The 56,842-nt window shown below is 62.1% G+C and carries 52 protein-coding genes and 2 pseudogenes (1 of these 54 cut by a window edge); 25 read left to right on the top strand and 29 right to left on the bottom strand.

The annotated features are described in order from the left end of the window. The 7 genes from GHK62_RS25080 to melA (GHK62_RS25050) all read right to left on the bottom strand — a co-directional run. Positions 1–486: the 5' portion of an adenylate/guanylate cyclase domain-containing protein gene (locus GHK62_RS25080; protein ID WP_193571424.1), read on the bottom strand. The gene continues 771 nt to the left of window position 1, outside the view; only the first 486 of its 1,257 coding nucleotides appear in the window; it begins with the start codon at positions 484–486; its stop codon lies beyond the left edge, outside the window. A gap of 235 nt (positions 487–721) precedes the next feature. Then, positions 722–2,095: an alpha-glucosidase/alpha-galactosidase gene (melA, locus tag GHK62_RS25075; RefSeq protein WP_153441741.1), complete on the bottom strand. Its 1,374-nt coding sequence runs from the start codon at positions 2,093–2,095 to the stop codon at positions 722–724. Between the two features lie 20 nt (positions 2,096–2,115). Further along, positions 2,116–3,786 (bottom strand): ABC transporter ATP-binding protein, encoded by a 1,671-nt coding sequence (locus GHK62_RS25070; RefSeq protein WP_153441740.1) that lies wholly within the window; start codon positions 3,784–3,786, stop codon positions 2,116–2,118. Positions 3,787–3,797: 11 nt separating this feature from the next. After that, the gene (locus GHK62_RS25065) at positions 3,798–4,937 is read right to left on the bottom strand and encodes an ABC transporter permease (RefSeq protein ID WP_153441739.1); all 1,140 of its coding nucleotides are present in this window, start codon (positions 4,935–4,937) and stop codon (positions 3,798–3,800) included. Next, positions 4,934–5,947: an ABC transporter permease gene (locus GHK62_RS25060; RefSeq protein ID WP_153441738.1), complete on the bottom strand. Its 1,014-nt coding sequence runs from the start codon at positions 5,945–5,947 to the stop codon at positions 4,934–4,936. Before GHK62_RS25060 ends, GHK62_RS25065 begins: the two co-directional genes overlap by 4 nt. 118 nt (positions 5,948–6,065) lie before the next feature. Further along, positions 6,066–8,147 (bottom strand): ABC transporter substrate-binding protein, encoded by a 2,082-nt coding sequence (locus tag GHK62_RS25055; RefSeq protein ID WP_153441737.1) that lies wholly within the window; start codon positions 8,145–8,147, stop codon positions 6,066–6,068. 328 nt (positions 8,148–8,475) lie between these two features. Beyond that, entirely contained in the window at positions 8,476–9,948 is a 1,473-nt protein-coding gene (gene melA / locus GHK62_RS25050; protein WP_153441736.1) for an alpha-glucosidase/alpha-galactosidase, read from the bottom strand. Between the two features lie 193 nt (positions 9,949–10,141). On the opposite strand from melA (GHK62_RS25050), the gene GHK62_RS25045 reads away from it, so the two are divergent. The 10 genes from GHK62_RS25045 (at position 10,142) to GHK62_RS25000 (ending at position 21,344) form a co-directional block, all read left to right on the top strand. Further along, positions 10,142–11,077: an AraC family transcriptional regulator gene (locus GHK62_RS25045; protein WP_153441735.1), complete on the top strand. Its 936-nt coding sequence runs from the start codon at positions 10,142–10,144 to the stop codon at positions 11,075–11,077. A 148-nt stretch (positions 11,078–11,225) separates the two neighbouring features. Continuing rightward, on the top strand, positions 11,226–12,725 hold the full coding sequence (locus GHK62_RS25040) for an FAD-dependent oxidoreductase (protein WP_153441734.1): 1,500 nt from the start codon (positions 11,226–11,228) through the stop codon (positions 12,723–12,725). A 214-nt stretch (positions 12,726–12,939) separates the two neighbouring features. Beyond that, complete coding sequence (locus GHK62_RS25035) at positions 12,940–13,983, top strand: LacI family DNA-binding transcriptional regulator (protein WP_153441733.1); 1,044 nt, start codon at positions 12,940–12,942, stop codon at positions 13,981–13,983. A gap of 123 nt (positions 13,984–14,106) precedes the next feature. After that, a complete protein-coding gene (locus tag GHK62_RS25030) occupies positions 14,107–14,352 on the top strand; it encodes a type II toxin-antitoxin system VapB family antitoxin (protein WP_153441732.1) in 246 nt (81 codons plus the stop codon). Then, positions 14,352–14,789 carry a type II toxin-antitoxin system VapC family toxin gene (locus GHK62_RS25025; protein WP_153441731.1) on the top strand — a complete coding sequence of 146 codons (438 nt, stop codon included), beginning with the start codon at positions 14,352–14,354 and terminating at the stop codon, positions 14,787–14,789. Before GHK62_RS25030 ends, GHK62_RS25025 begins: the two co-directional genes overlap by 1 nt. A gap of 132 nt (positions 14,790–14,921) precedes the next feature. Further along, a complete protein-coding gene (locus GHK62_RS25020) occupies positions 14,922–16,193 on the top strand; it encodes an ABC transporter substrate-binding protein (RefSeq protein ID WP_153441730.1) in 1,272 nt (423 codons plus the stop codon). Between the two features lie 93 nt (positions 16,194–16,286). Beyond that, on the top strand, positions 16,287–17,186 hold the full coding sequence (locus GHK62_RS25015) for a carbohydrate ABC transporter permease (protein WP_153441729.1): 900 nt from the start codon (positions 16,287–16,289) through the stop codon (positions 17,184–17,186). Further along, positions 17,183–18,004, top strand: coding sequence for a carbohydrate ABC transporter permease (locus GHK62_RS25010; protein ID WP_153441728.1), 822 nt, complete (start codon positions 17,183–17,185; stop codon positions 18,002–18,004). The genes GHK62_RS25015 and GHK62_RS25010 overlap by 4 nt, the downstream gene beginning before the upstream one ends. 8 nt (positions 18,005–18,012) lie before the next feature. Continuing rightward, positions 18,013–20,271: a glycoside hydrolase family 2 protein gene (locus GHK62_RS25005; RefSeq protein ID WP_153441727.1), complete on the top strand. Its 2,259-nt coding sequence runs from the start codon at positions 18,013–18,015 to the stop codon at positions 20,269–20,271. Further along, positions 20,268–21,344 carry an ABC transporter ATP-binding protein gene (locus GHK62_RS25000; RefSeq protein WP_153441726.1) on the top strand — a complete coding sequence of 359 codons (1,077 nt, stop codon included), beginning with the start codon at positions 20,268–20,270 and terminating at the stop codon, positions 21,342–21,344. Before GHK62_RS25005 ends, GHK62_RS25000 begins: the two co-directional genes overlap by 4 nt. A 43-nt stretch (positions 21,345–21,387) precedes the next feature. Here the strand turns inward: GHK62_RS25000 and GHK62_RS24995 are convergent, their stop codons facing one another. From GHK62_RS24995 to GHK62_RS24970, 6 genes are all read right to left on the bottom strand, one after another. Continuing rightward, on the bottom strand, positions 21,388–22,029 hold the full coding sequence (locus tag GHK62_RS24995) for a dihydroxyacetone kinase family protein (protein WP_153441725.1): 642 nt from the start codon (positions 22,027–22,029) through the stop codon (positions 21,388–21,390). A 16-nt stretch (positions 22,030–22,045) separates the two neighbouring features. Continuing rightward, entirely contained in the window at positions 22,046–23,041 is a 996-nt protein-coding gene (locus tag GHK62_RS24990; RefSeq protein WP_153441724.1) for a dihydroxyacetone kinase subunit DhaK, read from the bottom strand. 22 nt (positions 23,042–23,063) lie between these two features. Beyond that, positions 23,064–24,098 carry an ABC transporter permease gene (locus tag GHK62_RS24985; protein WP_153441723.1) on the bottom strand — a complete coding sequence of 345 codons (1,035 nt, stop codon included), beginning with the start codon at positions 24,096–24,098 and terminating at the stop codon, positions 23,064–23,066. Then, the gene (locus GHK62_RS24980) at positions 24,095–25,648 is read right to left on the bottom strand and encodes a sugar ABC transporter ATP-binding protein (protein WP_184108607.1); all 1,554 of its coding nucleotides are present in this window, start codon (positions 25,646–25,648) and stop codon (positions 24,095–24,097) included. The genes GHK62_RS24985 and GHK62_RS24980 overlap by 4 nt, the downstream gene beginning before the upstream one ends. A 95-nt stretch (positions 25,649–25,743) precedes the next feature. Beyond that, positions 25,744–26,754, bottom strand: coding sequence for a substrate-binding domain-containing protein (locus GHK62_RS24975; protein WP_153441722.1), 1,011 nt, complete (start codon positions 26,752–26,754; stop codon positions 25,744–25,746). Between the two features lie 24 nt (positions 26,755–26,778). Continuing rightward, entirely contained in the window at positions 26,779–27,810 is a 1,032-nt protein-coding gene (locus tag GHK62_RS24970) for an ABC transporter permease (protein WP_153441721.1), read from the bottom strand. Positions 27,811–28,012: 202 nt separating this feature from the next. On the opposite strand from GHK62_RS24970, the gene GHK62_RS24965 reads away from it, so the two are divergent. Genes GHK62_RS24965 through GHK62_RS24955 form a run of 3 tightly spaced genes read left to right on the top strand, consistent with a single transcriptional unit; the run spans position 28,013 to position 30,915 of the window. After that, entirely contained in the window at positions 28,013–29,104 is a 1,092-nt protein-coding gene (locus GHK62_RS24965) for a LacI family DNA-binding transcriptional regulator (protein WP_153441720.1), read from the top strand. 43 nt (positions 29,105–29,147) lie between these two features. Beyond that, positions 29,148–29,807, top strand: a complete 660-nt coding sequence (locus tag GHK62_RS24960; RefSeq protein ID WP_153441719.1) for an aspartate/glutamate racemase family protein — start codon at positions 29,148–29,150, stop codon at positions 29,805–29,807. A 46-nt stretch (positions 29,808–29,853) separates the two neighbouring features. Further along, positions 29,854–30,915 carry an aldo/keto reductase gene (locus GHK62_RS24955; protein WP_153441718.1) on the top strand — a complete coding sequence of 354 codons (1,062 nt, stop codon included), beginning with the start codon at positions 29,854–29,856 and terminating at the stop codon, positions 30,913–30,915. 32 nt (positions 30,916–30,947) lie between these two features. Here GHK62_RS24955 and GHK62_RS24950 read toward each other — a convergent pair. Continuing rightward, a pseudogene (locus GHK62_RS24950) lies at positions 30,948–31,586 on the bottom strand (aldehyde dehydrogenase family protein); the annotation flags it as partial. Between GHK62_RS24950 and GHK62_RS34510 the strand changes: the two are divergent. Together GHK62_RS34510 and GHK62_RS34505 are read left to right on the top strand one after the other, a co-directional pair. Then, positions 31,587–31,834, top strand: a pseudogene (locus tag GHK62_RS34510) (aldehyde dehydrogenase family protein); the annotation flags it as partial. 58 nt (positions 31,835–31,892) lie between these two features. After that, a complete protein-coding gene (locus GHK62_RS34505; RefSeq protein ID WP_234887041.1) occupies positions 31,893–32,069 on the top strand; it encodes an Ldh family oxidoreductase in 177 nt (58 codons plus the stop codon). A 5-nt stretch (positions 32,070–32,074) separates the two neighbouring features. Here the strand turns inward: GHK62_RS34505 and GHK62_RS24940 are convergent, their stop codons facing one another. Then, entirely contained in the window at positions 32,075–32,368 is a 294-nt protein-coding gene (locus GHK62_RS24940; protein WP_153441761.1) for a hypothetical protein, read from the bottom strand. Between the two features lie 238 nt (positions 32,369–32,606). Between GHK62_RS24940 and GHK62_RS24935 the strand changes: the two genes are divergently transcribed. Beyond that, positions 32,607–33,752: a CBS domain-containing protein gene (locus GHK62_RS24935; RefSeq protein ID WP_153441717.1), complete on the top strand. Its 1,146-nt coding sequence runs from the start codon at positions 32,607–32,609 to the stop codon at positions 33,750–33,752. Positions 33,753–33,899: 147 nt separating this feature from the next. On the opposite strand, the gene GHK62_RS24930 is transcribed toward GHK62_RS24935, so the two are convergent. Then, positions 33,900–35,624, bottom strand: coding sequence for an NADPH-dependent assimilatory sulfite reductase hemoprotein subunit (locus GHK62_RS24930; RefSeq protein WP_153441716.1), 1,725 nt, complete (start codon positions 35,622–35,624; stop codon positions 33,900–33,902). A 6-nt stretch (positions 35,625–35,630) separates the two neighbouring features. Further along, positions 35,631–37,469, bottom strand: a complete 1,839-nt coding sequence (locus GHK62_RS24925) for an assimilatory sulfite reductase (NADPH) flavoprotein subunit (RefSeq protein WP_153441715.1) — start codon at positions 37,467–37,469, stop codon at positions 35,631–35,633. 414 nt (positions 37,470–37,883) lie between these two features. Between GHK62_RS24925 and GHK62_RS24920 the strand changes: the two genes are divergently transcribed. Then, entirely contained in the window at positions 37,884–38,180 is a 297-nt protein-coding gene (locus GHK62_RS24920; protein ID WP_153441714.1) for a hypothetical protein, read from the top strand. A 31-nt stretch (positions 38,181–38,211) separates the two neighbouring features. Here the strand turns inward: GHK62_RS24920 and GHK62_RS24915 are convergent, their stop codons facing one another. Then, entirely contained in the window at positions 38,212–39,063 is an 852-nt protein-coding gene (locus tag GHK62_RS24915; protein WP_153441713.1) for a LysR family transcriptional regulator, read from the bottom strand. Between the two features lie 159 nt (positions 39,064–39,222). Here GHK62_RS24915 and GHK62_RS24910 point away from each other — a divergent pair, with 159 nt between their 5' ends. The 5 genes from GHK62_RS24910 (at position 39,223) to GHK62_RS24890 (ending at position 42,737) form a co-directional block, all read left to right on the top strand. Then, on the top strand, positions 39,223–39,858 hold the full coding sequence (locus tag GHK62_RS24910; RefSeq protein WP_153441712.1) for a peroxiredoxin: 636 nt from the start codon (positions 39,223–39,225) through the stop codon (positions 39,856–39,858). 47 nt (positions 39,859–39,905) lie between these two features. Then, entirely contained in the window at positions 39,906–41,072 is a 1,167-nt protein-coding gene (gene metB, locus GHK62_RS24905; protein WP_153441711.1) for a cystathionine gamma-synthase, read from the top strand. 21 nt (positions 41,073–41,093) lie between these two features. Continuing rightward, on the top strand, positions 41,094–41,774 hold the full coding sequence (locus GHK62_RS24900) for a 5-formyltetrahydrofolate cyclo-ligase (RefSeq protein ID WP_153441710.1): 681 nt from the start codon (positions 41,094–41,096) through the stop codon (positions 41,772–41,774). Between the two features lie 322 nt (positions 41,775–42,096). Beyond that, positions 42,097–42,351, top strand: coding sequence for a type II toxin-antitoxin system VapB family antitoxin (locus GHK62_RS24895; protein WP_153441709.1), 255 nt, complete (start codon positions 42,097–42,099; stop codon positions 42,349–42,351). Then, entirely contained in the window at positions 42,351–42,737 is a 387-nt protein-coding gene (locus GHK62_RS24890; RefSeq protein WP_153441708.1) for a type II toxin-antitoxin system VapC family toxin, read from the top strand. Before GHK62_RS24895 ends, GHK62_RS24890 begins: the two co-directional genes overlap by 1 nt. A 166-nt stretch (positions 42,738–42,903) precedes the next feature. Here the strand turns inward: GHK62_RS24890 and GHK62_RS24885 are convergent, their stop codons facing one another. After that, positions 42,904–43,194: a DUF2934 domain-containing protein gene (locus GHK62_RS24885; protein ID WP_153441707.1), complete on the bottom strand. Its 291-nt coding sequence runs from the start codon at positions 43,192–43,194 to the stop codon at positions 42,904–42,906. Between the two features lie 393 nt (positions 43,195–43,587). On the opposite strand from GHK62_RS24885, the gene GHK62_RS24880 reads away from it, so the two are divergent. Beyond that, entirely contained in the window at positions 43,588–44,055 is a 468-nt protein-coding gene (locus GHK62_RS24880; RefSeq protein WP_153441706.1) for a VOC family protein, read from the top strand. A gap of 108 nt (positions 44,056–44,163) precedes the next feature. Then, on the top strand, positions 44,164–44,559 hold the full coding sequence (locus tag GHK62_RS24875; protein ID WP_153441705.1) for a GFA family protein: 396 nt from the start codon (positions 44,164–44,166) through the stop codon (positions 44,557–44,559). Positions 44,560–44,755: 196 nt separating this feature from the next. On the opposite strand, the gene GHK62_RS24870 is transcribed toward GHK62_RS24875, so the two are convergent. Then, positions 44,756–46,273, bottom strand: coding sequence for a winged helix-turn-helix domain-containing tetratricopeptide repeat protein (locus GHK62_RS24870; RefSeq protein ID WP_184108608.1), 1,518 nt, complete (start codon positions 46,271–46,273; stop codon positions 44,756–44,758). Positions 46,274–46,375: 102 nt separating this feature from the next. On the opposite strand from GHK62_RS24870, the gene GHK62_RS24865 reads away from it, so the two are divergent. After that, entirely contained in the window at positions 46,376–46,633 is a 258-nt protein-coding gene (locus GHK62_RS24865; protein WP_153441703.1) for a DUF1127 domain-containing protein, read from the top strand. A gap of 32 nt (positions 46,634–46,665) precedes the next feature. Here the strand turns inward: GHK62_RS24865 and GHK62_RS24860 are convergent, their stop codons facing one another. The 9 genes from GHK62_RS24860 to GHK62_RS24820 all read right to left on the bottom strand — a co-directional run bounded on the left by GHK62_RS24860 (position 46,666) and on the right by GHK62_RS24820 (position 56,572). Then, the gene (locus GHK62_RS24860; RefSeq protein WP_184108609.1) at positions 46,666–47,277 is read right to left on the bottom strand and encodes a hypothetical protein; all 612 of its coding nucleotides are present in this window, start codon (positions 47,275–47,277) and stop codon (positions 46,666–46,668) included. Between the two features lie 157 nt (positions 47,278–47,434). After that, a complete protein-coding gene (locus tag GHK62_RS24855; protein ID WP_153441702.1) occupies positions 47,435–48,202 on the bottom strand; it encodes a 3-hydroxyacyl-CoA dehydrogenase in 768 nt (255 codons plus the stop codon). 147 nt (positions 48,203–48,349) lie between these two features. After that, complete coding sequence (locus GHK62_RS24850; RefSeq protein ID WP_153441701.1) at positions 48,350–49,594, bottom strand: Gfo/Idh/MocA family protein; 1,245 nt, start codon at positions 49,592–49,594, stop codon at positions 48,350–48,352. 57 nt (positions 49,595–49,651) lie between these two features. Further along, positions 49,652–50,656, bottom strand: coding sequence for a LacI family DNA-binding transcriptional regulator (locus tag GHK62_RS24845; protein WP_153441700.1), 1,005 nt, complete (start codon positions 50,654–50,656; stop codon positions 49,652–49,654). Continuing rightward, a complete protein-coding gene (locus GHK62_RS24840; RefSeq protein WP_153441699.1) occupies positions 50,653–51,609 on the bottom strand; it encodes an ABC transporter permease in 957 nt (318 codons plus the stop codon). Before GHK62_RS24840 ends, GHK62_RS24845 begins: the two co-directional genes overlap by 4 nt. Then, complete coding sequence (locus GHK62_RS24835) at positions 51,606–52,595, bottom strand: ABC transporter permease (RefSeq protein WP_153441698.1); 990 nt, start codon at positions 52,593–52,595, stop codon at positions 51,606–51,608. Before GHK62_RS24835 ends, GHK62_RS24840 begins: the two co-directional genes overlap by 4 nt. After that, positions 52,595–54,100 carry a sugar ABC transporter ATP-binding protein gene (locus tag GHK62_RS24830; protein ID WP_153441697.1) on the bottom strand — a complete coding sequence of 502 codons (1,506 nt, stop codon included), beginning with the start codon at positions 54,098–54,100 and terminating at the stop codon, positions 52,595–52,597. The genes GHK62_RS24835 and GHK62_RS24830 overlap by 1 nt, the downstream gene beginning before the upstream one ends. A 70-nt stretch (positions 54,101–54,170) precedes the next feature. Continuing rightward, positions 54,171–55,196 (bottom strand): ABC transporter substrate-binding protein, encoded by a 1,026-nt coding sequence (locus GHK62_RS24825; RefSeq protein WP_153441696.1) that lies wholly within the window; start codon positions 55,194–55,196, stop codon positions 54,171–54,173. A 128-nt stretch (positions 55,197–55,324) separates the two neighbouring features. Continuing rightward, positions 55,325–56,572, bottom strand: coding sequence for a glycosyltransferase family 2 protein (locus GHK62_RS24820; protein WP_184108610.1), 1,248 nt, complete (start codon positions 56,570–56,572; stop codon positions 55,325–55,327). Positions 56,573–56,842: the final 270 nt, after the last annotated feature.

The raw sequence follows: 56,842 nt of genomic DNA, 5'->3' as shown, positions 1-56,842 counted from the left end.
AGCGAAGGTCACCGCATGCCGCTTGCCGAGCGTATGCTCGAGCGGCCAGATGAAATAGTCGGTGAGACCGCTGGCGCGCAGCTCATCGTAAAGGGGGTATTGCGGGCCGCCGGCCGCGGGGTCATCAAGGTGCGCCCGCACCTCCGACGCGCCGTTATTGAACTCGTGCAACGGACTGTTCAGATATTGCTCCGTGTCCTCGATGCCGTATTCATAGGTCTGGAGCTCCGCCTCCGACAGCCCCTTCCGCCAGAGGATGCGCGCACCGATCCATTGCGGATGGTGGATCCTGAAATGAAGCGTCGCCCGCGCGACCGGGACGCCGGCCGTCACCAGCCGTTCGCACATTTCCACGAAGATGTTATCGATGAAACGCTCGCCGCGCGTCTCGTTGATCAACCAGTCGACGATTTTCCGCCCTTGGATCGGCCGGTTTCCGTCGTCCTGGCGCGCCTCGGCAAGATCCGGATTCAATAGCGACTGCATTGCGACACTCCGTCATCGCCGACAGCGCCGTTGTATCTTCTCGGATCCAAACAGGTCGCTGCGGCACTTCGAATCGCTGCACGTTCCTACTGCAACCGACACTGATTCGAGCAGACATGCAGGATATACATTGGGGTAATGTGGCGCACCGCGGCGTGATTTTTAAGGGGTCGGTTGTGGAAAAGCCCCGGAACGACTGTCCCGGGGCTTTCTTGCCGTCTGACCGGGAGAAAAGTCAGGCGGCCTGAACCTTCTTCGAAACGCGTGCCCATTCGGGGATCCAGTCGCGATGCGCCGCAAGCAGATCGTCCACGAGCGACCAGATCTGGTCGAGGTCAAGCTCGGCCGCCGTATGCGGGTCCATCATCGCCGCGTGATAGAGGTGCTCACGGTTCTCGGTGACGAGCGCCTGAACCGTCAGTTCCTGGACGTTGATGTTGGTGCGGATCAGCGCGGTGAGCTGCGGCGGCAGCGCACCGATATAGGTCGGCTGGATGCCGGACGCATCGACCAGGCACGGCACTTCCGCAGCGCAGTTCTCCGGCAGCGACGTGATGCAGCCCTTGTTCCTGAGGTTGCCGTAGATGACCGAAGGCTCGCCCGTCCAGACCGAGTTCATGATCGATGAGGCATATTCGTGGCTCTCCGCGACCTCAATCGTCTCGGCCTCCTTGTAGGCCGCCGCCTGACCCTTCCAGCGCTCGATCTGCTCGATGCAGCGCTTCGGATATTCGTCGAGCGGGATACCGAATTTCTCAATGAGGTCCGGGCGGCCGTCCTTGATGAAATAGGGCGTGTACTCGGCGAAATGCTCCGAACTCTCGGTAACGAAATAGCCAAGCCGCGTCAGCATCTCGTAGCGCACCTTGTTCTGGCAGCGCGGGTTCCAGTGGCTGGGCTTCGGGAACCGCCCTTCGCGATAGCCGCGGATCAAATCCGGGTAGAGATCGCGATAGCTGCCGTCCTTCTGGCGGTGCTCGAACTTCAAATAAAAGGCCATGTGGTTGATACCCGCCGCGCGATAACGGATTTCCTCGACCGGAATGTCGAGATCGCGGGCAAGCTCGAAGGCCGTGCCCTGCACCGAATGGCAGAGGCCGACCTGCCGGATCGTCGGGTATTTCTCAGCAATCGCCCAGGTGTTGATCGCCATCGGGTTTACATATTGCAGCAGGATCGCCTTGGGGCAGACCTCAAGCATATCCTCGCAGATCTTCCAGAGATGCGGCACGGTGCGTAGGCCCCGCATGATGCCGCCGACGCCGAGCGTGTCGGCGATTGTCTGGCGCAGACCGTATTTCTTCGGCACTTCGAAATCCGTTACGGTGCAGGGCTCGTAACCGCCGATCTGGAAGGCGACGACAACGAAATCGGCCCCTTCGAGCGCCTTCAACTGGTTCGAATGGGTCTCGATCTTTGCCTTCACGCCGAGCGTGCGCACGAGCTTGCCGGCGACGATCTCGCTTTCGGCGAGACGTTCGGGGTTGACGTCCATCAGCGCGATGGTGGCGGCGGAAAGCGACGGGCGCTGCAAGACGTCGCCGATGATGTTCTTCATGAAGACGGTGGAGCCGGCGCCGATGAAGGTGATCTTGGGTTGCCTGGTCATTTGATACCTCTGTTTGAAGGTCATGCGGCTACATCGAAGGCGGCCCTGACGAGCCGTTCGGTGTAGGCGGTCTTGGGATTGGAAAGAATTTCGCTCACCGGTCCCTCTTCGACGATCTTGCCGTGCTGCATCACCACCACGCGGTGGCAGAGCGCACGCACGACCTTGAGGTCGTGGGAGATGAAAAGATAACTCAGGCCCCGCTCGTCCTGCAGCTTGCGCAACAAATCGATGATCTGGGCCTGTACCGAAAGGTCGAGCGCCGAGGTCGGCTCGTCGAGCAGGATGAACTCCGGCTCCAGCGCGATCGCCCGCGCAATGGCGATGCGCTGGCGCTGGCCGCCGGAAAACTCGTGCGGGAAGCGCGACAGGATGTTGGCCGGCATGCCGGCGCTGACGAGTGCGTCCTGGACACGCGCCAGCCGGTCCTGGCGATTCTCTCCGATGCCGTTGACGATCAGGCCTTCCTCGATGATCTGCCCGACCGACATGCGCGGATTGAGCGAAGCGAACGGATCTTGGAAGACGATCTGGATCCGCGAGCGCAATGGCCGCATCGCCTTGCGGTCCTTGCCGTGGATCGGCTGCCCGTCGAAGTAGATCTCGCCGCTGTCGGTGTTGATAAGCCGGATCAGCGCCTGGCCGAAAGTAGTCTTGCCCGAGCCGGACTCGCCGACGAGACCGAGTGTTTCGTGCCGTCGCAGGTGAAGGTTCAGACTGTCGACCGCGACGAGCTCCTTCAGCTCCGGCTTGAAGAAACCGCCCTTCTTCAGCATGAAGGAAACCCTGACATCCCGGCCGTCGAGCATGATCGGCGCATTGTCCGGCAGCGGATTGGCCGCGCCCGAGGGTTCGGACGCGAGCAGCCGGCGGGTGTAGGCGTGAAGCGGGTTGGCAAAGAGGGCGGCAGTGGTGTTGTGCTCCTTCACCTCGCCGTACTGCATCACGTAGACATAGTCCGAGAACTGCCGGACGACGGTCAGGTCATGGGTGATCAGGATCACGGCCATGCCGAGTTCCTTTTGCAGCTTGCGGATCAGATTCAAAATCTGCGCCTGCACGGTAACGTCGAGCGCGGTCGTCGGCTCGTCGGCGATCAGCACGTCCGGGTCGTTGGCGAGCGCCATGGCGATCATCACCCGCTGACGCTGGCCGCCGGAAAGCTGATGCGGATATTGGTTCAGCCGCGCCTCCGGATCCGGTATCTGCACATGGCGCAGAAGCTCCAGTGCCCGCTCGTTCGCCGCGCGACGGCTCATCCGCCGATGGGCGCGGATCGCCTCGATAATCTGGCTCCCGATCGTGTAGACGGGATTGAGTGAGCTCATCGGCTCCTGGAAGATCATCGAGATCCGATCGCCGCGCAGCGCCCGGCGCTGTTTCTTCGAAAACTTCAGGACGTCGCGGCCGTCATATTCTATGCGCGCCTGCGGAGCGATCGTCGCACGCTTGGACAAAAGCCCCATGACAGTCCGTGCCGTCACCGACTTTCCGGAGCCGGACTCGCCGACAATCGCCACCGTCTCGCCGCGATAGAGCTGGAAGGAGACATCCTTCACCGCCTCGACGGTGCCATGCTCGACCTTGAAAGTGACCGCCACCTTGCGGGCGTCGATGACCGGTCGCGTATCCTTGGTGTGGCGGTCGCACCTTTCTTCAGGAGCCGGGACAATGGTTTCTGTGGTCGCCATCGGCGTGCTCCTCAGTAGGGGTCGATTGCGTCGCGCAGGCCGTCACCAAGCGCGTTGAAGGCGAAGACGGTGACGAGCACGAAGGCGACGGGCGAGAGAATCCAGGGATAGGAACCGATCGCCGAGTAATTTGCCGTGTCCTGCAGCATCAGCCCCCAGGAAATGAGCGGCGGTTTCACCGCAAATCCGAGGAAGCCGAGGAAGGATTCGAGCAGCACCACCTGCGGGATCGAGAGCGTCACCGCGACGATGACGTGGCTCATCACATTCGGGAAGATGTGCTGGAAGATGATGCGCCGGTCCGTCGCGCCGATCGCGATCGCCGCGCGGACGTAGTCGATCCGCGCGAGCGCCAGCGTCTTCCCACGGACCTCCCGCGACATCTGCGCCCAGCCGAGCGCCGACATCACGATGATGACGAAGGCGAGGAACACGCTGGTCGGCGCCGTCACCGGAATCAGCGAGGCGAGTGCCAGATAGAGAGGCAGTTGCGGAAAAGCGAGCACGAGTTCGACGAAACGCTGCACCCAGGCATCGAAGCGTCCGCCGAAATAGCCGGATACCATGCCGACGGTCGTGCCGACCACTGTGACGATGAAGACGACGACGAGTGCGATCATCAGCGAGATGCGCGAGCCGTGGAGAATGCGCGAGAGCACGTCACGGCCGAACTTGTCGGTGCCGAGGAAATGGACTGCCGTCCCGTCAACCGCGCCGAAGAGATGGCGCTCCGCCGGAATGAGGCCCAGAAGCCGGTAGGGTGCTCCCTTGACGAAGAAGCCGAGGATCTGCGGGTTGTCGTAGTCCGGGCCAACCACCGGCTGGAAGGTGATCGGGTCGAGCTCCTCCGTCTCGCGCACCGGATAGCTGCGCGGCGGGAAGACGAAATTGCCGTCCTTGTCGTGGATGCTGATTGCCTGCGGCGGCGCAAAGCCGACGCCGGTTGCCTTCGGATCGACGGGCGACAGGAAGTCGGCAAAGAGCGCCATGAGGATCAAAAGGCTGACGAGGATCAGGCCGAGGACGCCGGTCCAGGATCGCTTGAGGCGCCGCCAGACGAGAGCCGAATAGCTTTCGTTGTGGTGCTTTTCCTTCGGTTTCTCCTTCGGCTGCGTGGCAACCGGGATGGTGCTGTGTGTTTCAACGCTCATGCGTAGGCCCCTCCCCCCATACGAACCCGCGGATCGAGGGCAGCAAGCAGCAAGTCGGCGATGATGTTGCCGACGATCAGGGTTGCCGACAGAACGAGCATGAAGGTCGCGGTGACATAGACGTCGCCCACCCACATGGAGCCGACGATCGCCGGACCGACGGTCGGGAGCGCGAAGATGATCGCCGTTTCGATCTCGCCGGTCAGCATGTAGGGAAGCACCACGCCCTGATACATGATCAGCGGATGCAGTGCGTTCGGAACGGCATGCCGCATGACGACGGCGCCTTCGCTGAGCCCCTTGGCGCGCGCCGTCTCGACATATTGCGCGTTCAAGGTGTCGAGCAGATTGCCGCGCATGACCCGCATATTGTAGGCTAGGCCGCCGAAGGTCGCGATCGCGACGACCGGCCAGACATGCTTTACCAGATCGACGAACTTGTCCCACGACCAGGGCGCGCCGCCGTAACGGGCGGAATGGAAACTGTTGATCTCGCTGACATTGAAATGGAAGACGAGGACATAGACGATGATCAGCGCCATCAGGAAGCGCGGCACCGTCATGCCGAGAAACGAGACGGTCGAAAGCAGGCTATCGATCCAGGAATATTGCCGTGTCGCTGCGATGATGCCGAAGGATATGCCGAGAAGCGACGCCAGAATGTGGCACACCAGCGCGAGTGCAAGCGTGCGCGGCAGGCGCTCGCCGACGACGTCGGCAACCGGCTTGTTGTAATAGAGGCTGTGGCCGAAATCTCCGCGCGTGAGAATCCCGGTCATCCAGTTGACGTATTGGATCGGCAGCGGTTGATCGAGGCCGTGCTCCTTGCGATAGGCCTGCGCCTGGGCGTCGGCTTCCTCGAAGGAGGCCCCGCCCTGATTGATGAGCTGCGAGCGGATGTAGTCGCTGTAGTCGCCGGGCGGCGCCTGGATGATGGCAAAGGTCGCCACGCTCAGGACAAGCAATACCGGAATGGCAGAGGCGATGCGGACAAGCAGAAACCTGAACATGCCGTTTCCTTCTGTCGTTCGTCGCGCGGGACCCCGGTCTTTCCGGCCTCCCGGGCGCATTGAAAGGGCGCCCATCCTTCCGGCTCCACCACGGGAGGCCGGAAGGATGGTTCAAGGCTTAGTTGATCGGCCCGCTTTCACCCGGCTTGCCGGGAAGCTGCTGCGGATAGAGCTCGTAGTCGCCCTGCTTGTCGGCCGCGACGAAGACCCGCTCGCGGATGATCGTATCTTCGGCCCAGTTGAACATGAAAATCGGAGCACCGGTCGGAATGTTCGAGAAGCGCTTGTTGATGATCAGCGCGCCCGGATATTCCGTCAGGCCGACCGTATCGACATTGGTCGTCGAGATTTTCTGGAACTGCTTCATCAGCTCCGCCCGCTCGTCATTGTCGTTGCTGGCGATGAACTTGTTGACGAGATCGACGAGTTCCTGCTCGTAGGGCATCAGGTCGACGGTGCCGCTTTCAGGGGCACGGTGGTGCCAGCTGGTGCGGGGACCGGTCGGCGCTAGCTGCGTCGTGTTCTGCACCACCGACGTCAGCTCCTGCTCGTTGCGGCGGATGAGCCAGTCGAATTTGCCGGCATATTGCGTCGCGTCGCGCTTGGTGCCGTCGACGGCGTTGAGCACGACCTTGATACCCAATTGCTCCATCTGCCCGATCAGGCCCTCGGCGAGGTTGCGGTCGGTGCCGTAGTCGGAGTTGACGAGCAGCACGATCTGCACGTCCGCGCCGCCTGCGGTTCCTTCCGGAAAGTTGACGAAGCCGTTGCCGTCCGTGTCCTTGAGCCCGGCCTTTTCGAGCAGCGCCTTGGCGCCTTCGAGGTCGAAGGGATAGTAGACCGTCGACTGCCGGTCGTAGAAGCTCGTGCCGGAGGAGAGCCCGCCCGGATAGATCGCCGTGAACGGCCCCTTGACCAGCGCTTCGCCGAGCTTCTTGCGGTCGACCGCCATGGTGACTGCCTTGCGGAAGTCGAGATTGCGATTGAGCTCGCGCACCGCCTGGGCCCGGGCATCCGGCTCTCCCCAGCCATTGGCCGAGAAGTTCATGCGCAGATTGTAGCCGATCACGCGGGGACCGAAGGCAAGCCGCGCCGGCGCCGCCTCGTCGGCCGCGCGTTTCAGCGACTCGACGAAATTTTCCGGCTGCTCCAGGTTCGAGAAATCGCCCGAGCCGGCAATCGCCTGCACGTCACGATCGGCCCAGGTCGAAAGCTTGTAGTGCAATTCGTTGAGGTAAGGCAGCTGGTTGCCGGCTTCGTCCACCTTCCAGTAATAGGGATTGCGGCGCAGCACGATGATGTCGTCCGCCCGGTAGGCGACCGGCACCCAGGCGCCCATCACCGGAATGTTCAGGTATTCTGCCGGAAAGCCGTTCTTGTACTGGTCATAGGTCGTGCCGGCATATTTCGGATGCTTGGTCTTCAGGATATGCGACGGGCCGGGGCAAAAGGTGCCGTAGGCCATGGCGTAGAGGTGCTGGCGTGGAAAGGCCTCCTTGAAGGTCCATTCGACCGTGTATTTGTCGATCTGCTTCAGCGTGGTTCCGACCCCGAAGGTCTCGGGCGTCGCGCCGTTCAACGGCGAAACGTTCGGGTCGACGACATTGTCTTCCCAGTAGAACATCACGTCCTCGGCGTCGAAGGGATCGCCGTCCGACCATTTCGCGCCCTCGACGAGATGCATGGTCAGCTTGTGGCCATCCTCGGACCACTCCCAGCTTTTCGCCAGGTTCGGCAGCGGCTCCACGTCGGCGGCCTCGACCTGGAAGAGCGGCGCGGTGCGCGTCAGGCATTCGGACATGCCTATGTCGATGCCGCCCCAGCCCTGGGTCTGGCCGGCGCTGTAGTTCCAGCCTTCCGGCCGGCCGCCGATGACATGGCGCAGCACGTCGCCATAGACGCCGACGCCGTCCGGCATGTTGCCGGTCTTGAAGACCATCGGCTCCTTCGGCAGCCGCTCGGCAACCGGCGGCAGCTTGCCGGTCTTGACGAATTTCTCCGTGACCCAGTCCGGCTCGTGATATTCCGGCAGCGCCTTGAACTCCAGCAGCGCGTCGCGCGGTACATAGGTTATCTTGCCCTGGGCCGGGAATGGCGGTTGCTCGGGCACGACGGTCGGTTCGGACGCCCAGGCCTCGACGGCGAAGGCGGAAATACCGCCCAGCAGGGCGGCCGTTATCTTCAATCGGTGCGTTTTCATTGCCTCAGGTTCTCCCTCCTGTCATCGCCATGCCGGGGCGGCTGGCGCTCCTCCTTGCGTCGCGGGCGCGGCGTGTCTCCTCACACGAATGCCCATCACGCGTAATTCAATGTGCGGGCGGTTTACCTGCACTGGTGATCCCCTCCCGCCTCAAATGCCCCTCATCCGACCTGCCGGCCACCTTCTCCCCGCAGGCGGGGCGAAGGGACTCGCGGCGGCCGCTCCGTCCCCTCTCCCCGCCTGCGGGGAGAGGGCTAGGGTGAGGGGCAATCCCGGGCCAGAGGGGGTAGCTGGTGTCACCCATTATTCAAGTCCACCCCGCACGAACCTACCCCGCAACGCGCAGCTTTGCCGCTTCCTTCTCCTGACGGATTTCCTCGATCGAGCGCACCTCGCGGCGCGCAGCACCCTTCCAGTCGCGGGTCTTGACCGTCGCGCGGGCGAGCCGCTCCTTCGCGGCGTCGATCGCGTGGGCGTATTGCGGCAGCCATTCGGCCTGAGCGACCACCATCTCGTCGACCATCTGCCACACTTCTTCCGGCGTGCAGATGGCGCCAACCAGTGGATCGTGGAGCACGGCGAGCTTCAGAAGCTCGATGTCGCCGGAAATCGCCGCATGAACCGACATGCGCTGGACGTTGATCGACGAGATGCAGGTGGCCGCACAGGCCTCCGGCAGCGTGATTCCCGAAACCATGTTGATGCCGAAGCGATCGACGAAGCCGGGCGATTCGATGATCGCATCCGCCGGCAGGTTGGTGATGACGCCATTGTTCTTGACGTTGAAGTGGCCGCGATAAACCCTGCCCGTCTCCAGCGCTTCGAGGATATGGCTCGCATGTTCGTTCGAACGCTTCGCCGCATCGATCGGCTTGCCGGCGGAAGCGAGCAACTGCGGATATTCCGTTTCGAACCAGTTGCGGGTTTCGGTCGAATAACGCAGGTAGCCGCCGGTCTCGCCATGGATCCAGTCCGACATGTCGATCCATTTGGTAATCTCTTCCGGACGCTTGCGGTACCAGGGCAGATATTCCGAAAGGTGGCCGTTGCTTTCCGTCGAATAGACGCCGAAGCGCTTCAGGACATCGATCCTGAGCTTTTCCTGCTTCGAGAAGACCTGATGGGCCTCGAAGGCGGCGACGAGCTCGTCCTTGCCGATCTTGCGGCCATTGAGGCGCACGTCGATGAACCAGGTCTGGTGGTTGATGCCCGAGCAGATGTAGTCGAGCTCGCCATCCTTGGCGCCGAGGATTTCGGCGATCTGCTCGGCTCCGTGCTGGACGCCGTGGCAGAGACCGACGGTGTCGACCTTGCCGTATTCGATCGCGGCCCAGGTGTTCATCGCCATCGGGTTGGCGTAGTTCAGGAATTTGGCGCCGGGTTCGGCAACTTCGCGGATATCCTTGCAGAAGTCGAGGATGACCGGAATGTTGCGCTGGCCGTAGAGAATGCCGCCGGCGCAGATAGTATCGCCGACGCACTGGTCGACGCCGTATTTCAGCGGAATGCGGATGTCGTCGGCATAGGCGCCGAGACCGCCCACCCGAACGCAGCTGATGATGTAGCGCGCGCCTTCGAGCGCCCTGCGGCGATCGGTGGTGGCGGTCACCCGCGTCGGCAACCTGTTCGCCTCGACGATGCGATCGAGGATCGTCTTGATCATGCCGAGGTTGTGCTCGCTCAAATCTGTGAGCGCGAATTCGACGTCCTGGAGCTCCGGCACGGAAAGAATGTCGGTGAAAAGCTTCTTGGTGAACCCGATGCTGCCGGCACCGATAATGGCGATCTTGAAGCGGCTCATGGTCGTCTCGTCCCTCCTCGTCCTGCGGAATTCGCGCAATAAGGGTAAAATCAATTCATCGAATTGACCTTGGTCGCAAAGCGCGATCTCTTCCTCCCAGGCCATATTCCCTTGCGGAAAAGCGGCCGTCTTGCGCGATCTGCCGCCATTATGTGTATAATCGACCGCACGACTAGAGAGGTATTGTGCTTTCATGGGTAATTCTGTGCTGCAGGATTTGATCGACCGCGGCCCGGTGATGAGGACGGTTTCGCTGCCGCGGGGAAGGCAGAGCCTGCACACCATGCCGACCAGCACCGGCTATGAGATCAGGACCGATGCGACCTATGACTGGGACGGACGCAAGCGAGGCCAGACGCCGTTCACCGTGCTGCAGCACACGATTGGCGGCGCCGGCAACCTGCGCTACGAGAACCGCACCTATCGTTTGCGCGAAAGCGATACGCTGCTTCTGCTCGTGCCGCACAATCATCGCTATTGGCTGGAGGACGGGGGCCGCTGGGAGTTCTTCTGGATATCGATGAACGGTGAGGAGGCGCTGCGCATCCATCGAGCGATCCTGGCTGTCACGGGGCCGGTCTTGAAGCTGCAGCCGGAAACGATCGAGCATCTCGCCGATTGCAGCCTGCGGCTCATCACCGGCGGCGAGACGCCGGGCCGTGCCTCGGCGATCGCCTACGAGGCGGCAATGACGCTCTATGACGACGTCTTCGGCTCGCACCCGGTCTTCAGCCAGGAATACCGGACTATGCAGCATGTCATCGATCACATCATGACGAACCTCGAAAAGCCGCTGCCGGTCGAGGAACTGGCAAAGGTCTCAGGTCTCAGCCGTGCGCATTTCTCGCGCGTGTTCGCGGCGAGCGAGGGCATGCCGCCGGCCGAGTTCGTCCTACAGAAGCGGCTGCAGCGGGCGGTGAAGCTGCTCACCAAGACCGCGGACCTGCCGGTCAAGGAGGTCGCGATCCTATCCGGCTTCGAGGACCCGAACTATTTCGCCAAGGTCTTCCGCCGCGTCTTCGGCGCCAGCCCCACCGAGTTCCGCACCACGGGCATGTATGCGAGCGTGCCCGCAAAAGCTCAGAAGGTAAGCGAGTCCGTGACCACGCTCGCTGCTGCTTGCGATTGAACGCGACGCGTGCGCTCACAAGCAAGCAAGCGGGGTCGCTCTCTCGCTGCGAGAAGGCGGGCCGTCTGAGGAACAAAGCATGGCGTTCCCTGTTGGATGCGAAGGTCCGGCCCACGGCACGGACTGATGACACCCGCGAGGAACAAACATGCCCGATGCACGGGATTCAAGCAGTTACTGGAACGCGACCTGCGACGCTCCGGGTTTTCCCCGTCTGGCGCAGGATACCACCACCGACGTCGTCATTGTCGGCGGCGGCATCGTCGGCTGCACGACGGCACGCCTCCTCAAGGACAAGGGTCTGCGCGTCGTCCTGCTGGAGGCTCGCAGAGCGGGCCGGCAGGTGACGGGCAAGTCAACCGCCAAGATGACCTCCCAGCACGGGCTCATCTATCAGACACTGGAGCAGAAGTTCGATACAGACCACGCCCGTCTCTACGGCGAGGCGCAGCAAAGCGCCATCGAAAAGATCCGCAGTCTCGCCCGCGAGCATTCGATCGATTGCGACATCGAGGAGAAGTCGGCCTTCGTCTATACCCGCGAGGAAAAGTCGGTCGACCGTATAGAGACGGAAGCAGAAGTGGCGCGGCGCCTGGGCCTACCGGCCGTCCTCACCCGCGACACAGGACTGCCATTCGAAGTATCGAGCGCGATACGCTTCGATGACCAGGCGCAATTCCATCCGACGAAATATGTAGCGGGTCTGGCGCAAACGATCCCAGGCGATGGCTGTCATGTCTTCGAAAACAGCCCGGTCACGGATTGGGAGCCGACGCGCGTGGTCACGCGAACGGGTAGCGTCGGCGCACGCCACGTCATCATGGCGACCCATCTCCCGCTCGGCCAGATCGGAGGCTTCTACACGGCGGCTCATCCCTATGCCGAGCCCGTTGCCGCGGCGCGTATCCAGAGCCCGCCGCCGGGCATGTATATCAGTGTCGATCAGCCCGGCCACTCGATCCGCACCCACAGGCGGGAAAACGGAGAGGTTTACGCGATCGTTGCCGGCGAAAGCTTCAAACCGGGTCATACCGACGATGAGCGTCGATACATGGCGGATCTGCAGCGGTGGCTGCTTGAAAACTTCGATTCGGGACCCATCGAGTACCAATGGATCAACGAGGATTACTCGTCTGTCGACAAGCTGCCTTTCGTCGGCTGGTCAGCAACCAAAGACGGCTACCTTGTCGCGACCGGGTTCGCCGCTTGGGGGATTTCAAACGGGACCGCTGCCGCGATGATCCTGGCGGAACTTGCGGCAGGCAACCACCACCCCTGGCTATCGCTGTTCGATGCCACACGGACGACAGTATTCGGCGGAGCCGCGCAGTATGTAAAGGAGAACGCGATCGTCGGCGCCCACCTGGTGGGCGGCTATCTGTCTCGCAAACTGCATTCCTTTGACGAGCTTCCGCCAGGGCAGGCCGCTATCATGCGGATCGACGGCAAACATGTTGCCGCCTACAGGGACGATGAGGGCCGCGTGCACAGCGTGTCGGCCGTATGCCCGCACATGGGCTGCATCGTCGGCTGGAATGAGACCGACCGAACCTGGGATTGTCCCTGCCACGGATCGCGTTTCGGTCTCGATGGAGAAGTCATGCACGGACCTGCCACCGCGCCCCTTGGCTCCGCCAGCACCGGATGAACGAGCGTCCGGTGGCCAAGGGCATTCCGCGTCGGATTTCAACGGTTTAAGCTTGTCTCGGCGCAAGTTTCCAAAACTGCCGCTTGCAAATGGCGCAGCGTTAGTAAAAATTTACTTGTGCGCTCGCGCCAAGATCGTGTTCCCACGTTTGCCGCGTGGCATCGACCGATGATCCCTGATAATCCTGGGCGGCTGAGACGAGGACAAGTGCAACATGGTTACGATAAAGGAAATCGCTTCGGCGGTCGGCGTATCATCGGCGACCGTTTCGCGGGTCTTGAACTACGATCCGACGCTGTCGATTTCCACCAGCAAGCGTCAGGCGATCATCGAGACCGCCGAGGCGCTCAATTATGCGACACCGCGCAACCGCATCCGCGCCGCGGCTCAGGGCGGCGGCGCCGGGCTGAAGATCGCGCTCGTCCATTTCCTCGATCCCGCCCAGGAACTTGCAGATCCCTATTATGTCGGCGTCAGGCTCGGCATCGAAAGCCGCTGCCAGGCGTTGAAAAGCGAGGTCGTCAAGGTTTTCCTGACCGGGAGCGCTCCCGAGGCGGCAATGCTGGAGGGAGCCTCGGGCGTGGTGGCCGTTGGCCACTACTATGGCGACGAGCTCGAATGGCTACGCCGCCATAGCCGGCACCTGGTGTTCGCCGATTATGCGCCTGCCGGAGACGTGGACGACGCGGTGCTGAGCGACGTTTCCCTCGCCATGAGCCGGCTCTTGGCAGCCATCCACGGCATGGGCTATCGCCGCATCGGTTTCATCGGCTGGATCGACGCCTTCTACGGCCCCGACAACATCCATGCGGAACGTCGCTGCCGCACCTACATCGACTGGATGACCAAGGCCGGCCTCTATGATCCGGAATTGTGCATGGTCGAGCGAATGACACCGGACAGCGGCTATACGCTCGCCAAGGCGATGCTGTCGAAGCCCAATCCGCCGACAATCCTGATCACCTGCAACGACAACATGGCGCTCGGCGCCTATCGCGCGATCCATGAAATGGGTCTCAAAATTCCTGACGACGTCGCCGTGGTTAGTTTCAACGACATTCCCGTCGCACAGTTTCTCGGGCCCCCGCTTTCGACGGTAAAAATTCCGGCGGAACTGATCGGGGAAACCGCGGTCGACCTGCTTCTCGAGCGCCTTTCGGGGCGCGAGATCGCCAAAAAGGTGGTGCTCGGGACGGAAATCATCTGGCGTGGCAGTACGCCCTTTCAGGATAGTGGTCGGCTTAGGCAATCGGTGTAAGTAGGCGAAGAACTGGCTCCTCTGGCCGCACATTGTCGCCCTTGAGTGGTCCGGCTTGCATCGGCGTATATTCCGCTTACAATATCCGTATATTCCCAATGAGATATACGCCGGAGAATGCCGATGTCCCTCTATATTCGCGACGATACCGTTGACGAGCTTGCAAAGCAGGTCCAGCAGGCAACCAAGGCCCCCAACAAGACCGAGGCGGTGCGCAGAGCGCTGCTCAACGAATTGGAGCGGGCCCGGAAAGCCATCCCGTTGAAGGACCGGATCAAAATACTTCAGGATGGGGTCCGCGCCATGGGCGAGGACGATCGGAATTTCGACATGAAGAAGTTCACTGACGAGCAGTGGGGCGGCATCTGATGTTCCTGGATGCCTCCGCAATAGTCGCGATCCTCGGTGACGAGGAAGATGCGGATACCCTGATCTCCAAGATCGAGCATTCGAACAAGCCAATCTACTATTCGTCGCTTTCCATATACGAGGCGGTCATTAGCCTCGCCCGCAAGAAACGGGACGGCGCCATTGGAATCCAAGCGCCAATTCCGCCCGACCTGATCGATCTTGCGCAGCGGCACGTTGACGCGTTCATAGAGACAATAGGCGCGAAAGAGATTGTCATCGATGGTGCAATGCATCGCACCGCGATCGAAGCCTGCCGGATCTATGGCAGCGTGGTCGCCCATCCCGCAAGGCTCAATTTTGGAGATTGCTTTTCCTACGCGTGCGCGAGGGTGCACGACCTTCCGCTTCTCTTCAAAGGAGATGATTTTTCACAGACCGATATTGAGCCCGCGTGAGCTCACTTGGCCCGGCCACGGACGTCGAAAGTAAAAATTTACTGAAAATATTGCGTCCTTCCAAATTTTGAGAAATACTCCGCCACCGAGACAGGGAGGACTGTCTCGGGGAACGAACTTTGGGAGGAAGCAATGGATAATTTGGCGCGTGCTTTGCCGCGTATCGCCGGCTTTGCGCTGGCGAGCGTGAGCTTTCTGGCGGTGACCGCCGCCGAGGCGAAGGAAATCACCATCTGGTGCTGGGATCCGAACTTCAACGTCGCGATCATGAAGGAGGCCGGCGCCCGCTACACGAAGACTCATCCGGACGTAACCTTCAACGTCGTCGATTTCGCCAAGACCGACGTCGAGCAGAAGCTTCAGACGGGTCTTGCCTCCGGCACCGCCGATGCGCTGCCCGACATTGTCCTCATCGAGGACTACGGCGCGCAGAAATATCTCCAATCCTTCCCCGGCGCCTTCGCGCCTCTCTCCGGCACGGTCGATTATTCCGGCTTCGCTCCCTACAAGGTCGAGGTGATGACTGTTGACGGCCAGGTCTATGGCATGCCGTTCGATTCCGGCGTCACCGGCCTTTATTACCGCAAGGATTATCTCGAACAGGCCGGAATCAAGCCGGAAGACATGCAGAACCTCACCTGGGATCGCTTCATCGAGATCGGCCAGCAGGTCGAGGAAAAGACGGGCAAGAAGATGATGGGGCTTGACCCCAATGATGCCGGTCTCGTCCGCATCATCATGCAGTCGGCGGGACAGTGGTATTTCGACAAGGATGGCAAGGCCAATGTCACCGGCAATCCCGCGCTGAAGGCTGCCCTCGAAACTGTCGGCAAGATCATGTCGGCCAATATCTACAAGCCGGCGGCCGGCTGGTCCGACTGGGTCGGAACCTTCACCTCCGGCGATGTCGCCGCGGTCGTCACCGGCGTCTGGATCACCGGCACCGTCAAGGCGCAGCCGGATCAGGCGGGCAAATGGGGAGTCGCGCCCATTCCGAAGCTTTCGATCGACGGCGCCACGCAAGCCTCGAACCTCGGCGGGTCGAGCTGGTATGTGCTTGAAAGCTCGGCCGAGAAGGCCGAGGCGATCGATTTCCTCAACGAGATCTACGGCAAGGACATCGATTTCTACCAGAAGATCCTGCAGGACCGCGGCGCCGTCGGCTCGCTGCTCGCCGCGCGCGGCGGAGCGGCTTACGAGCAGGCCGATCCCTTCTTCGGCGGCGAGAAGGTCTGGCAGAACTTCTCCGACTGGCTCGCCAAGGTGCCGTCGGTGAATTACGGCATCTTCACCAACGAGGCGGATACCGCCGTCACCGCGCAGCTACCGGCGCTGACGCAGGGAACGCCGGTCGACGACGTCCTCAAGGCGATCGATGCCGAGGTCAGCGCGCAGATCCAGTGACCGGATGACGAAGGCGGGCGGGTGACCGCCCGCCATCCGGCCGCGCCTCGACGTGCGGCCGACAGGTTTCCGTTCCTTCCCATGAGGATGACGATGGTTCACGCGCGCCGCGGCAGCATCGGCCGCTACTACGACGTCAATGGCTGGCTTTTCGTTGCCCCGGTGCTCGGGCTGATCGGCCTTTTCATGATCTACCCGATCGTCTGGTCGCTCTGGATGTCCTTCCAGTCCGGCCGCGGCATGATGATGAAGTTCGCCGGCTTCGCGAACATCGTCCGCCTCTGGAATGATCCGGTTTTCATCAAGGCGCTCACCAACACGATGACCTATTTCGTCGTCCAGGTGCCGATCATGATCGTTCTGGCGCTTATCCTGGCGTCGATCCTCAACAATCCACGGATCTTCGGGCGCGGGCTGTTCCGCACGGCGATCTTCCTGCCCTGCGTCACCTCGCTGGTCGCCTATTCGGTGCTGTTCAAGGGCATGTTTGCCCCCGACGGCGTGGTCAATTCGACGCTCGCAGCGCTCGGGGTGATTTCCTCGCCGATTCCGTGGCTGACCCATCCCTTCTGGGCGAAGGTGCTCGTCATCATCGCCATCACCTGGCGCTGGACCGGCTACAACATGATCTTCTATCTCGCCGCCCTGCAAAATATCGACAGGTCGATCTACGAGGTGGCCCGCATCGACGGCGTCCCCGCCTGGGCACGCTTCACCCACATCACCATCCCGCTTTTAAAACCGGTCATCCTCTTCACCACGGTGATCTCGACGATCGGCACGCTGCAGCTCTTCGACGAAGTCTACAATCTCACCGAAGGCCGGGGCGGACCGTCCAATGCGACGCTGACGCTGTCGCTCTACATCTACAATCTCACCTTCCGCTTCATGCCGAATTTCGGCTATGCGGCGACGGTCTCCTACGTCATCGTCGTGCTGGTCGCGCTTCTCGCCTTCTTTCAATTCTTTGCAGCCCGGGAGCGCGACAAATGACGAACGGCATCGGACGCGCCGCCGGCGCACTTCTCACCTACGGTTTCCTGGGGCTGATGGCCTTCCTCTCCGTCTTCCCATTCTTCTGGATGATCCTCGGCGCCACCAATTCGTCGATCGATATCATCAAGGGAAGGGTGCTGCCGGGTGCTGCCCTCGCAACCAATGTCAGCACCTTCTTCACCCAGGTGAACGCCCCGCTCGTCTTCTGGAATTCCGCAAAGATCGCAATCCTCTCGACCGTGCTGACGCTCGCCGTCTCGTCGCTCGCCGGCTACGGTTTCGAGATATTCCGCTCGCACCACCGCGAGCGTCTCTATCGCGCCATGCTCCTGACGCTGATGATCCCGTTCGCGGCGCTGATGATCCCGCTCTTCATCATGATGGGCAAGGCCGGGCTCATCAACACGCACATCGCGGTCGTGCTGCCAACGATCGGCTCGGCTTTCGTCGTCTTCTATTTCCGCCAGTGCACGAAGGCGTTTCCGTCGGAATTGCGCGACGCCGCGAAGGTGGATGGCCTGAAAGAATGGCAGATCTTCCTCTTTATCTACGTACCGGTGATGCGCTCAACTTATGCGGCGGCCTTCATCATCGTCTTCATGACGGCCTGGAACAACTATCTCTGGCCGCTGATCGTGCTGCAGTCGAACGAGACGAAGACGATCACGCTGGTCATCTCCTCGCTCGCCTCCGCCTATTACCCCGATTACGGCGTCGTCATGGTCGGAACCGTTCTCGCAACACTTCCGACCCTTGCCGTGTTCTTCTTCATGCAACGTCAGTTCGTCCAGGGCATGCTGGGCTCAGTCAAATAGGAATGATGATGCGCTCTGTTACTTCGTTCAACGATTCATGGATCTTTTCCGAGGGCTTCACGGCTGCCGAAGCCGGCAAACCATTGGCCGGGAGGACCGTCAGCCTGCCGCACAATGCCGTCGAGCTGCCGTTCAACTATTTCGACGAGACGTCCTACCAACGCGCCTTCACCTATCAGAAGGTGCTGCCCTGGCGCGCGGAATTTGCCGAGCGCGAAGTCTCGCTCGTCTTCGATGCGGCGATGGCGGATGCCGTCGTCTACCTCAACGGCGAGGAGATCATCGCCCACAAGGACGGCTACACGCCGTTCGAGGTGCGGCTGACGGGCAAGCTACGCCAAGACGACAACCTGATCACGGTCAAGATCGACGGCAGCGAGAATCCGGAGATCCCGCCGTTCGGCGGCCGGATTGACTATCTCACCTATGCCGGCATCTATCGTGACGTCTGGCTGAAGATCACCGACGCGGTCTCGATCGCCAATATCAAGATTGAGACACATGATGTTCTTGCCGAGACGAAGTCGGTCACCGTCCGCTGCGATCTCGCCAATCCGCAGGGTCTTACCTTCTCCGGAACGGTAACGGCGCTCTTGAGGGACGCGGAGGGCGAACTGCTCGCTGAGGCGGTCGGCGAGACCCGCGGAGAAAGCGTCACGCTCGAAATGAGCGGCCTCACTGGCCTCTCGCTCTGGGATATCGACAATCCGGTGCTTTACCAGGTCGAAGTTCAGCTCAGGACCGATCACGGCCGTGATCTTCTCTCCTCGCATTTCGGCTTCCGCACGGCGGAGTTCACGACGGAAGGCTTCCGCCTCAACGGCCGGCCGCTCAAGATCCGCGGCCTCAACCGTCACCAGTCCTTCCCCTATGTCGGCTATGCCATGGGCCGGAGCGCCCAGGAGCGCGACGCGGAGATCCTCAAACACACGCTCCACTGCAACCTCGTGCGCACCTCGCATTATCCGCAGTCGAAGTGGTTCCTGGACCATTGCGACCGGCTCGGCCTGCTCGTCTTCGAGGAAATTCCGGGCTGGCAGCACATCGGCGGCGAGGCGTGGAAACAGGAGGCGATCCAGAACGTCCGCCGCATGATCGAGCGCGACTGGAACCATCCATCGATCGTCATCTGGGGCGTACGCATCAACGAGTCACAGGATTCGCACGACTTCTACGTCGAGACCAACCGGCTCGCCCGCGAACTCGACCCGACCCGGCAGACCGGCGGTGTGCGCTACATCACCGACAGCGAGTTCTTGGAAGACGTCTACACGATGAACGACTTCATCCTCGGCAACGAGGAACTGCCGGGCTCGAACCGGCCACGCACGGCGCTCCGGCCGCAACAGGAATGCACCGGCCTCGATCGCAAGGTGCCCTATCTCATCACCGAGTTCGGCGGCCACATGTTCCCGACGAAAATCTACGATCAGGAGCAGCGGCAGGCCGAGCATGTGCGCCGGCACCTCGAAGTGCTGAACGCCGCTTATAGCGACCCAAGTATTTCCGGCGCGATCGGCTGGTGCATGTTCGACTACAACACCCACAAGGATTTCGGCTCCGGCGACCGGATCTGCTATCACGGCGTCCTGGACATGTTCCGCGAGCCCAAATTCGCGGCTTACGTTTATGCCAGCCAGTGCGATCCGTCGGAGCAAGTGGTGATGAAGCCGGTCACCTTCTGGGCGCGCGGCGAGCGCAACATCGGCGGCGTGCTGCCCCTGATCGTGCTCACCAATTGCGACGAGATCGAACTGAGATACGGCTCGCTGACAAAACGCATCGGACCCGACCGCCACAACTTCCCGCATCTGCCGCATGCCCCGGTCGTCATCGACCATCGCCACTTCACCAAGGACGAGCTCGGCGTCTGGGGCATGAAGTGGGAGGATGCAACCTTTATCGGCTTCATCGCCGGCAAGCCGGTGATCACTCTGCACATGGTCGCCGATCCCGTTCCGACGACCTTGGAGATCGCGGCCGACAGCAGGACGCTCCATGCCGAGGGGCGCGACAGCGTGCGGGTGATCGTCCGCGCGCTGGATCAGGTCGGCAACATCCTGCCCTTCCTGAACGACGCGGTAGACGTCACGGTTGAAGGGCCGGCGCGGCTCACCGGCCCGAGCCGGATTGTCTTCCAGGGTGGCTCGGCCGGCTTCTGGCTGGAATCGACGGGGGAAACGGGCGACGTCGTCGTCACCGTCACTTCGCCGCGGCTCGGCTCGGCGAAGGTGGAGCTCTCCGTCGAAGGAGCAGCGAGCGCATGAGCGACCTGCAACTCAGCGGCATCTGCAAATCCTATGGCAGTCTGGAGGTCATCAAGGGCGTCGATCTCGACATAAAATCCGGCGAGTTCGTCGTCTTCGTCGGTCCATCCGGCTGCGGCAAGTCGACCCTCTTGCGGATGATCGCCGGACTCGAGGAGATCACCTCCGGCGATCTTACGATCGACGGCGAGCGGATGAACGATGTCGATCCGTCGAAGCGCGGCATCGCCATGGTCTTCCAGTCCTATGCGCTCTACCCGCATATGACCGTGCGGGAGAACATGGGCTTTGCCCTGCGCTTCGCCGGCGTCGCCAAGGCGGAAATCGAACGCCGCGTTGGCGAGGCTGCTAAAATCCTCGAACTGGACCCCTTGCTCGACCGGAAGCCGAAGCAACTTTCCGGCGGGCAGCGCCAGCGCGTGGCGATCGGCCGGGCGATCGTGAGGCACCCAAAAATCTTCCTTTTCGACGAACCGTTGTCCAATCTCGACGCGGAGCTGCGCGTGCACATGCGCATCGAGATCGCGCGGCTCCACAAGACGCTCGCCACCACGATCGTCTACGTTACCCACGATCAGGTCGAAGCGATGACGCTTGCCGACAAGATCGTGGTCATGCGCGGCGGCGTGGTCGAGCAGGTCGGCTCGCCGCTCGAACTTTACGACGATCCGGCCAATCTTTTCGTCGCCGGCTTTATCGGTTCGCCGAAGATGAATTTCCTCAAGGGTGTGGCAGAGCGTGGCGACGGCGGAGAGCTCTGTGTGCGCCTGCCGGACTACCGAGACGCAAAGATCCCGGTGCAACTCGATGCGGCGGCGCCGGGAACCCCGGTAACCGTCGGTATCCGCCCGGAGCACTTCAAGGAAAGCGGGGCCGCGGCCCTCGATCTCACGATCGACATGCTCGAACATCTCGGCGGCGAAACCTTCGCCTATGCCCGCCACGGCAAGGGCGATCTCGTCGTCATCGAAACGAAAAACGGCCGCGGACTGAAGTCGGGCGACCGCATCGCCGCCCGCTTCGACCCCGCCTCCGCGCTCGTTTTCGATGTCAATGGCAGGCGCCTGCGGTAGCGCGGCGCTGTAGAGGCAGCGGCCGCGTCACGTAATCGAGGAGTTATGCTTTCGCAACAAACTCCGCCATGCGCCTGATCAGGAAATAGCCAACGGTTGCACCTGCATCCTGCAGGCCGATGGTCTTCTCCTGAAAGGCAGCCGCCTTGCCGTGTTGCGCGAGCATGGACTTGGTTGCCTCAAGCGCCTGCTCTGCCGCGGCCGAGGTCGCAGCCAGCGCCTCGGCGAGCGACGCGCCGCTTTCGGCCTGCGCCTCGAGCGTCACGACAATCGGGTCCAGCACGTCGAGCAGCGTTTTATCGCCGAGCTTGGCCTTGCCTCGCTCCGCAACGCCGTCGCGGAACGCCCGCCAGAAACCGGCGACCTCGGCCGTCCCCAACGCGTCCGCGCCTTCGGTCGCTTTGCTCGCGCGCAGGAAACCGGTCGCAGTCAGTGTTCCCATTGTGGAGGGCGCGGTGCGGGCCATCGTCGCCCCGGCTGTGCGCAACAGCTTGGAAATTCCCGCCGCCTCGCCCTCGGCCGCAACCGTCTCGGCGGCGGCGGCGAACGACTTGCTCATGGTGATGCCGAGGTCGCTGTCGCCCACCTTGCCATCGAGCGAGATGAGGAAGTCACGCTGTTCTGCGAAAAGCGCCTTCCAGGTTTCGAAAAGCCGAATCAGGTCGGAAGCCTTTATCGCGTCCATTTTTGTGACCTCAGGATCAAACGTGCTTGAAGAACGGGGTGTTGGCGGGCGCCGCGACGAGGCGGTCGAGCTCTTCGTCGAGATGCAGCACCGAAACCGAGGCGCCCGCCATCTCCATGGACGTGGCAAACTCGCCGACCCAGACATGCTTTGGCTTGACCCCACGCTCGCCGAGAAGCTGTGAAACGCGGCGGAACAGGATATAGAGTTCCTCCATCGGCGTGCCGCCGAGGCCGTTGACAAGTACGGCGACGTCGTCGCCCCGCTTGTAGTCCTGTTCGGCGAATATGCGCTCCATCATCTCGTCGATGACGCGGTCGGCGGGCGCCAGCTTCTTGCGGCTGATACCGGGCTCGCCATGGATGCCCATGCCGATTTCCATCTCGTCCTCGCCGATCGAGAAGGTGGCATGCCCGATCTCCGGCACGACGCAGCTCGAAAGCGCAACGCCCATGGTCCGGGTCCGCGACCGCGCCTTGTCGGCAATTCGGGTGACCTCTTCGAGCGACAGGCCTTCGGCCGCGGCCGCGCCGGCCGCCTTGTAGACCAAGAAGATGCCGGCGACGCCGCGGCGCTTGTGCTCCTCGCCAACGACCGAAGAGGCCACGTCGTCATTGCCGACCACCTGCTTCACCTGAATGCCGTCGAGATCGGCAAGCTCGGCGGCCATGTCGAAATTGATGATGTCGCCGCTGTAATTGCCGTAGATGTAAAGCACGCCGGCGCCCTGGTCGATGTGCTTGGTGACCTGGTACATCTGTTCGGCGCTCGGCGACTGGAAGACGCCGCCGACCGCAGCACCATCGAGCATGCCATCGCCCACATAGCCGAGGAAGAGCGGAAGATGGCCGGAGCCGCCGCCGGTCGCGATCCCGACCTTGCCGGCCTTCGGCTTCGCCGTCACCATGCAGCGCTTGTCATCGGCGACATAGGTCAGCTCCTTGTGCGCGCCGTAGATGCCCTCCAGCATCTCGTCGACGAAATTGACCGGGTCGTTCAGAAACTTCTTCATGGATTCCTCTCTGGGTAGGGGCTTATTTCTTGCGCTGGCGGGTGACGAAGAAGGCCGCGGCGAGCAGGATAAAAATGCCCACGACGAGCCGCTGCCACGTGCTCGGAATTCCAACCATCACGAGCACGCTGTTGATGACGACGATCAGAAGCACGCCGAGAAGCGTGCCGAGCACGGTGCCCGTGCCGCCGGTGATCCGCGCACCGCCAAGGACTACAGCTGCGATAACATTGATTTCGGTGCCAACCAGATCGAACGGATTGGCCTGCCGGTTGGCACAGACATGGACGATGCCCGCGAGCCCCGCCAGCGCTCCGGCATAACCGAACAGGAAGATCTGGACGGTGCGCAGGTTGTAGCCGAGACGGCTGGCGATGTTGGCGTTTCCGCCGACGGCGAAGATCGCGCGTCCCATCAGCGTCCGGTTCAGGATCCACCACGTTAACAAGGCCGCAATCGGAAGGACCAGGAAGTAGAGGGGGAGCGTGACCACTGCGCCATTCGCGGATTCGAACTGGAAGAGCGGCATGCGACCGAACGCGCCCATCTGCGGCGGCAGCGACATGATCCATACCGTGCCGATGAAGGAGAGCAGGAAACCGCGAAAGAGATATTGCGTGCCGATCGTCACGATCAGCGATGGCACCTTCAGATGGTGCACCAGCAGGCCGTTGATCACACCGAGAAGCGTGCCCCCCAGGATTGCGACGAGCAGGATGACGACGATCGGCGTAGCGGGAAAGTGGTTCAGCACCAGCACCGTCAGCGAGTACATGGTGAAGGCTGCGATGGCTGTGAACGATACGTCGATGCCGCCTGCCGCCAGGATGATGAAGACGCCGAGGGCGAAGAGACCCATCACCACGCTTGCGCGGCCGATGTCGATCAGCGTCGAAGGCTGAAGGAAAGCGGGATTGATTGCCGCAACGATCACGCAGATCGCTACCAGAAGCGCAAAGGTGATCGATTCCGGCCGCCTGCGGATCAGGTCTCCCAGGCTGAAGGACCGGGTCTCAGAGGCGCTCTCCTGAAGCTCCTCGATCCGTGAAGCACTCATTGAACGGTCTCCATCTTCGAAGTCAGCATTGCCCTGTAGAGCTGGTCCTCGCTCGCCTGCTCCGCGTCGAACTCGGCAACGACGCGTCCGTTGTTCATGACCAGGATGCGGTCCGCGTTCTGGATGAGCTCCGGCAGGTCATCGCTGACGATGATCAGGCCCATGCCGGCTTCGGCGAGCGACTGGATGGCGCGATAGATCGTGTCCTTCGACCCGACATCGACGCCGACCGTCGGGCCATGGAGGACGAGCAGCTTCGGTGCGATGCTGAGCCAGCGGCCGATCAGGACGCGCTGCTGGTTGCCGCCGGAAAGCGCACCGACCGCAAGGTCGAGGTTTTTGGTGTTGAGGCGCATTTCCTCCGAAAGACGGGCAGCGATCGCGCGGCCCTCTTCCTTGTCGACAACGCCGAGCGCATTGCTGAGCCTTGTGATAATCAAGGCGATCTCGTTCTCGAAGATCGACTTGTCGAGAAACAGGCCTTCGGCGAGGCGATCCTCGGGGACATAGCCGATGCCATGCCGAATGGCATCGGCAGGACGGCGGATGGAGACGTCGCGTCCGTCAAGCATGATCGTGCCCGCCGCCGCCGATTCAACGCCGGCGATCGCCATGGCCAGTTCATTGCGGCCCGAGTCCGCCAGTCCTGTGATCCCGAGAATTTCGCCCTGCCGGACGGCGAAGCTGACCTCCTCGACGCCGGGGGCGGTCAGTCGGCTTACCTTCAGAAGCTCGGTGGCCGCGGATTTGCCCGTCCGGTAGCGCTCGGAGTCGATGACGCGTCCCGTCATCAGTTCGGCCAGCTGCTTTTTGCTGTAATCTTCGATCGGACCCTGCGCAACGCATTGGCCGTCGCGGAACACGATCGCATGGCCGCCGATGCGGTAGCACTCGTCGAGCTTGTGGGTGACAAACAGCACCGCGACGTTCTCGGAACGCAGCCGTTCGACGACGCGGATCAGGTTGTCGACCTCGCGCCGCGTGAGCGAGGTGGTCGGCTCGTCCATGATCACCAGCTTGGCGCGGGTGGCGATAGCGCGGGCGATCGCCACGAGCTGACGCGCTGCCAGCGGCAGATCGGAAACGGTGGTGTTGAGAAACGTGCGGTCCGTCGGCAAGCCGACGGTGGCAAGCGCCTTTTCGGCAGTCTGCCTGAGGCGCGAGCGGTCGAAAAGGCGCGCCAGGCGGCCATTGGCGCCGACGAGTTGCTCGTTCAGGGCCACATTCTCCGCGACGGTCAGGTTCGGCAGAAGCGAAAGATCCTGGTAGACGGTCTCGATCCCCGCGGCCAGCGACTGGATCGGCGTGAGAGCAGCGTAGGTCTGGCCGTCCAGCACGATCTCGCCCGCGCTCGGCTCAAGCGCCCCGGACATGATCTTGATGACGGTGCTCTTGCCGCAGCCGTTCTCGCCCAAGAGGTGATAGGCCTCGCCAAGCTGAAGCGTGAGGTCGATGCCGCGCAGGGCATGCACGCCGCCAAACCACTTCTGGATGTTCCGGAGTTCTAGAAACCGGCCTGAGCCTTGCTCGCTCGTTGCTCTTGCCAACACGTCGCGATCCTTCGTGAATTGCCAACGGCCGCGCCGGGCGCGGCGGTTAACGGCCGGGGAACCACTTGGAGCCCCCGGCCGGCTTGGGAGAGCGATTAGAAAAGGTGTTCCTTGTAGGTAGCCTTGTCGGCGAGAACCATGCCGTTGCCGACGATCAGCAAGCCCTCGCCCGCTCCCTTCTTCACGGTCACCTTGTTGTAACCCTCGACGCCGAGATCCATGCCGTTCGTGACTTCCTTCTTCTCGAGAAGAAGCTTGGCGACAGCGTTCATCGCCATGCCGGCCTTTTGCGGATCCCAGAAGCCGATGGCGGTGATCGCGCCGGACTCGAGCAGGTCAGCGGAAGGATTGGGCAGACCGGTACCGACCAGGCACACCTTGCCGGTCAGGCCGGCTTCGTCGATCGCGCGGCCGACCCCGAGCACGTCATTGCCCGCCGACGTCTGGAAGCCTTTGATATCCGGGTGCTTGCGCAGGATCTCCTTGGCCTTTTCATAGGTGCCGTTCGCATCGTCGAAGGACTCGTTGTTGGGATCGACGAGTTCCATGCCCGGATACTTCTTGGCGTTCTCCTCGCCGGCGCCAACCCACTGCATGTGGGTGCGGCTGCCGAGCGAACCGACGAAGGTGGTCCACTTGCCTTCCTTGCCCATGCACTCGGCCAAACGCTCGTTCAGCGCGGCGCCATAGTCGGAATTGTCGAACGCCTCGACATCCGCGTTGGTGTTCGTCTGGTTGTCGGCTTCATGAGTCACGACGACGATGCCGCGCTCCATCGCGCGCTTGAAGGTGCCTTCGAGGACGGCCGGATCCATCGGAACGACGGCAAGCGCATTGACGCCCTTGGCGACGAGGTCCTGGATGATCTGGAGCTGCTGGGCGGAATCGGCAGTGGCCGGGCCGCTCTGGCTGGCATCCACGTCCGGATTGGCCTCGGCGAAGGCATCGACGCCCGTGTTCATCCGGTCGAACCACGGAATGCCACTGATCTTCACGACGGTCGCGATGACCGGCTTTTCCTGCGCAACGAGGGCGCCTGCGGAACCGGCGAGCATCGCGGCGGCGACAGCCGTGCCGGCCAGCATCTTCTTCGAAAGTGACTTCATGTTTTCCTCCACGACAAGTTTCCCTCAATTATCTTGCTTCGGCGCGTGAGGGCGCGGCGCCAAAGAAACCGCTTGGCGATTGCCAGGGAACAGGAAGCCGGTCAGGTCATAGCGACCGACGGCAAGGAAGGTGAGCAGCAGCAGTCCCCAGGCGAAATCGCGCACGAAGTTGGACAAACCGCCGAAGTTCAGAAGGCTCGACATAAGCTGCAGCGCCACGGCGCTCAGCACCACGCAGATCACACGACCGTAGCCGCCTTCGGGCTTCACGCCGGCCATGACGGCGATCAGGATCGCGATCAACAGGTAGGAGCTGCCGTAGTCAAACTTAACGTTGACGTTGCGCGCGGCGATGATGACACCCGCCAGCCCCGAGAGTGTGCCGCTGATCGCATAGGTCGCTACCAGCACGCCGTTCTTCGGAAAGCCGGCATAGACTGCTGCCTTCGGGTTGGTACCCATCAGCATGAGCCAGAGCCCATAGGGCGTGAACTTCAAGGCGGCCGCGATCAACCCTGCTACGACGACGAAGATCAGGAAGCTGATCGGCACTTCCAGCAACATGTCGTTGCCGATGCTCGAAAGAAGTGCCGGGCTGCCGACCATCACGGCCTTGCCGCCGGAGACGACAACCGCGAGCCCCATGAACGCCATCTGCGTGCCGAGCGTGCAAAGGATCGGCGTGATGTTGAGTTTCGAGATCAGCAGCCCGTTGATCACGCCACCAAAAAGCCCAATCGACACCGCCCCGCCGACAAAGGCCAGGCTGAAAGCCAATTCGCTTTCCCCGCTCGACAGGAACGAGGACACAATCACCGCGGAGAGCACGCCGGAGAGGTTCGCAAGTGCAATGCCGGAGAGGTCGATGCCGCCATTGCCGGCGCACATGGCGAGCATGACGCCAATGGCCAGAAGGCCGATTTCCGGCAACTGGCTCGCCATCGACTGGAGATTGAACAGCGACAGGAAGGTGCCGCCCGATATGACAGCCCCAAGCACCAGCAGCAGGCAATTGATGGCAACGAGCATGACCAGCTGCCCACCAGTCTTTTGCATGGTCTCCTCCCATGTTTAGTAAACGACGGCTAGCTTTACTAAACTGGTTATCAAAGCCGATTACCTTCTGCAAGCTGATTTTCAACGAAATTCGGTTGCGGAGGCCCGAGTTTTGTCCTACGCCTCCAAATCAGGTGAGAGATCTGTTTACTAAACGCCTTCGCCTCTGCAGCACATAAACAGGGAATCCGGACAGGCGCGCATGAAGGAAAAGAAGACTCTGACGATCCGGGATATCGCCGACGCGGCGGGCGTTTCGCCTGCCACGGTTTCCCTCGTGCTGAATGGAAAGGGGGACATTTCCGGCGTCACGCGAGCGCGCGTGCTCGAGGCGGTCGCCAACCTGAACTACGTACCGCGCGCCACCAAAAGCAGCTCCGAGCCCGGGGAAACTTTACGGTTCCTGAAGATTGCGAAACACGGCCATACGGTTAATCGCGATCACAGCGTCTTCATCTCCGACTACATCGACGGCATGTCGGCGGAGGCCACGCGCCGGAACTACACGCTGGAGGTCGTCAGTTTCGAGGGCCAGCCGATCAGCTCCGTCGCGGAATCCTTGGCCGGAGCCCCGATCAGCGGCGTCATTGCGCTCGGCACCGAGTTGACCGAGGCCGACATACGCCTGATACAGGGCCTGGGGCTGCCGACGGTCTTCATCGATACCTTCTACGACGTGATCGACGCCAATTTCGTCGACATGAACAATGAGGACGCCGTTTACAAGGTGCTGTCGCGTTTCCAGCGGCAGGGTTTCAAGCGCATTGGCTTCGTGGCGAGCCATGTCGATACCACGAACTTCCGGCTGCGGCGGGACGCCTTCTTCAAGAACATGGCGCGCCTCGGCCTGAAGCCGCGCGAGGAGGATGTCATCTCCGTGGAGTCGACCTATGACGGCGCCTATGCCGATACGCGCGCGCTGCTACGCTCCGGTATCGAGCTCGCAGAATGCTATTTCTGCACCAACGACATCATCGCCTATGGCTTCATCCGAGCGCTCAAGGAGTTCGGCGTCCGCATTCCCGACGATGTCTCCGTCATCGGCTTCGACAATCTGCCGCAGAGCGCAACCATGGAACCGTCGTTGACAACCATCGAAGTTTCCAAGCGCAAGATCGGCTACCTGGCAGTGACCGTTCTGGACGACCTGATCAATGCTTCCGAGCCTCAACCGTCGGTGAAAATCCTGGTGGGCGCAGACCTTGTCGTGCGCGCCAGCGACTCGCGCGCAGAAACCCAGCCGACAGGCCGGCGGTCGGGCAAGACCGCGACCGCGAAGCTGCCTGCAGATTAAGACGCCAAGCTAGCTTTTCAGCCTGCCATGGGAGGAACTCGCGATGCCGTCGCTGGCCCTGATACACACGGTGCCCGATCTCGTGGCCAGGTTTCGGCCGCTTGTTACGCGGTCCCTACCCGACTGGACGAGCTACAACATCGTCGATGAGAGCCTGCTCGCCAACACTGTGCGTGAGGGCGTGCTTTCGCAGAAGACGATGCAGCGGCTCGGCAGTTACGTCTTCTCCGCTGCCGACGCCGGTGCGGACGCAATCGTCGTCACATGCTCGACGCTTGGCGGCGCGGTCGACCTTATTCAGTCGCTCTCGTCCGTGCCGCTCTTCCGCATCGACCAGGGGATGGCCGAGGCGGCGGTGGAACGCGCCCGGCGGATCGGCGTGCTGGCGACGCTGTCGACAACTCTCGCCCCGACAAGTGCGCTATTGCAGCACTGCGCCGACGCCGCCGGGAAGGACTGCACGGTCGTGCCGATGCTGTGCGACGGCGCCTTCGAGCGGCTCGCCGCCGGCGATCGCGAGGCGCACGACCAGCGGGTGATGGAGGGCTACCGGTCGCTGGTGGAATCCGTCGATCTTGTCGTGCTTGCCCAGGCATCGATGGCCGCGGCACTTGCCGACCGCGGCGATGAAACACCCGTACCGTTCCTGACCAGCCCGGAACTCGGCATGGCCCATATCGCCAGACAATTGAAATCGTTCTGAGGACGCGCGGCGTCCTCGCCCTTGCGTTCATTGATGGGAGTGAACAATGGAATACAGGACACTCGGCCGGTCCGGCCTCAAGGTCTCGGCCATCACCATGGGAACCTTCTCCTTCGGCGGCGTCGGCGCCTTCGCGAAGGTCGCAAACCAGGACGTGAAGGACGCCCGGCGGCTCATTGACGTCTGCATCGATGGCGGCGTGAACCTCTTCGACACCGCCAACATGTATTCACTCGGTCGCTCGGAGGAAATCCTTGGCGAGGCACTCGAGGGCAAACGAGACCGCGTGCTGATCTCCTCAAAGGCACGCATGCGGATCGGCGATGGTCCGAACGACGAGGGCGTTTCCCGCTATCACCTCATCCGCGAATGCGAGAAGAGCCTCAAGCGCCTCAGGACCGATCATATCGACGTCTACTTCATGCACGAATGGGATGGCCTGACGCCGGTCGAGGAGATGCTCTCCGCCCTCGATATGCTGATGCGGCAGGGCAAGATCCGATACATCGGCTGCTCCAACTATTCGGGCTGGCACATCATGAAAGCGCTCGGCGTCGCGGACTCGAAAAATCTGCCGCGCTTCGTCACGCAGCAGATCCATTACACGCTCGAGGCGCGCGAAGCGGAATACGAACTGTTGCCGATCTCCGTCGATCAAGGCCTCGGTGTGATGGTCTGGAGCCCGCTCGCCGCCGGCCTGCTCTCCGGCGCCTTCGGCCGCGACAAGACGCCGGCGGATTCGCGGCAGGCGGCCGGCTGGACGGAACCGCCGATCCGCGATCAGGAGCGCCTGTGGAACATCGTCGATGTCCTCGAGGAGATTGCCAGGGAGCGCGGCGGGAGCGTCGCGCAAGTCAATCTTGCTTGGACACTTTCCCGGCCGGGCATCGCAACCCTCGTCGTCGGCGGACTGAGTGAGCAGCAGTTCAAGGACAATATCGCCGCGGCCGATCTCAAGCTTTCGAAAGAAGAGCTGGAGCGGCTGAACCAGGTCAGCCGCCCGCCCCATATCTATCCCTATTGGCACCAGCACAATTTCGCCAAGGACCGCTTCTGCCCCGCCGACTGGGCCTTGCATTCGAGCTTCGAGGATCTCGGGCTGATCTGATCAACGCCTCGCAAGCGAGGGTGGTCCGTTCGTCATCCAAGACCGCCGATGCAAACGTACTTCGTGTCGAGATAGTCTTCGATGCCCTGATGCCCGCCTTCGCGACCGAGGCCGGACTCCTTGACGCCACCGAAGGGAGCCTCCGGCGTGGTGATGAGCCCCTCATTGACGCCCAACATGCCGTATTTCAGGCCTTCCGACACCCGGAACGCACGGGCGAGGTCGCTGGTGTAGAAATAGCAGGCGAGCCCGTATTCGGTATCGTTGGCGAGCGCGACGGCCTCTTCCTCCGTCTCGAAGCGGAAGACGGGGGCGACCGGGCCGAAGATCTCTTCCCTCATGAAGCGCATGTCGGTCGTCGCTTCCGAGATGACGGTCGGCCGGAAAAAGGTGCCGCCGAGTGCGTGCCGCCCGCCGCCGGCGACGATCTTTCCGCCCTTCGCAGTGGCATCCCCAATCAATTCCTCGACCTTCTCGACGGCCTTTTCGTCGATCAGCGGGCCCTGCTGCACGCCTTCCTCGAGACCGGATCCGACCTTCAGCTTGTCGCAGGCCTCAGCGAGCTTCTCCACGAAGCGATCGTAGACGCCGCTCTGCACGAAGAAACGGTTGATGCACACGCAGGTCTGCCCGGAGTTGCGATATTTTGCGATCATCGCGCCCTCGACGGCGATCGCCGCATTCTCGTGATGAAGGAGCCGGTGGGTGTGGTCGCGGCAATCACACCATGGACCTTTCCGTCGTCCATGCTGGCACGCACGATCGGCCCGGCAATCGCCGTGGGCTGCACCGCCGTGGTCAAACCGCCTCCCAGACGCCCTAGTCGGGCCTGGGGCGTTCTCTGCGAGGAAGTCGGATACAGCCCGGCGTGGTCAATGTCGTCACGGGCTCGGCGTCGGAGATCGGCGACGAACTCTGTCTTCGACGACAAGGGCGCGCCTCCCGGGGTCGGCCAGTTGATTGTCTGCATCGATCCCATGGCTTTCGGCAGCGGCACCCTCGAACGATTCGCGGCCATGGCCGACATGGTCTCGGATGCGCCGGGTGCCCGGCTTCCCGGCCGCCGTCGCCAGCCGCTCAGGCAGTCGCTCCTCAAGCAGGGAATTCCCGTCGACGAACCGTTGATGGCGGAAATTGAAGCAATCGGCCGCTGACGGTTCTACACATAGAAACCCAGGCAGAGGATCGAGACGGCTAACATCGGCAAGCGCTGACTCTTCCCGCGAAACATAACGGCGAACGCGAGTGCCGCGAGAGCGGCAATCGCGGCAGCAAGAATGGCGCCGGCAGAGAGATACAGGCCCAAGGCTCCGACAAAAACCGTGGTTCCGACAGTCGTTTCGACGGCGGATTTCCAGTTATGGGGCCGGTCGACAAAAGCTGTCAGAAACGCGGGGCCGCTCAATCCCAGAGCAAGCCAAATCAGCGCGGAGGAGAAGTCGAAGAAGTCCAAGTTTGCACCCATACCGACTGTTGTCGGTTTAAGGGGAGCAAATTGCGTGCCAGCCGCCACCCGACCGCGCTGAATGGCGAAAGCGAACATAACGACGCGATGCGTCGCACCCTCTCATTGCTGGCCGAATTTCCGAAATGGCGTCGGAACCACAAAGAATTCCGTTCGTGCTATTGCCTCGCCCTTTTTATAGGCACATAAGCCTCGAAAAATAAGCAACTGCATCTGACGCCCCCGCATGATTGTCCCGCCTCCGCCTCACCAGAAATCGGGCTTTTTGCCCAGGTTTAAGCTGTTCTCGCCGATCCTGGCGGGTGCAACCCTGAAAGAGCGCTTGATCGGCTGCCTTGGGGCGTTGATCGGCATCTGCCTCACCGGCCTGGTCTGCGGTTTTGTGTTCGGCGACGATCCCCAATTGCCGTTGATCGTTGCACCCATCGGCGCCTCGGCGGTCTTGCTCTTTGCCGTCCCGGCCAGTCCGCTCGCGCAGCCCTGGTCAATCGTTGGCGGGAACACGATTTCCGCCCTGATCGGCGTCACGGTGAGCTACCTGGTGAAGGACCAAATGCTTGCCATCGGCCTTGCGGTTGCCCTGGCGATCCTTGCCATGTCGCTCACGCGGTCGCTTCATCCGCCGGGGGGCGCCTCCGCACTGACGGCCGTAATCGGGGGAGCCGCCGTTGCACGCGCAGGTTATTGGTTCCCATTCATACCGGTGGCGATCAACTCCTTGATCCTCGTCGCCCTCGGCATCGTGTTTCACCGGCTGGCTCGCCGCCAATATCCGCATCGACCGGCAGTCGCGCCGGTAAATACCCATCAGACCGCGGACCCGCCACCCGCGCTTCGCGTCGGCTTCACTTCCGAGGACATCGACGAGGCAATCGCACGGTTGAATGAAACACTTGATATCAGCCGGGAGGACATCGACGCCCTCCTGAGGGAAGTCGAGCTGCAGGCCCTTGTCCGGCAAAGGGGAGAGCTGACCTGCGCCGATATCATGTCCCGCGACGTTGTAACCGTCCCGAACGACGCGACGCCGGATCAGGCACGATCCCTGCTGCTGAAGCACGACATTCGTACGCTTCCAGTGCTTGACGAGAATGAGAAGCTGCAGGGCACGGTGGGCCTGCGAGAGCTCGCCGGCAAGGAACTCGACGGCAAACTGCCGATAACCGTGGCAGCGACCGCCAAGCCATCCGACCCTGCGATTGGCCTGCTTCCCCGCCTGACGGATGGCAAGATACATGCGGTGGTCGTACTTGACGGCGACGGAAAGGTCGCGGGCATCATATCCCAGACTGACCTGCTCGCGACTTTGGCCAAGAGTCTCTCGCAAAACGGTCCGTCCGAAATCATGCACGGCAACGGGCAAGGCATCTGAAGCCAGGCCTAGCGTGGACGAAACCGCGCCGCGCATGTTAGATCACGATGACTTTGGGTCGAATCGACCCAAAGTCATCGTGATCGATTCTAATGAGTTAGAGCGGGATGCGGGCGGAAAACCGCGCACACTTCTGCTCATCCCGCTCTAGTCGTTGAAGTGTCGGCCCTCCTTGACCTCGGCGGCGTAGCGCGCGCGGATCGCAAAGTCGCCGAACCGCTCGTCCGGAAGGCGGGAGCGCGCGAAATCGGCGATGACTTTGCCGAGCAGACCGAGAATGGCCTGCTCGCCTGCGTTTTCGAGCACCATCTTGTTCAGCCGCTGGCCATGGAACCCGCCACCGAGATAAAGATTATATTTTCCAGGCGCACGGCCGGTCAGTCCAATCTCGGCTATGTAGGGGCGTGCACATCCATTGGGACAACCGGTCATGCGAATCGTGATGGGCTCTTCCGACAGTCCGTGATCGGCGAGGATTGTCTCGATTTTTCCGACAAGCGTCGGCAAATAGCGTTCACTCTCCGCCATGGCCAGGCCGCAGGTCGGCAGCGCCACGCAGGCCATCGCGTTGAGACGAAGTCCGCTTCCCTCGTTGAGCCTGTCCAGCCGGTACTCCTTCAGCAGCTTTTCAATCACTGGCCGCTCGTGCGGCTCGATATCGGCGATGATGAGGTTCTGGTTGGGCGTCACCCGGAACATCCCACTGTGCGCCCTTGCAATGGCGCGCAAGCCGTCGAGCAGAGCGACGTGCTCGAAATTGCTGACACGGCCGTTCTCCACGCGCAACGTGAAATGCTCGCGCCCGTTCTCGCCGCGCGCCCAACCGATCCTGTCGCCGTTCGAGACGAAGTGATAGGGCCGCGCCGGCTCCAGGGGAAAGCTGAGCCGTTCCTCGATCGTGGCCTTTATCCAGTCTAACCCCTTGTCGTCGATGGTGTACTTGAAGCGGGCGTGACTGCGGTCGACGCGGTCGCCATAGTCGCGCTGGACCGACATCACTGCGTCGCAGGCCTCCAGGACCTTGTCCTTGGGGATAAACCCTATGACGCTGGCGAGCCTCGGATAGGTGTCGGGAGCCTGGTCCGTCCGGCCCATGCCGCCGCCGATCGCGACGTTGAAGCCCTCGAGCCCATCTTTCGTCGCGATGGCAATGAAGCCCAGATCCTGCGCATAGACGTCGATGTCGTTGATCGGCGGAATGACGAAGCCGATCTTGAACTTGCGCGGCATGTAAGTGCGCCCGTAAAACGGCTCCTCCGGTCCCGCGGACGGCTCTGTCCGTTCCTCGCCGTACCAGATCTCGCGATAGGCTCCAGACTTCGGGATTGCGTGGTCGCTGGCCTGTTTGGCGAGTGCATACACTTCCGCATGCAGCGCCGAAAGTTCGGGGTTTATCGAGGCCATTACGCCGCGCGAGTCGTCGCCACACGCAGCCTTCGTGTCGAGCAGCACGTCACGCAGGCCCTGGATGACGGCGCGGAGGTTGCGCTTGTGAATGCGGTGAAACTGAAAGGTTTGCCTTGTGGTGAGCCGCAGTGTCTCGCCGGCATAGGCGCGGGCGAGTTCGTCGAGCTTCAGCCATTGGCCAGGCGACAGCACCCCGCCCGGCAGGCGGACTCGCGCCATGAACCGGTATGCCGGTTCCAGCTTCCGGCGGCGGCGTTCATCCCGGATGTCGCGGTCATCCTGCTGATAAAGCCCGTGGAACTTCATCAGCTTCACGTCGTCGCCGGGTACAGCCGCCGTGAGTTCCGCCTCCAGGCCTGCAGCGATCGTGCCGCGAAGCTGATCGCTGCGGTCCTTCAGCGTCTCGTCGGGGCCGAGCCGGTCGAGCGGCTGCGAAATATCATGGCGGCGATCCAGTGGCATCATCGCACCTCAATAGACATCGATCTGGTAGCGGCGGGCTGCCTGCATGGCGCCGATATATTCCTTCGACGCCGCGTGGCTGATCCCGCCCTGTTGTTGGACGATAGTAACCAGTGTCGCGTGAACATCGGGAGCGAGCTTCGCGCCGTCGCCGCAGACGTAGACGTGGGCGCCCTCTTCCAGCCAGGCATAGATGTCGCGTGCCTGTTCCATCATCCGGTGCTGCACATAGGTCTTCGCCTCGCCGTCACGCGAGAAGGCGACATTCATGCGCGTCAGGACGCCGTCCTTCAGAAAACCCTGCCACTCCGTCTGATAGAGGAAATCGCTGTCGAAGTTGCGCTCGCCGAAGAACAGCCATGCCCTTCCGCCGGCGCCACGCGTCTCCCTCTCCTGCATGAAGGCGCGGTATGGAGCGACGCCGGTGCCGGCCCCGATCATGATGATCGGTGTGTCATCGCCGGGGAGCCGAAAACGCGGATTGGCCTGCACATAGACCGGAACGACCGTGTCGGGTTCGGCGCGCTGCGAGAAATGACCGGAGGCGACGCCGTAGCGCTCTTCGCCATTGAGCTCATAGCGAACCGTGGCCACCGTCAGATGAACCTCGTCGGGAATCGCGGATGCCGAGGACGCGATGGAATAGAGCCTCGGCTGCAGCGGCCTCAAGCCCGCGACGAAGCTCTGCGCGTCGATGCCGGTAGCCGGAAATTGCCGTATGATGTCGACGACATGGTTCGTCCGCAGGAACGTCGTGCGCGCATCGGTGTTTTCCTCCCCGCGCAATCCCTGCAGTGCCTTCGCGTCGGTGATCTCGGCCCAGTGATCGAGGAAGCGCGGCGTGGCCGCCGTCACTTCAAGCGTCCCGGCGAGGGCCTCGCCAAGCGTGGTCTCACGCTCCTTGATGCGGAGAGGCTCCTCCCCCGAAAGCTGAAGTGCCGAGAGCAACGCCTCGACGACAGCCGGGTCGTTCCGGGCCACGACGCCAAGCGCGTCGCCAGGCTCGAAGGCAAGGCCCGATCCATCAAGCGACAGTTCGACATGGCGCGTCTCCTTGCTCGATCCGCGGCCGGTCAGCACCAGATTGTCGATGACAAGTCCGGAAAACGGATTGCTTTTGTCATGAGCTGCCGCGATCGGCGTTGAGGCTGGCGCGGCTGATGGCAAGGTCGCCGCTTCGCCGAACGGCCGCGAGGAAAGCGTGAGCGCGGCGACGGATTTTTCGATCCAGTCGGCGGCGAGATCCTCGTAGTCGACGTCGCAGTCGACCCGTTCGCGAAGCCGCGTGGCACCCAGTTCGGCGAACCGCGCATCGAGCCGCTTGCCCGCACCGCAGAAGAATTCATAGGTGGAGTCGCCGAGCGCCAGCACGGCATAGCGCAGGTCATCGAGCCGCGGCGCCTTGCGGCCCTCCAGGAACTCGAAGAAGCCGGCCGCCGAATGAGGCGGCTCTCCCTCGCCTTGCGTGGACGTGATAACAAGGAGATCCTGCTCTTCCTTCAACTTGCGCGGCTTGTAGTCAGCCATGTCGATCAGCGCCGGCTCAACCCCCTTCCCCCGCGCCGTATCGGCGAGCTTTTTTGCGAGGGCCGCACTGTTGCCGGTTTCGCTGCCGAAGAGGATTGTAAGGGACCGAGTGTTGGCGACGAGAACATCAACTGTTTCAGCTTTGGCGAGATGCGGCGTCAGGGGAATCGCGCCGTGAAGGGCGCGTGCGCCATGATCGAGCCCGGCGAAATATCCACTGATCCAAAGGGCCTGCCCTGGCCGGAGCGATGTCGCGAGTGCCGAGATCTGGCTCCATTGGTCGGCCGTCAGCCCCGGGCCGGGAAACTCCAGTGCGGTCATGTGCATGCCTCCAGCTTGAGTAAGGCGACGGTCAGGAAGCCATTTCCCAGATGCGCAGAAGTGTTTGGTTGCCGCGCGGATGATTGCCACGCTGTCCCGGACCTGACAAACGAAGGATATTGCAGCATAAACGCAAATAAATTGCTGGAAATTAGATTTTAGATGACGTTTCTAGCGGACAATTGCCACCCGACAAATTCGTTCCCGGATTCGGGCTTCGGGCAAATCGAACATTGCGCGAGAAAAAGTGACGCCGCCGGCGCGCAAGCTCCTTTCCTCGGGGGCAGCGGCGCGCAAACACCGCACTTCCCGCCGCCATGTCCGTCCTGTAAGACGCCAATGGAAACTCATCTCGCGGGAAGCCCGGCCGCGCACTGGCCAAGAGAAGGCGACGCGACATGGCGGCGATAGAGTATGAGGCGGAAAACGAGAGTCGATCGTGGGCCGAAGGGGTGCGAGGAAGCGCCTGCGCCGCTTGCTAGCCCGATAAGCTGGGACGATCTTTCGAGCGAGGAACAGACAGCACTGAAGCGGATGAACCGCGGCCCCGGCCACGTCATCTCCCAGCCGGTCGGCGAGCGGTTGGTTGCGCTGGGACTGGCGGTCGAACGACACAACGGAATCGGCATAAGCAGGCAGGGTCGCGAGCTCGTGATCACTGTCTTGCTGAGTGCGCGAGAAGGCACCAGGACGGAGCACGACGCCTCGTAGCCAGAGTTGCCAGAATAAATTTCGCCCCGCTTCAGTGGCCGGCCATGGATGCGGCGGCCCTCAGTCCCGCCCGAATGCGATCCAGCATCGACTGGTCTGCCTTTGCTGACGAAACAAGATAGGCCGGATAGGCAAATTCCGGACTGTTTGGAATGATCTCAAGGCGGCCTTCTTCGAGATAGGGCTGAATAAAGCCCCGCCGAAAATATCCGGATCCGCCGACCGCCAGAATGTATTCGAGAGCCAGCGGACCATAGCTGATCGACACCACCGGATTCGGACAGCCGGGAAAAGCCGCCCGATAGCTCCCGGCAAAGTCCTCTCCCCAATCGATGCCGACGAGGTCTTCCGGGCCGAGCGGTTGCGACAAAGGTGTCGTGCGCACCAGAACGAGCTTTTCTTCAAAGAGCAGTTCGGCAAGCGTGCCTGGACGGCTGGGCGCCCCATATAGGACGGCAGCGTCAAGCGAACCATCCTGCACAAGTTCCATGAGCCGCTCCGACCTGTCGATCGTCGTCCGGATTGCAACGCTGGGGGATTCACGGCGCATCCACAAAAGCCAATGCTTCAACAGTGGATTCCAGAGGCTGAGCTCGGCACCGATGGTCACCATGGCCTCACGGCCCGGGGGCAAGGCGACCGTGGTCCGCGCCGCCTCCCAGACTTGTACGAGGCTCGTCGCAAAGCGGAAAAACTGCTCTCCGGCGGGTGTCAGCCTGGCACCGGCCTTGTTGCGAACGAACATGGGACGATCGAGTTGTTCCTCGAGCACGCGGATGCGGGCGCTGACTGCGGTCTGCGAGATGTTCAGATTGGTAGCAGCATTCACGAAGCTGCCGGTCTTGACCACTTCGAGGAACGTACGCGCTATGCTGATATCCATCGTCGCCCTATCTAACGTCAGCCCTTTCGACAGCCTGCCTCCGTCGGCACGCCTCCTCCAAAATAAGCGCAGAATATTTGCGCTTAACCCACAATTCAATTCGTTTGTCAGCGGAAACCGACGTTGCCATTTTGCGACCGAGCAACGAGAGGAATTCCCATGTCCCTTCAGATCGGCCAGACCGCACCGGATTTCGAACAGGAAAGCACCCACGGCAACATTCGCTTTCACGCGTGGCTGGGAGAAAGTTGGGGTGTGTTGTTCAGTCACCCGCGCAACTTCACGCCGGTCTGCACCACGGAGTTGGGCGAGGTCGCGCGGCTGGGTCCGGAATGGGACAAGCGCAACGTGAAGGTCATCGGGCTTTCCGTCGATCCGGTCGAATCCCACCGCAAATGGGAAGAGGACATCGCCGAAACGCAAGGCCATTCGCCGGATTTCCCGATGATCGCGGATCCCGACGCAAAGGTGGCGGCCCTCTACGGCATGGTACATCCGGAAAGTGATCCCAATCTCACCGTCAGAGCTGTCTTCGTCATCGACCCCGCGCGAAAGATCCGGCTGATCCTGACCTATCCTCCAAGCACCGGCCGAAACTTCCAGGAAATCCTGCGCGCGATCGACAGTCTGCAATTGACGGCAAGCCGTGGCGTTTCGACGCCGGTAAACTGGAACCCGGGTGGGGAGGTGGTGATTTCTCCCAAGCTTTCCGACGAGGAGGCGGCTCGCCTGTTTCCCCAGGGTTTCCGGAAGTTAAAACCGTATCTGAGACTGACGTCCCTTGGCCAGTCCTGACCAGCCATCGAACTTTGATGCCATCTGAATGAAAGGCCCTACGGCTGATGCTCGAGCGAAAAACCAGATCTCCTAGAGCCGAGACCACGGCGGCAGCCCACGGGGTTGCGACCGACACGGCATTTGGCTCCGTGGTGCCACCCTTGTATCTCTCCAGCACCTACGAGTTCGCTGGCTTCGAGACGCCGCGCGCCTATGACTACGGCCGCTGCGGAAATCCTACGCGTGACCTGCTGGCGCAAGCGCTTGCAAAGCTCGAGGGAGGCGCAGGCGCGGTTGTTACGCCGAGCGGCATGGCCGCGCTCGATCTCTTGATAGGACGTTTGACGCGAAACGATCTCGTACTGGCGCCGCACGATTGCTATGGCGGCACGTTACGTCTTCTAAAAGCGCGTGCAGATCTGGGGCACCTCACGCTCCGGCTCGTCGATCAGAAAGATCTCGGCGGATTTCAGGCCGCGCTGTCTGACGTTCCGGCGCTCGTCCTGATCGAGAGCCCCAGCAATCCCCTGATGCGCGTCGTCGACATTGCCCGATTGTCCGACGTCGCCAAGGCAGCCGGCGCTGCCGTGGCTGTCGACAACACGTTTCTCTCTCCCGCCCTCCAGCGGCCCCTCTCTCTCGGGGCCGATTACGTCATTCACTCGGCGACCAAATTCCTGAACGGACATTCGGATGTCATTGCCGGGGCGGTAATCGCTGCCGACCCTCGGGAAGCCCAGGATCTCAAGCGCTGGGCCAATATCACCGGGGCCATCGCGGCACCCTATGATGCCTGGCTTACCTTGCGCGGGCTCAGAACGTTGTTTGCGCGCATGTCGATGCAAGAGCGCAATGCCATGAAAATCGCCGAGTATCTCGACGCACATCCCGCGGTTCGCCACGTCCACTATCCGGGGCTTGCCGGTCATCGCGATCACGAGCTCGCAAAACGGCAGCAGGGCGGCTTTGGCGCGATGATGAGCTTCGAACTTGCAGGAGGCGTACCAGCCGTTCGGGAGTTCCTGGCCCACGTTAGCTGCTTCACCTTGGCCGAATCGCTCGGAGGGGTCGAAAGTCTTGTGGCTCATCCGGCCACCATGACCCATGTCGACATGGGTGCCGAAGCCAGGGCGCGCGCGGGTATTCGCGACGAGCTCTTGAGACTTTCGGTCGGACTGGAACACATTGACGATCTTATAGACGGTCTCGAAGCCGGCCTGAACGCCTGTTGAGGCAATCAAGGAGGGACGGGAATGGACATCGACGATGATATTCCGGCGACTTTTGCCTCGCCTCCCTGCTTGATGCACGAACTCGATCCGGCCTATGCGGGCCTGTCGTCCGATCCTGGAACCTGTGCCGATGTGAAGCGGTGGCGAAAAAGCGAACGTGCCCGCCTCATCGCCCAGCGCTTGGCAATGTCTCCCGGTGTCAGGGCCGCTTGTGAAACACAAATCGTTAGCCGCGTGCTCGCCGAAATCGGAGATGTGCGCGGCCTCGTGGTCAGCGTCTACTGGCCGTTTCGCGGTGAGCCCGATCTCAGGCCGCTGATGCGGCAAATAGCCGATGACGGCGGCCAATGTGCGCTTCCCGTGGTGGTCGAAAAGGGACAGCCCCTGGAGTTTCACCTCTGGCGACCGGGCGACAAGCTTGTCCGCGGCATCTGGAACATACCCGTTCCGGCCGAGCATGTTTCATTGACCCCCGACATAGTTGTTGCCCCAGTGGTCGGCTTTGATCCGTCGTGCTATCGGCTGGGTTATGGCGGAGGTTACTACGACCGGACATTAGCCAGAATGGCGGCGAAGCGGCGCGTACTGGGCGTTGGTTTCGCGCAGTCGAGAATAAGGACCATCTACCCGCAGCTCCATGACATCCGGATGGACGTCGTGGTGACCGAATCGAGCACTGACCGTTACAGACGGGTATATTGAAATCCCAACGACCGTTTGCAGTCGTTGGGATCCGCAGGATGGCCGCAGCGCTCGCAGCGCCAGGCAAGCGTGACCGCCGCGAACACGCCATTCGGCAGCCTCATCGGCATAGGCACCGACCAGCGGTCGGGTTGCGGATCGTTGCCGGCGTCTTCGAAAGACGCACCGGGGGTGCTACGACCTTCACCGTACCCGCCCGCGGATGCTCGTAGCTCGTTACCAGCTCCATGTGGCGCACCTGGGTACGGGTTTGGCCCGAGCGGCCTTGCGTCCCGTCGCCCAATAGGTAGAATATAGACAGATAGGAACCAAGGAACCCAGAATGCCACTGAGCATCAAAGATCCCGAGACGGAACGCCTTGCAAAGGCACTGGCCGAGAAGACCGGTGAGACCATCACCATGGCGACCCGGCGTGCACTGGAAGAGCGGCTGCGACGTCTCGCAAACGCAGCAAATCGGGATGTTCTTCTCGAGGAGCTTGCCGCCAGCCGTAGACGCTGGAGCAAGCTGCCGGTGCTGGACAACCGCTCTGCTGACGAAATCCTGGGGTATGACGAAAACGGGACTCCCAACTGATGGTCATCGATACGTCGGCCATTGTCGCCGTCGCATTCAATGAGCCAGAAGCGGAAACCTACGAACGGAAAGTCATCGATGCTCCGCGGCGCTTCATCTCCGCCGCGACGGTTCTCGAACTCGCCATCGTAATCGAAGCCCGCCTCGGCGAAGCAGGTGCCGCAGAGCTCGACCTATGGCTCTACAAGGCGGGTGTTGAAATCGTCGCTGTCGACGCAGAACAGATTGCCGTGGCTAGGCGAGCCTGGCGAAGCTACGGCAAAGGCCGACATCCGGCAGGTCTGAACTACGGTGACTGTTTCTCCTATGCGCTGGCCAAAACGCGCAATGAACCGCTGCTCTTCAAAGGCGATGATTTTTCGCGTACTGACATAGAGGCCGCATGACGAGCGCAAGCAGAATGAGCAGCAAGGCTGCTCATCTAACTGTTCTAATGCATGCCGCCCAAGTTGTGCAGCGGTTTTGGGACAACGACATGCATAAAAAGCAATGACCTAAAGCGCGTTGTATGAGTGCGATTGAACGCGACGCGCTTTGGCGGCCGTCAGCCTGTTAGCTCTTCTTGGTGCGAGCTTTGGAAGCCGTGCTTCTCTTCGGCTTTGCATCGTCTTGCTGCTTCGCTGCAGACCTTCTCGGTTTTTTCCCTTCAGAAGTTTCCGCGGATACAATTGCGCCTGCAGAAGGAACGTCGTTCTCCGACTCACCGCCCCGATTTATCCCCTCGGACTGAATCTCTTCCGCCGCCTCGAGCCAGTGCTTCAGACCGTCGCCCTCGGGCCGTCCCGCTTTCTCCCACAGTTCATAGGCCCGCTTCCTGATCAGTTCTTCGCCGTCCGTCTTCATGGCAAACGCTCCTTGTCAGCTGAGGTGGAAAATGGCCGGTGGGTGGCCGTGAAGCCCGATGATGTCGTATCGAAGCAGAGTTTAGGCAGAATGCTGCATGCTCGCAATCGCGACACGTTTGCACTTGGTCACTTGTTGCAACTCATGAGACGAGTGCGGACCAGGCGGGAGTTCGCCGCCCGCCGCGGGCTACCGCGACGACGGTGCCGTTTGTTGCAAACATTCCGTGCGTTTGATCTGAGAGACCGCTTCAAAACGGCGTAGCGGTTTGAGGCGGTCCGTGATTCAAGATTATGATGTGGACAACAGCGAATCGGGCTCGAATGGCCGCTGGTGTTGGGGGCGCTTCAAGCGTCCGTTGTTAGACTAGGCGACACCTTGGAGATTGGAACCATGGCGCTCAAGCGGATGGACAACGTAGGAATCGTCGTCGAAGACCTTGGAGGCACGATTGATTTCTTTCGCGAACTCGGCCTCGAGCTCGAAGGGCGGACCACGGTCGAAGGAGAATGGGCCGGACGCGTCACTGGACTGGGCGATCAGCGTGTCGAGATTGCCATGATGCGCACCCCGGACGGCCACGGCCGGCTCGAGCTCTCCCGCTTCCTCACGCCGCCTGTCGTCGCAGATCACCGGAACGCCCCGGTCAACGCCCTAGGCTACCTCCGCGTCATGTTCGCCGTGGACGACATCGACGAGACGCTTGAAAGGCTCCGCACGCGCGGCGCTCAGGTCGTAGGCGAAGTAGTCCAATATAAAGACGCGTATCGGCTCTGCTACATCCGCGGGCCTGAAGGGCTTCTCATCGGGCTCGCCCAAGAACTCGGCAGTACGAAAACGAAAACAAATGGCGAAGAGTGACCAATATCAGCGAGTGCGTCCGACCCGCCTGTAGCATTTTGAATTGCCGCATGTTTCTATTCTTAAACCTGATGCGAATTAAGAGACCTGCAGTAGAGGAGACGCAGCATGGAGCGATTCACGGGCGGTTGCCTGTGCGGCAACGTCCGAATTGTGGCGTCGGGACGACCCTACCGGGTCGGCCTTTGTCACTGCCTCGACTGCCGCAAGCATCATGGAGCGCTTTTTCACGCTTCCGCGATATTCCCTCAGGACGCGGTGACGTTTGATGGCGAAACCCGCGGTTACGCCGGGCGGTTTTTCTGTCCCCGCTGCGGCTCGTCCGTTTTCGGGCGCACCGCAGACGAAATCGAAGTGAGCCTGGGTTCCCTCGACGCCCCTGACCAACTGATGCCAACCTATGAACTCTGGACTGTCCGTCGCGAGTCCTGGTTGCCGCCGTTTCCGCTTGCGAGACGGTACAAGCGCGATCGTGATGACCCCACGAGTCGCTTTGAGGAGTAGGTCGCACGAGCAGTCCGAAGGCGGTTTGAGTGCGTCGCGTTCAATCGGACTCATGCGGTGCACATTTTTGGGCGACATGCATTACAGCGCCGCGCGTCCAATTGGACGCGCCAAGGCCGCTGTAGCACTTTGATTTTCTGCATGATTTTATCCTTAAATCGATTCCGATTTAAGGAATCATGCAGTAGAAGTCTCGTTACTCCGGAAGGCCGGCCTTGCGGAAGCCATCGACGAAATGCTCAAGCGTCGCCGCGTCGCGGAATGGCTCCGTCGCCGCCCAGCGGCGGGTTGAGAAATGCGGGTTGGCGACGAGGAACAGTTCGACCTCCGCGCGCGCCTCTTCAAGCCGGCCCAGTTTAGCAAGGCTTGCCGCCAGGAAACGGCGTGAGCTTGTGCGATAAGTCTCGTCCCTGCGCAGTGTCTCGACAGCGGCTTCGTATTCGCGGGCCGCATATTGCGCCTGGCCGAGCGTCAGATAGTACCAGCTTGCCGGAAACGGGTTCAGCCGGAGCGCCTTGCGAATGTGTTCAAGGCCTTCCTCAACCCGCCCGGCCAGGACTGCGATGTCGGATAACGTCGCCCAGGTGTCGGCCTCGTTGGGGTCGAGTTCGATCGCCTTGGCGAATTCCGCATCCGCCTCGGCGAAGCTGCGCTCATAGGCAAGCAGGTTGGCAAGGACCCAGCGGCAGCCTGCATCGTTGGGATCGATCGCTACGGCTTTGCGCGCCAGTTCCAAGGCAATGCTGCGGTGCGTTTCAATCGGTTCGCCCCAATGCACCCATCTCATCCAGTGGTTCATGGCAAGCCAGCGATAGGCCTCGGCGTATTCCGGATCGAGCGAAACCGCGCGCGTCAGCATCAGATGCGCTTCCCGCGCCGTCTGGGGCGAATCGTCGATCAGCTTGCGCGCCCGCACGCAGAGATCGTAGGCCTCGAGATTTTTGGGCCGATTGCGCGGCGGCGGTGCGCGCAATCGGCCGAGCAATGCCTCCACGATCTTGCCGGTGACTTCGTCCTGGACGGCAAAAATATCTTCTAGGTCGCGATCGAAGCGGTCCGCCCATAGGTGTTCGCCGCTGACTGCGTCGACGAGCTGGGCGTTGATGCGCACGCGCCCTGCGGCGCGCCGTGCGCTGCCCTCCATCAGGTAGCGGACGCCAAGGTCCTCAGCGATCGCGCGCACGTCCATCGCCTTTCCTTTGTAGGCAAAGGCCGAGTTGCGCGCGATGACGAACAGGCCGGAGTTCCTGGACAGATCGGTGATCAGGTCCTCGGTCAGGCCATCCGCGAAGGATTCCTCATCAGGATCGTTGCTGACATTCACGAAGGGCAGCACGGCTATCGATGGTTTGCTCGGCAGCGGCAAGGGTTTTCGCTTCGCAGCACCGAGCTTTTCGATGGCCCCCGTGAAGCGGTAGCCGACGCGCGGGACCGTCGTGATCCATTCACCGCCGTCGGCCGCGGGACCAAGCAGCTTGCGCAATTGCGCGATCTGGACGGTGAGATTGCCTTCCTCGACGGCCATGCCCGGCCACGCCGCGTCCATCAACTCGGCCTTGCCCAGGATTTCGCCGGGCCGTCCAACGAGCGCCGCAAGCAGCTTCAGCCCGCGGTAGCCAACGGCAACGGGATCATCGTTCCGAAGGAGCGTTCCCGCACCCGGATCAAGCACGAACGGACCAAAGGCAACGCGCGATCCCTGCATGCGGCGCATCTATAGTCCGTTTGGAAGTTTTTGAGAACTATTTGGAAGGGTTTAAGTACGACGCTGTTCGCATTCTGCAGAATCCAACCTCCAAACCAAATGGAGGTTGCCATGAAGTATACCCTCACTCTTGCGTCCGGGCCGCACCAGGCAGCGCGACCGGGAAGACCTGCGGCGCTGGCAGACGTGTCCCGTCGCCACTACAGCTTGGCGACCCTGCGACGCATTTTCGCGACCTGGGACCAGCGGATACGCTTCCGCTGGGACCTTGCGCAAAAGGCGAAGGACAATCCCCATTTGATCGACGATATCGGTCTGACGAGACATGAGGTCGAGGCAGAGATCGCCAAGCCCTTCTGGCGACGGTAAGGCGAATGCTGCACAGAGCATGCGCCCCCGCTTCACCCTTTCGGCAAACTCGCGACGAAACGATCGAACAAGTCCACATCATAGCGGTGGGCCTTCGTTCCAATGCAGCGCCCTGCCGGTAAACCGCACGGCAACGCCCATTCGACCTTGGCGGGTACGCAGCCGGCGATCGCCTCATACCAAGCGTGCAATGAAGCCTGCAGCCGCGCATGGAGGTCGAAGTTCGACCGATCACGCTCTGTGTCTCCGTCTCTTTGCCGGCGGGCGGTCGCCGGATCGATCCTCTTGACCAGGTAGATATCGGCAAAGCCGAGGACTTTCCGCCGAAACGCTTCCCGCGTCTCCTCCAACTGGTAGAGCCAATGTTCTTTGGGTGCCTCGCCGATCCGCCAGAGCCCCCAGATGAAGTGCAGCTTCAGAGGGTCGGTATCACAAACGGCAACGCCCCGCTCCTCCTCGGTCGCCAGCGCATCGGCCCAGCGCCTTGCATTCCAATCGGTCCACGCCTGCGCCGCCTTCATTGCATCGGCATTTCGGTCCGGTCGCGGCGATGGATAGCTTTCTCGCACGAGAAGCCGTTCGGCATGATTTCGGCACCAGGTCGTCTTTCCCGCAGCGCTGATACCTTCCACGACAACGATCACGAAACCCTCCGCTCCTGAACGCCGTTGGCTCTCGGCGGGCCATTCGCATCGGTCCAGGCGGCGACGCACTGCCCTGCACCCCGTCAGATCGCGAAGCGTCGAGAACGCCCGGGGGCCGACCAGGATGGGACCGGATCGGCCAAACGCCAAGGTTTGCCTATCGCGCGCCCATCCGCAACGCGCCGTCAAGGCGGATGACCTCGCCGTTCAGCATGTCGTTCTCGCAGATATGCCGGACAAGCGCCGCATATTCGTCCGGCCGGCCGAGGCGCGGCGGGAAGGGCACGCTCTTGCCGAGCGAATCCTGCACCTCCTGCGGCATGCCGGCCATCATCGGTGTCTCGAAGATGCCCGGTGCGATCGAGACAACGCGGATGCCGAAGCGTGCGAGTTCGCGCGCGATCGGCAGCGTCATCGCCACGACCCCGCCCTTCGAGGCCGAATAGGCCGCCTGGCCGATCTGCCCGTCGAAGGCGGCAACCGAGGCCGTGTTGATGATGACGCCGCGGGCGCCGCCGTCATCCGGCTCTTCCTTCGCGATCGCCGCGGCGGCAAGGCGGATCATGTTGAAGGTGCCGACGAGATTGATGCCGATCGCGCGCGCGAAGCTGTCGAGGCGATGCGGTCCGTCGCGACCGAGCACTTTTTCGCCTGGCGCAATGCCGGCGCAGTTCACCAGCCCATGGAGGTGTCCGAAGCTCTCAAGCGCCATCGCAACCGCCGCCTCGCCCTCCGCCTCGCTCGTCACGTCGGTAGGCGCGAAACGCGTTTTCGCGCCAAGCTCGGCGGCAATCGCCGAGCCGGCGTCGGAATTGATATCGGCGATCACGACGGAGGCGCCGTCGGCGACGAGCGCGCGTGCGACGGCGGCTCCGAGCCCCGACCCGCCACCGGTGACCAGAAAGACCTTGTCCCGGATCAGCATGGGCATGCTCCCGGGGCCCGGTTGGCTGTGTTCCTCTGCATCAGATTTTCCTCCCGTCCGTATCCCGGATCACGCATTCTCAACTCCGCGGCGCGGACTATAGCCAGACGTGCCGTCCGAGGCGATACCGAAAGGACATTGGCTCGGTCACGCGCCCGTGCGCGCGACGACCGGGACATAGTCTTCGAGCTCCGGCGCAGGAAAAGCAAGCGTCGCGCCGATCTCGGCCGATCGATAAAGGCCCATCAGGATCTCGACCACCGCGAGGCCGTCCTCGAAGGTTTCGAGCGGCTTCACGCCCTTGCGGAAACACTCGACCATGTGCCGGTTTTCGTCCGTGTAGCCATAGACGCCTGCCTCATCCTCCAGAATCGGCATCAGCCCCTGCTCGGCATTCTGCTTTTCGACGAGATCCTCGCCCTCGGACCCTTTGACCTCGCGCGACAGAAAGATCTTCAGGCCCGTCCCCAGCGAATTGTATTCCAGCGCATATTCGGGTCCCAGGAGTTCGAGCTGGATGCGTAAACCCGGCCCGACATAGGCCCAGGAGGTCGTCGCCTCGATCATCAGCTCGTTGCCGTCCTCGTCCTCGAGCATAACGGTCGCGCGGGCGAAATCCTCTGCCGGGCGCCTGCGGTAATCGACCGCCTTTCCGAAACGCTTGCTGAGCTCATCGGCATAGCCCGGACGGGTCCACTTGAGGTTCGCAACCGTGCCATTGACCGCCTTTACCTTCAGCGAGTTGCGCGGTGCGCCCGGCGCCGTCAGAAGGTGACGCGCCACCTCGACACTGTGGCACATCATGTCCGAGAGCACCCCGCCGCCCTGTTTGTCGCCTTGCCAGAACCAGGGCTCGTGCGGACCGGAATGCTCTTCCGCCGCGCGTGCGAGATAGGGCCGGCCGGTGGCGGACGCCGCACGGCGCCAGATGATCTCCTTGCCGCGCTGGACCGGCGTCGAGAAGACCTGGTTTTCCAGATAACCGTGATTGAGGCCGGCATCCTCGGCAAGCCGCAGCATTTCGCGGGCTTCGGCGACGGTGCGCGCGAGCGGCTTTTCACAGGCAACGGCGAAGACCCTGCTGCGTCCCGTCTTGATCGCCGCGGTGAGCGTCCGCATCACCTCGATCCGCGTATAATTCGGCGAGAGAATCCAGATCGCGTCGACATCGTCGGCGGTAACGAGCGATTCGAGGCTGTCATGCGCCCGGCAGGTCCCGAGGTCGAGCGCCTCGACCTCGCTTGCAAACCGCGCGCGGTGTTCGGCCGTGGGGCTGAAGGCGCCCGTTACCTCGACATTGCGCACGCCGACCAGCGATTTCAGGTGGAAGTGCGCAATGAAGCCGGTTCCGACGAATCCGACGCGCAATGTCTGCCTTGGCAGTTCAGTCATTCTCTCCTCCCGAACTTGTGTGCGGAATGGGCGCACCACGGTCCTTCCGCACGTTTGTCATTGCCGCGGCGGAGCCGTACTTCCCCGGATGTGCAAAACCGTCGGCAGGATGATCGGTTCGTCGCAATCGATCTCGGCGCCGGACAGGATCTTAAGAAGCAGTTCCATGGCGACATGTCCGATCTCGGCGCGCGGCTGGCTGACGGTGGTCAGCGGAGGGTAGAAGGCCTTGCTCAGGTAAAGATCGTCGAAACCGACCACCGACACGTCGCCAGGCACATCGTGCCCCATGCGGCGCAGTTCGTATGCGGCGCCATAGGCCATTTCGTCGTTGGCAACGAAAAGCGCGGTCGGCGGCTCCGGCAGGGTGAAGAGCTTGCGGCAGCACTCCTGCCCGCTTTCGAGTAGATAGTTGCCGCGAACTTCGTAGGATTCCGGCACGTCGAGCCCGGCATTGCGCATCGCCTCGCGATAGCCTTCGCGCCGATGAAGGCTCATCAGTTCCGGCAATGGTCCGCTGATATGGGCGATGCGTCGATGGCCTATCGAGATGAGGTGCTCCACCGCTTCCCGCGCGGCGCCGATATTGTCCACCTGCACATGCGGCAGGCCTGCGCCCTCGATCATCTCGAGCGCTACCACCACCGGCAGGTGGCTCCAGCCGCCGGCCGGCGGCAACTTGCCGGTCATCAGGATCATGCCGTCGGCATGGCCGTCGCGCAGCATGTTGAAATACTCGGTTTCGCGGGCCGGATCGCTCTCGGTGTTGCCCATGAGCACCGAATAGCCGGCTTCGCGGGCCGTCGCCTCAACGCCTTTGAGGATGTCGAGATAGAAGGGGTTGCCGACGTCGCGCACGACGAGCAGCACCGACATGGACCTGCGGGTGCGCAAGCTGCGTGCGCTGACATTGGGGCGGTAGTTGAGCTCGCGCGCCAGATCAAGGATGCGCTGGCGCGTCTCGGCCGTCACCAGCGCCGAGTCGCTGAGCGCGCGCGAGACCGTCGCAACCGACACGCCCGCCCGCTCGGCGATATCCTTGATCTTCGGCCGCTCTCTCATGCGCGCATCGCCCGACCCCGACCATAGAACATCATGAGCAGGAGCAGCGTCGCCCCGAACACCATCTGCCGCCCGGATTCATCGATGTTCACCGTGGTCAGGATGCTCTGGAGAATGACGAGCAGGATCGCTCCTGCCATGGTGCCGGTATAGCCGCCCTTGCCGCCGGCAAGCGACGTGCCGCCGAAGACCACGGCGATGATCGACGGGAGCGTGTACTGCTCGCCGACATTGGCGAAGGACGAGCCGGAATAGCCGAGCAAACAAAGGCCGGCGATCGCGGCAAACATGCCGGAAATCATGAAGAGGGCGATACGCATCAGCCTGACCGGAACGCCGGCCATGTAGGCCGCATGTTCGTTCGAGCCGATGGCGTAGATGCGGTGGCCAAAAACCGTGCGGTGGAGCATGAAGGCCATCAGCAGGCCGACCATGATCCACAGCCAGATGATGCCGGGAATGCCGGCGGCGAGCGGCTGCGTCACGAAGCCCGAAAGGCCCGGCGCGGCGCGGCCCGAAGGGATGCCCATGCGGATGACGACGAGCAGGCCCTGGAGGACGCCGAGCATGCCCAACGTCATGACGAGCGGCGGGATGCGCAACAGCGTCACGCCCAATCCGTTGAGCAGGCCGAAGAAGGCGCCGGCGGCGAGGCAGGCGAGGATCGCCGGCACAATACCGCTGTCTGCACCGTTCATGACATTGCCTGCGATGATCGCCGAAAGCGAAACGACGCCGCCGACCGAAAGGTCGATGCCCTCGCGCCCGCCGAGGATGACGACGTTCTGGCCCGCGGCGACAATGCCGAGCAGCGAGGCGACGATCAGCAGTCTCAGGATCTGTCCGCTGGAGGCAAAGCCGGGCGACAGCGCCTGGCCAAGATAAAGCAACAGCACGATCAGCACGAGCGCGACGACGAGCGGCTCACGCACGAAGGAGAGGATCCGGCTCATGCGCGCGCCCTCCTGCCTGCCAGCACGCCTGCCATCAACACGACGAGAATGGCGAAGCCCTGGACGAAATTCTGCCATTCCGACGGTGTGCCCATGAAGAAGACGACCGAGTTGATGAGACCGATCGTCAGCGCGCCCAGAGCCGAGCCGACCACCGTTCCCCAGCCGCCGGAAAGCGCGCTGCCGCCGAGCACCACGGCGGCGACGCTGTAGAGCGTCATCTTGCCGCCGACCAAGGGGTCGCCGCTCGCCGTGTCGCCGGTGATGCAGAAGGCGGCGAGCGCGGAGAAAAGCCCGCAGAGAAGATAGCCCCGGATCCGTATGGGCACGACCGGGAGCCCGGTCTGGTAGGCCGCCTGCTGATCGTCGCCGACGGCGAGCAACTGCGTGACGAGGCGCGTGCGGCTGATGACCAGGAGCACGATGGCCAGCACCGCCAGGATATAGAAGATGAAGGGCACACCGAGCAGCCGTCCACCATAGGTCCGCCAGAAGATCGCCGGCGCCGGCGTGCCGGCAACGGGAAGGATGTGGAGGGCGAAGCCGGTGAAGAATATGCTCGTCGCGAAGGTTGCAACGATCGCCTGCAGCCGCAGCGCGGCGACGACGATGCCGTTCAAGAGCCCGCAGGCAAGCCCCAGCAGGAGGCCGAGGGCGAGCGCGAGCAGCACGGCGCCGGCATCCCCACCCCATCGCTCCATCAGGACGACGATCGCGACATTGACGAGCGACAGGATCGATCCGGCGGACAGATCGATGTCGCCGGCATAGACGACATAGGTCTGGGCGATCGCGAGCAGGATCAGCGCCATGTAGGTGCTGAAGAGCCCCGTCAGCGACCGGTAGCTGAGGCTGTTCGGCGAAAAGACGCCGTTGAGCAACAGGAGGGCGGCGACGATCACAAGCGCCGGCAGAAAGGGGTAACGCTCCAGAAGCTTGCGGATGCGACCCGCGCGCGCCCTCGGAGTGATTGTGATCTCCGCCATTACGCGGCCTCGTAAGCGGCTTGATAAAGATTGTAGCGCGTGCGGTCGGCGCCCGTCAGTTCACGGCTGACGGAGCCACCGTTGAAGACGAGGATGCGGTTGGCGTTCCCGAGCAATTCGGCGTCCTCGGATGAATAGAGCAGGATGCCGAGGCCCTCGGCCGCCAGCTGGCGGATCAGCGCGAAGAGGTCAGCCTTCGCCGAAAGGTCGATGCCCTTGGTTGGGTCGTCAAGCAGCAGCACATCGGGGCGGTCGATCAGCCAGCGGGCAATGATCACCTTCTGCTGGTTGCCGCCGGAAAGCGAATCGATCGGGTGGAACAGGCTCTGAAACTTGGTGTGCATGCTTTGAAGCGCCGGCACGACCTTGTCGCGTAGCTTGGACGGCCGGGCGATCATCAGGCGATCGCGGAGATAATGGATCGGCGCGACGTTTTCGATGATCGGCCTGCCGCTGATGACGCCGTCGCGGCCGCGATCGCCGGACACGTAGGCGCAGCCGCGCCGAATGGCGTCGCGCGGGCTTGAGGCGTCAAAGCGGGCTTCGCCGATCAACACTTCGCCGGACGAGATGGAGCCGGCGCCGAAGATCGCCCGCAGCAGCGCCGACTGGCCTTGGCCGTGGAGCCCGCCGAAGCCTAGGATTTCGCCCCTGGCGACTTCGAAACTCACATTGCGGAAACCGCGCCCGGAGAGATTGCGGACGGTCATCGCCGCGCCGTCCTTGCCGTTCACGACGGCGGGGGCCGATGATTGCGATGCCGGCATGTCGCCGGAGCCGCCGACCATCAGCCGGATAACCGAGGCTGCATCCGTCTCGGCGAGATTGAGCGTCGTGATCGTCTCTCCGTCGCGAATGATCGTCACCCGGTCGCCGATCGCCTTGATCTCGTCCATGCGGTGGGAAATGAAGATGATGCCCCGGTCCTGCCACGTCAGATCGCGCAGGATCTCGAAGAAACAATCGACCTGCGCGCGGTCGAGAGCCGAGGTCGGCTCGTCGAAGATCAGAATCGGCGCCTCGCTTGCCAGCGCCTTCATGATTTCCACGAGCTGCCGTTGATCGGGACGCAGGTTGCCGACGAGAGCGTCGGCGGAAAATCCTTCTCCGGCTACCTCCTCGAAAAGGCCGATATAACGCGCCGCGCGCCGCTTGAGCAAAGCCCTGTCGACGAACAGGTGGGATTTGATCGGCAAGGCGCCAAGGCAGATGTTTTCCTCGACCGAGCGATGAGCGGCAAGGCTGAGCTCCTGATAGAAGATGCCGATCCCCTGAGCGCGTGCCGAGCGCGGTCCGGTGATCGTGACCGGCCTGTTGTCGATGAGAATTTTTCCGGCGTCCGGCCGCACGCTGCCGGCGATGATCTTGCAAAGCGTGCTCTTGCCCGATCCGTTCGAGCCCATGAGCACATGGACTTCGCCGGCCAGCACCTCCAGATCGCCGCGACGTAATGCCAATGTGGCGCCGTAAGCCTTGCTTACGCCGCTCAGTTTCAATTTCGACATCGAACTTCGTCCGTTGCAGTTCGAGGGGAAGCGCTAGCCGAGACTCGGCCCGCGCTTCCGTTGGAAACACTCACTTGAAGAGGGCTTCCGCGTCTTCGATCGAAAGCGAGCTGGTATAGGAATAGTAGCCGGGCTTGCCTTCGAGCTGCTTTGCCGCATCGCCGACGTTCTTGCTGTCGATGAACGGGATCGGCAGGTAGAGGGCGTTACCGTACTGGCCGGCCTTGGCGGGCTCCTTCAGCTCCTTGCCCTGCAGCATCAGCACCGCGACGTTGAGCGCGCTCGCCATCACGCCCGGCGGGTTGACGGTCGCGCCGGAGTTCAGCTTGTCCTTGATCCAGAGGTCGATGAAGTCCTTGCGGATCTCGCCCGTTGCGGCGATCTGGTCCGTCTTGCCGGCGTCCATGATCGATTTCCAGGCGCCGGCGGCCATGCCGTCCTGCACCACGACGCCGTTCACGTCCGGATAGGTGGCAAGGATGTTCTGCATCGCCTGCTGGCCCTGCGCCTGATCCCAGTTGGCGTTGACTTCGTTGACGATCTGGATGTCCGGATAATCTTTGAAGACCTGCTTGTAGCCCGCCACGCGCATCTCGTTGGCCGGGTGGCCGGCAACGCCGTTGATCGCGACCACCTTGCCCTTGCCGCCGAGCGTCTCGGCAAGCCATTTCGCACCGGCCGCACCCCAGGCGGTCTGGTCGATGCCGACATAGAGCGCATCCGGAGACGAGACCTCCGCGTCCGTCGCGATCACCAGGATGCCGGCTTCCTTCGCCTGGGCGAAGATCGGGTCGAAGGCGGTCGGGCTGTTCGGATTGACGATGATGGCGTTCACGCCTTCCGCGATAAAGTTGCGGATATGGGCGATCTGCCCGGGAACGTCGACATTCGCGCTCTGGACCGAGACTTCGACGTCGACGCCCTTGTCCTTCCACGCGGCGGCGGCCGCCTTGGCCTCGTCGATCATCTGGGTGCGCCACTCGCTGCCGACCCAGCCGTTCGAGAGACCGATCTTGAAGGTCTCCGCGTTGACTGCCGATGCCGAGATGACGATGGACGCGACTGTGCTGAGCGCTACCGCGATAAGCTTTTTCATAAGATCCTCCCAAATCTTAAGGAGGACATGAAGCCAGAAAATGTAATCGATTTCAATGACGTTCTGGCAGCCGCGCCTTTGCGGTCGGGCCTACGAAAGGTCGGTCCGAGCTAAAATGATGTGCGTGATCAAACCACGACATTGCCGACGATGTCGCTTTCGCAGAGAACGAGGTTCGGCGAATAACCTTGCGCGAGGAACTGCTGGCGATCGCTTTCGGCAACGACGAAGACCGCCGTGCGCGCGATCTCCTTCGGCTCGAGCTCCAGCGCGGGGGCGACGACGGCGATGTCCGAGCGCAAGCCCAGTTCGCGCAGCAGACCTTCAAGTGACGACGGACTGTCGACGCCATGCAGGATCACGCAGTTGACCTCCGCAGCCGCATTGACCTGCCAGGCAAGCGTTTGCACGGCCACCATCAGCGGCAGGGAATCTTTCAGTTGCCGCGCCGTCGGATGGTGCTCGAATCCGGCGAGCGCCATGCGCGTATAGATTTCATAGGCCTTGACGTAGTCCTTCTTGGCCGCCCACATGCGCATGGCGACGGCCATGCGGATGGAGATGAAGTGCCTGATCTGCGTGTCCCGCGCGGTGCGACGGTCGGGTGTCATCCGCAAGGCCCCACGCTTGGCTCCGACATGAAGGAAATATTCGAGGCCGCCCCGATATCGGTCCCAGGCGGTCAGCAGTTCGTCGTGGCCGGCCTGAGGGCGATCCCGTCCCAGTTTCGATTGGATGACCTGCCTGTAAAAGGGCTTCTTCAGAAACGCGACGCCGCCGCTTTCGAGAAAATGCGCGAGATTGGAAAACGCCCAGTAGGCAAAATGGCGCGGCAGCCACGAGGTGCGCAGCGCCGCGGTCCGATAGATTCCAATCTCGGGGAAGATGTGCCGCTCGACGATGAAAGCGAAAAGCCGCTCGAACTCATCCTTGTCGAATTTGGCGTCGACGTCGATCTTGTAGAAAAGTTCGGTGTCCCGGCCTTCGACCTCGTTGTGGACGTGCCAGGGCGCATAACAGGCGGAGAGCGCCGGGTTCCTGTCGAGGTAGGCAACGGCCTCGACAAGACCGTCGACCGCCAGCATGTCGTCGTCTGCGAGATAAATCGCATACGCGCCCGCCGCATGGCGGAAGGCGCTGCCGAGATTCGCGTCGACGCCGCGATTTTCCGGCTGGCGGAAATAGCGGATCGGCAATCCTTTGCCGGCGAACGTCTCGACAACTTCCCGCGTGTTGTCCGTGGACGCGTTATCGGAGATGACGATCTCGAAGCTGAACGGGATCTGATAGCTTTCGACAAAGCGGCCGAGAGCATTCTCCAGGAACCGCACTCGGTTATAGGTCGGGATGCAGATGCTGAGCTTGACGGAATCCACCCAAGTGTTCCTGCTAGAGCAATTCCAGGAAAAGTGTGTATTCGTCCGGAATTGCGTAGTTTCAAAGAGTTAAATCATCTCGAATGGCGTTTGCTCGCCACCGAGAGGCCGCTCTCCAAAGCCTACGCAGCCTGCGCAAGACAGAGAACCGATGAGAACACTTATTCCGGTGCGAGCTTGTGTGAGGCTTGCTGGTGCATGTTTCCCTGCAGCGCCGCGCGTCTAGCGCATCGGCCCGAAAATCGGACCCGATTTTCGGAAAGCACGATG

The sequence above is a fragment of the Sinorhizobium terangae genome (assembly GCF_009601505.1).
GTDB lineage: Bacteria > Pseudomonadota > Alphaproteobacteria > Rhizobiales > Rhizobiaceae > Sinorhizobium > Sinorhizobium terangae.
This window is presented reverse-complemented; position numbering and strand designations above follow the sequence as displayed.

Coding starts and splice junctions, on each gene's coding strand:
- melA (WP_153441741.1), bottom strand. CDS start 2,095: ATGACCAGGCAACCCAAGATCACCTTCATCGGCGCCGGCTCCACCGTC.
- GHK62_RS25070 (WP_153441740.1), bottom strand. CDS start 3,786: ATGGCGACCACAGAAACCATTGTCCCGGCTCCTGAAGAAAGGTGCGAC.
- GHK62_RS25065 (WP_153441739.1), bottom strand. CDS start 4,937: ATGAGCGTTGAAACACACAGCACCATCCCGGTTGCCACGCAGCCGAAG.
- GHK62_RS25060 (WP_153441738.1), bottom strand. CDS start 5,947: ATGTTCAGGTTTCTGCTTGTCCGCATCGCCTCTGCCATTCCGGTATTG.
- GHK62_RS25055 (WP_153441737.1), bottom strand. CDS start 8,147: ATGAAAACGCACCGATTGAAGATAACGGCCGCCCTGCTGGGCGGTATT.
- melA (WP_153441736.1), bottom strand. CDS start 9,948: ATGAGCCGCTTCAAGATCGCCATTATCGGTGCCGGCAGCATCGGGTTC.
- GHK62_RS25045 (WP_153441735.1), top strand. CDS start 10,142: ATGGGTAATTCTGTGCTGCAGGATTTGATCGACCGCGGCCCGGTGATG.
- GHK62_RS25040 (WP_153441734.1), top strand. CDS start 11,226: ATGCCCGATGCACGGGATTCAAGCAGTTACTGGAACGCGACCTGCGAC.
- GHK62_RS25035 (WP_153441733.1), top strand. CDS start 12,940: ATGGTTACGATAAAGGAAATCGCTTCGGCGGTCGGCGTATCATCGGCG.
- GHK62_RS25030 (WP_153441732.1), top strand. CDS start 14,107: ATGTCCCTCTATATTCGCGACGATACCGTTGACGAGCTTGCAAAGCAG.
- GHK62_RS25025 (WP_153441731.1), top strand. CDS start 14,352: ATGTTCCTGGATGCCTCCGCAATAGTCGCGATCCTCGGTGACGAGGAA.
- GHK62_RS25020 (WP_153441730.1), top strand. CDS start 14,922: ATGGATAATTTGGCGCGTGCTTTGCCGCGTATCGCCGGCTTTGCGCTG.
- GHK62_RS25015 (WP_153441729.1), top strand. CDS start 16,287: ATGGTTCACGCGCGCCGCGGCAGCATCGGCCGCTACTACGACGTCAAT.
- GHK62_RS25010 (WP_153441728.1), top strand. CDS start 17,183: ATGACGAACGGCATCGGACGCGCCGCCGGCGCACTTCTCACCTACGGT.
- GHK62_RS25005 (WP_153441727.1), top strand. CDS start 18,013: ATGCGCTCTGTTACTTCGTTCAACGATTCATGGATCTTTTCCGAGGGC.
- GHK62_RS25000 (WP_153441726.1), top strand. CDS start 20,268: ATGAGCGACCTGCAACTCAGCGGCATCTGCAAATCCTATGGCAGTCTG.
- GHK62_RS24995 (WP_153441725.1), bottom strand. CDS start 22,029: ATGGACGCGATAAAGGCTTCCGACCTGATTCGGCTTTTCGAAACCTGG.
- GHK62_RS24990 (WP_153441724.1), bottom strand. CDS start 23,041: ATGAAGAAGTTTCTGAACGACCCGGTCAATTTCGTCGACGAGATGCTG.
- GHK62_RS24985 (WP_153441723.1), bottom strand. CDS start 24,098: ATGAGTGCTTCACGGATCGAGGAGCTTCAGGAGAGCGCCTCTGAGACC.
- GHK62_RS24975 (WP_153441722.1), bottom strand. CDS start 26,754: ATGAAGTCACTTTCGAAGAAGATGCTGGCCGGCACGGCTGTCGCCGCC.
- GHK62_RS24970 (WP_153441721.1), bottom strand. CDS start 27,810: ATGCAAAAGACTGGTGGGCAGCTGGTCATGCTCGTTGCCATCAATTGC.
- GHK62_RS24965 (WP_153441720.1), top strand. CDS start 28,013: ATGAAGGAAAAGAAGACTCTGACGATCCGGGATATCGCCGACGCGGCG.
- GHK62_RS24960 (WP_153441719.1), top strand. CDS start 29,148: ATGCCGTCGCTGGCCCTGATACACACGGTGCCCGATCTCGTGGCCAGG.
- GHK62_RS24955 (WP_153441718.1), top strand. CDS start 29,854: ATGGAATACAGGACACTCGGCCGGTCCGGCCTCAAGGTCTCGGCCATC.
- GHK62_RS34505 (WP_234887041.1), top strand. CDS start 31,893: ATGGCTTTCGGCAGCGGCACCCTCGAACGATTCGCGGCCATGGCCGAC.
- GHK62_RS24935 (WP_153441717.1), top strand. CDS start 32,607: ATGATTGTCCCGCCTCCGCCTCACCAGAAATCGGGCTTTTTGCCCAGG.
- GHK62_RS24930 (WP_153441716.1), bottom strand. CDS start 35,624: ATGATGCCACTGGATCGCCGCCATGATATTTCGCAGCCGCTCGACCGG.
- GHK62_RS24925 (WP_153441715.1), bottom strand. CDS start 37,469: ATGACCGCACTGGAGTTTCCCGGCCCGGGGCTGACGGCCGACCAATGG.
- GHK62_RS24920 (WP_153441714.1), top strand. CDS start 37,884: ATGAGGCGGAAAACGAGAGTCGATCGTGGGCCGAAGGGGTGCGAGGAA.
- GHK62_RS24915 (WP_153441713.1), bottom strand. CDS start 39,063: ATGGATATCAGCATAGCGCGTACGTTCCTCGAAGTGGTCAAGACCGGC.
- GHK62_RS24910 (WP_153441712.1), top strand. CDS start 39,223: ATGTCCCTTCAGATCGGCCAGACCGCACCGGATTTCGAACAGGAAAGC.
- metB (WP_153441711.1), top strand. CDS start 39,906: ATGCTCGAGCGAAAAACCAGATCTCCTAGAGCCGAGACCACGGCGGCA.
- GHK62_RS24900 (WP_153441710.1), top strand. CDS start 41,094: ATGGACATCGACGATGATATTCCGGCGACTTTTGCCTCGCCTCCCTGC.
- GHK62_RS24895 (WP_153441709.1), top strand. CDS start 42,097: ATGCCACTGAGCATCAAAGATCCCGAGACGGAACGCCTTGCAAAGGCA.
- GHK62_RS24890 (WP_153441708.1), top strand. CDS start 42,351: ATGGTCATCGATACGTCGGCCATTGTCGCCGTCGCATTCAATGAGCCA.
- GHK62_RS24885 (WP_153441707.1), bottom strand. CDS start 43,194: ATGAAGACGGACGGCGAAGAACTGATCAGGAAGCGGGCCTATGAACTG.
- GHK62_RS24880 (WP_153441706.1), top strand. CDS start 43,588: ATGGCGCTCAAGCGGATGGACAACGTAGGAATCGTCGTCGAAGACCTT.
- GHK62_RS24875 (WP_153441705.1), top strand. CDS start 44,164: ATGGAGCGATTCACGGGCGGTTGCCTGTGCGGCAACGTCCGAATTGTG.
- GHK62_RS24870 (WP_184108608.1), bottom strand. CDS start 46,273: ATGCGCCGCATGCAGGGATCGCGCGTTGCCTTTGGTCCGTTCGTGCTT.
- GHK62_RS24865 (WP_153441703.1), top strand. CDS start 46,376: ATGAAGTATACCCTCACTCTTGCGTCCGGGCCGCACCAGGCAGCGCGA.
- GHK62_RS24855 (WP_153441702.1), bottom strand. CDS start 48,202: ATGCTGATCCGGGACAAGGTCTTTCTGGTCACCGGTGGCGGGTCGGGG.
- GHK62_RS24850 (WP_153441701.1), bottom strand. CDS start 49,594: ATGACTGAACTGCCAAGGCAGACATTGCGCGTCGGATTCGTCGGAACC.
- GHK62_RS24845 (WP_153441700.1), bottom strand. CDS start 50,656: ATGAGAGAGCGGCCGAAGATCAAGGATATCGCCGAGCGGGCGGGCGTG.
- GHK62_RS24840 (WP_153441699.1), bottom strand. CDS start 51,609: ATGAGCCGGATCCTCTCCTTCGTGCGTGAGCCGCTCGTCGTCGCGCTC.
- GHK62_RS24835 (WP_153441698.1), bottom strand. CDS start 52,595: ATGGCGGAGATCACAATCACTCCGAGGGCGCGCGCGGGTCGCATCCGC.
- GHK62_RS24830 (WP_153441697.1), bottom strand. CDS start 54,100: ATGTCGAAATTGAAACTGAGCGGCGTAAGCAAGGCTTACGGCGCCACA.
- GHK62_RS24825 (WP_153441696.1), bottom strand. CDS start 55,196: ATGAAAAAGCTTATCGCGGTAGCGCTCAGCACAGTCGCGTCCATCGTC.